This window comes from Duganella sp. BJB1802 (assembly GCF_013369445.1).
In the GTDB taxonomy this organism is placed as follows: domain Bacteria; phylum Pseudomonadota; class Gammaproteobacteria; order Burkholderiales; family Burkholderiaceae_D; genus Rugamonas; species Rugamonas vulcania_A.
In genome coordinates, this window is record NZ_JABWEF010000002.1 from 57,672 (window position 1) to 114,688 (window position 57,017).

The 57,017-nt window shown below is 64.9% G+C and carries 52 protein-coding genes and 2 pseudogenes (2 of these 54 cut by a window edge); 19 read left to right on the forward strand and 35 right to left on the reverse strand.

Features of this window, described 5'->3' with window-relative positions; genetic code table 11:
• From HUX88_RS03355 to HUX88_RS03390, 8 genes are all read right to left on the reverse strand, one after another.
• Positions 1-84: the start of an EthD domain-containing protein gene (locus HUX88_RS03355; protein WP_176360854.1), read on the reverse strand. 255 nt of this gene lie to the left of the window's left edge; the window shows 84 of its 339 coding nt (coding positions 1-84); it begins with the start codon at positions 82-84; its stop codon lies beyond the left edge, outside the window.
• 34 nt (positions 85-118) lie between these two features.
• A complete protein-coding gene (locus HUX88_RS03360) occupies positions 119-2,530 on the reverse strand; it encodes an RND family transporter (RefSeq protein ID WP_373886745.1) in 2,412 nt (803 codons plus the stop codon).
• A complete protein-coding gene (locus HUX88_RS03365; protein ID WP_176360856.1) occupies positions 2,521-3,693 on the reverse strand; it encodes a YCF48-related protein in 1,173 nt (390 codons plus the stop codon). Before HUX88_RS03365 ends, HUX88_RS03360 begins: the two co-directional genes overlap by 10 nt.
• A complete protein-coding gene (locus HUX88_RS03370) occupies positions 3,690-5,051 on the reverse strand; it encodes a DUF1329 domain-containing protein (protein ID WP_176360857.1) in 1,362 nt (453 codons plus the stop codon). The genes HUX88_RS03365 and HUX88_RS03370 overlap by 4 nt, the downstream gene beginning before the upstream one ends.
• Before the next feature lie 18 nt (positions 5,052-5,069).
• Positions 5,070-6,728 (reverse strand): DUF1302 domain-containing protein, encoded by a 1,659-nt coding sequence (locus tag HUX88_RS03375; protein WP_176360858.1) that lies wholly within the window; start codon positions 6,726-6,728, stop codon positions 5,070-5,072.
• Between the two features lie 102 nt (positions 6,729-6,830).
• Positions 6,831-7,460 carry an NAD(P)H:quinone oxidoreductase gene (wrbA, locus tag HUX88_RS03380; RefSeq protein WP_176360859.1) on the reverse strand — a complete coding sequence of 210 codons (630 nt, stop codon included), beginning with the start codon at positions 7,458-7,460 and terminating at the stop codon, positions 6,831-6,833.
• 28 nt (positions 7,461-7,488) lie between these two features.
• Positions 7,489-8,451, reverse strand: coding sequence for a 3-keto-5-aminohexanoate cleavage protein (locus tag HUX88_RS03385; protein WP_176360860.1), 963 nt, complete (start codon positions 8,449-8,451; stop codon positions 7,489-7,491).
• Positions 8,452-8,531: 80 nt separating this feature from the next.
• The gene (locus tag HUX88_RS03390) at positions 8,532-9,569 is read right to left on the reverse strand and encodes a homogentisate 1,2-dioxygenase (RefSeq protein WP_176360861.1); all 1,038 of its coding nucleotides are present in this window, start codon (positions 9,567-9,569) and stop codon (positions 8,532-8,534) included.
• Positions 9,570-9,859: 290 nt separating this feature from the next.
• On the opposite strand from HUX88_RS03390, the gene HUX88_RS03395 reads away from it, so the two are divergent.
• Positions 9,860-10,405, forward strand: a complete 546-nt coding sequence (locus tag HUX88_RS03395; protein WP_229219185.1) for a MarR family winged helix-turn-helix transcriptional regulator — start codon at positions 9,860-9,862, stop codon at positions 10,403-10,405.
• A 187-nt stretch (positions 10,406-10,592) separates the two neighbouring features.
• On the opposite strand, the gene HUX88_RS03400 is transcribed toward HUX88_RS03395, so the two are convergent.
• The 6 genes and pseudogenes from HUX88_RS03400 to guaB form a co-directional block, all read right to left on the reverse strand.
• Positions 10,593-11,219, reverse strand: coding sequence for a pirin family protein (locus HUX88_RS03400; RefSeq protein ID WP_373886746.1), 627 nt, complete (start codon positions 11,217-11,219; stop codon positions 10,593-10,595).
• 8 nt (positions 11,220-11,227) lie between these two features.
• Positions 11,228-12,301, reverse strand: coding sequence for an alkene reductase (locus HUX88_RS03405; protein WP_176360862.1), 1,074 nt, complete (start codon positions 12,299-12,301; stop codon positions 11,228-11,230).
• 40 nt (positions 12,302-12,341) lie between these two features.
• Positions 12,342-13,238, reverse strand: a complete 897-nt coding sequence (locus tag HUX88_RS03410; RefSeq protein WP_176360863.1) for an SDR family NAD(P)-dependent oxidoreductase — start codon at positions 13,236-13,238, stop codon at positions 12,342-12,344.
• A gap of 143 nt (positions 13,239-13,381) precedes the next feature.
• Positions 13,382-14,197, reverse strand: a pseudogene (locus HUX88_RS03415) (tyrosine-type recombinase/integrase); the annotation flags it as partial.
• 405 nt (positions 14,198-14,602) lie between these two features.
• The gene (gene guaA, locus HUX88_RS03420; RefSeq protein WP_161084578.1) at positions 14,603-16,213 is read right to left on the reverse strand and encodes a glutamine-hydrolyzing GMP synthase; all 1,611 of its coding nucleotides are present in this window, start codon (positions 16,211-16,213) and stop codon (positions 14,603-14,605) included.
• Between the two features lie 69 nt (positions 16,214-16,282).
• Entirely contained in the window at positions 16,283-17,755 is a 1,473-nt protein-coding gene (guaB, locus tag HUX88_RS03425; protein WP_117011286.1) for an IMP dehydrogenase, read from the reverse strand.
• A 399-nt stretch (positions 17,756-18,154) separates the two neighbouring features.
• On the opposite strand from guaB, the gene HUX88_RS03430 reads away from it, so the two are divergent.
• The 7 genes from HUX88_RS03430 (at position 18,155) to HUX88_RS03460 (ending at position 27,562) form a co-directional block, all read left to right on the forward strand.
• On the forward strand, positions 18,155-19,297 hold the full coding sequence (locus tag HUX88_RS03430) for a choice-of-anchor J family PEP-CTERM protein (protein ID WP_176360865.1): 1,143 nt from the start codon (positions 18,155-18,157) through the stop codon (positions 19,295-19,297).
• Positions 19,294-20,709 (forward strand): PA domain-containing protein, encoded by a 1,416-nt coding sequence (locus tag HUX88_RS03435; RefSeq protein WP_176360866.1) that lies wholly within the window; start codon positions 19,294-19,296, stop codon positions 20,707-20,709. Before HUX88_RS03430 ends, HUX88_RS03435 begins: the two co-directional genes overlap by 4 nt.
• A gap of 122 nt (positions 20,710-20,831) precedes the next feature.
• On the forward strand, positions 20,832-21,335 hold the full coding sequence (locus HUX88_RS03440) for a DUF4124 domain-containing protein (RefSeq protein ID WP_176360867.1): 504 nt from the start codon (positions 20,832-20,834) through the stop codon (positions 21,333-21,335).
• 64 nt (positions 21,336-21,399) lie between these two features.
• Positions 21,400-22,428: a LacI family DNA-binding transcriptional regulator gene (locus tag HUX88_RS03445; RefSeq protein WP_117011290.1), complete on the forward strand. Its 1,029-nt coding sequence runs from the start codon at positions 21,400-21,402 to the stop codon at positions 22,426-22,428.
• A gap of 102 nt (positions 22,429-22,530) precedes the next feature.
• On the forward strand, positions 22,531-23,883 hold the full coding sequence (locus HUX88_RS03450; RefSeq protein ID WP_176360868.1) for an MFS transporter: 1,353 nt from the start codon (positions 22,531-22,533) through the stop codon (positions 23,881-23,883).
• Positions 23,883-26,249, forward strand: coding sequence for a GH36-type glycosyl hydrolase domain-containing protein (locus tag HUX88_RS03455; protein WP_176360869.1), 2,367 nt, complete (start codon positions 23,883-23,885; stop codon positions 26,247-26,249). The genes HUX88_RS03450 and HUX88_RS03455 overlap by 1 nt, the downstream gene beginning before the upstream one ends.
• Before the next feature lie 86 nt (positions 26,250-26,335).
• Positions 26,336-27,562 (forward strand): triacylglycerol lipase, encoded by a 1,227-nt coding sequence (locus tag HUX88_RS03460; protein ID WP_176360870.1) that lies wholly within the window; start codon positions 26,336-26,338, stop codon positions 27,560-27,562.
• A 3-nt stretch (positions 27,563-27,565) separates the two neighbouring features.
• Here the strand turns inward: HUX88_RS03460 and HUX88_RS03465 are convergent, their stop codons facing one another.
• The gene (locus HUX88_RS03465; protein WP_161099717.1) at positions 27,566-27,850 is read right to left on the reverse strand and encodes an RnfH family protein; all 285 of its coding nucleotides are present in this window, start codon (positions 27,848-27,850) and stop codon (positions 27,566-27,568) included.
• The gene (locus HUX88_RS03470) at positions 27,840-28,274 is read right to left on the reverse strand and encodes a type II toxin-antitoxin system RatA family toxin (protein ID WP_117011294.1); all 435 of its coding nucleotides are present in this window, start codon (positions 28,272-28,274) and stop codon (positions 27,840-27,842) included. The genes HUX88_RS03465 and HUX88_RS03470 overlap by 11 nt, the downstream gene beginning before the upstream one ends.
• Before the next feature lie 75 nt (positions 28,275-28,349).
• Here HUX88_RS03470 and smpB point away from each other — a divergent pair, with 75 nt between their 5' ends.
• From smpB to HUX88_RS03485, 3 genes are all read left to right on the forward strand, one after another.
• Positions 28,350-28,799: an SsrA-binding protein SmpB gene (gene smpB, locus HUX88_RS03475; RefSeq protein WP_117011295.1), complete on the forward strand. Its 450-nt coding sequence runs from the start codon at positions 28,350-28,352 to the stop codon at positions 28,797-28,799.
• 204 nt (positions 28,800-29,003) lie between these two features.
• Positions 29,004-29,678 carry a hypothetical protein gene (locus tag HUX88_RS03480; RefSeq protein WP_117011296.1) on the forward strand — a complete coding sequence of 225 codons (675 nt, stop codon included), beginning with the start codon at positions 29,004-29,006 and terminating at the stop codon, positions 29,676-29,678.
• Positions 29,678-30,238, forward strand: coding sequence for a FlgO family outer membrane protein (locus HUX88_RS03485; RefSeq protein WP_117011297.1), 561 nt, complete (start codon positions 29,678-29,680; stop codon positions 30,236-30,238). Before HUX88_RS03480 ends, HUX88_RS03485 begins: the two co-directional genes overlap by 1 nt.
• A 1-nt stretch (position 30,239) precedes the next feature.
• On the opposite strand, the gene HUX88_RS03490 is transcribed toward HUX88_RS03485, so the two are convergent.
• Positions 30,240-31,082: an NAD-dependent protein deacetylase gene (locus tag HUX88_RS03490; protein ID WP_373886747.1), complete on the reverse strand. Its 843-nt coding sequence runs from the start codon at positions 31,080-31,082 to the stop codon at positions 30,240-30,242.
• 112 nt (positions 31,083-31,194) lie between these two features.
• On the opposite strand from HUX88_RS03490, the gene HUX88_RS03495 reads away from it, so the two are divergent.
• From HUX88_RS03495 to HUX88_RS03520, 7 genes and pseudogenes are all read left to right on the forward strand, one after another.
• Entirely contained in the window at positions 31,195-31,779 is a 585-nt protein-coding gene (locus HUX88_RS03495; RefSeq protein ID WP_117011299.1) for an RNA polymerase sigma factor, read from the forward strand.
• Positions 31,776-32,561 (forward strand): zf-HC2 domain-containing protein, encoded by a 786-nt coding sequence (locus tag HUX88_RS03500; protein ID WP_176360872.1) that lies wholly within the window; start codon positions 31,776-31,778, stop codon positions 32,559-32,561. The genes HUX88_RS03495 and HUX88_RS03500 overlap by 4 nt, the downstream gene beginning before the upstream one ends.
• A gap of 434 nt (positions 32,562-32,995) precedes the next feature.
• Positions 32,996-33,178: pseudogene (locus HUX88_RS32910) on the forward strand (S8 family serine peptidase); the annotation flags it as partial.
• Between the two features lie 103 nt (positions 33,179-33,281).
• Positions 33,282-33,896 carry a S8 family serine peptidase gene (locus tag HUX88_RS03505; RefSeq protein WP_373886748.1) on the forward strand — a complete coding sequence of 205 codons (615 nt, stop codon included), beginning with the start codon at positions 33,282-33,284 and terminating at the stop codon, positions 33,894-33,896.
• A complete protein-coding gene (locus HUX88_RS03510) occupies positions 33,893-34,597 on the forward strand; it encodes a TorF family putative porin (RefSeq protein WP_176360873.1) in 705 nt (234 codons plus the stop codon). The genes HUX88_RS03505 and HUX88_RS03510 overlap by 4 nt, the downstream gene beginning before the upstream one ends.
• Positions 34,598-34,668: 71 nt before the next feature.
• Complete coding sequence (locus tag HUX88_RS03515; protein ID WP_229219186.1) at positions 34,669-35,730, forward strand: TIGR03118 family protein; 1,062 nt, start codon at positions 34,669-34,671, stop codon at positions 35,728-35,730.
• Between the two features lie 141 nt (positions 35,731-35,871).
• On the forward strand, positions 35,872-36,480 hold the full coding sequence (locus HUX88_RS03520) for an FxDxF family PEP-CTERM protein (protein WP_229219187.1): 609 nt from the start codon (positions 35,872-35,874) through the stop codon (positions 36,478-36,480).
• Positions 36,481-36,528: 48 nt separating this feature from the next.
• On the opposite strand, the gene HUX88_RS03525 is transcribed toward HUX88_RS03520, so the two are convergent.
• From HUX88_RS03525 to ppsA, 4 genes are all read right to left on the reverse strand, one after another.
• A complete protein-coding gene (locus tag HUX88_RS03525; RefSeq protein WP_176360875.1) occupies positions 36,529-36,945 on the reverse strand; it encodes a DUF4259 domain-containing protein in 417 nt (138 codons plus the stop codon).
• Positions 36,946-36,957: 12 nt separating this feature from the next.
• Positions 36,958-37,908: an SPFH domain-containing protein gene (locus tag HUX88_RS03530; RefSeq protein WP_176360876.1), complete on the reverse strand. Its 951-nt coding sequence runs from the start codon at positions 37,906-37,908 to the stop codon at positions 36,958-36,960.
• Positions 37,909-37,930: 22 nt separating this feature from the next.
• The gene (locus HUX88_RS03535; RefSeq protein ID WP_117011306.1) at positions 37,931-38,353 is read right to left on the reverse strand and encodes an NfeD family protein; all 423 of its coding nucleotides are present in this window, start codon (positions 38,351-38,353) and stop codon (positions 37,931-37,933) included.
• A gap of 156 nt (positions 38,354-38,509) precedes the next feature.
• Positions 38,510-40,939 (reverse strand): phosphoenolpyruvate synthase, encoded by a 2,430-nt coding sequence (ppsA, locus tag HUX88_RS03540; protein ID WP_117011307.1) that lies wholly within the window; start codon positions 40,937-40,939, stop codon positions 38,510-38,512.
• A 154-nt stretch (positions 40,940-41,093) separates the two neighbouring features.
• On the opposite strand from ppsA, the gene HUX88_RS03545 reads away from it, so the two are divergent.
• Positions 41,094-41,942: a pyruvate, water dikinase regulatory protein gene (locus HUX88_RS03545; RefSeq protein ID WP_117011308.1), complete on the forward strand. Its 849-nt coding sequence runs from the start codon at positions 41,094-41,096 to the stop codon at positions 41,940-41,942.
• 391 nt (positions 41,943-42,333) lie between these two features.
• Here HUX88_RS03545 and HUX88_RS03550 read toward each other — a convergent pair whose 3' ends face one another.
• From HUX88_RS03550 to ispC, 14 genes are all read right to left on the reverse strand, one after another.
• Entirely contained in the window at positions 42,334-44,787 is a 2,454-nt protein-coding gene (locus HUX88_RS03550) for a catalase (RefSeq protein WP_176360877.1), read from the reverse strand.
• A 112-nt stretch (positions 44,788-44,899) separates the two neighbouring features.
• Positions 44,900-45,373: an RES family NAD+ phosphorylase gene (locus tag HUX88_RS03555; RefSeq protein ID WP_176360878.1), complete on the reverse strand. Its 474-nt coding sequence runs from the start codon at positions 45,371-45,373 to the stop codon at positions 44,900-44,902.
• A complete protein-coding gene (locus HUX88_RS03560; RefSeq protein ID WP_229219188.1) occupies positions 45,370-45,816 on the reverse strand; it encodes an antitoxin Xre-like helix-turn-helix domain-containing protein in 447 nt (148 codons plus the stop codon). The genes HUX88_RS03555 and HUX88_RS03560 overlap by 4 nt, the downstream gene beginning before the upstream one ends.
• A 53-nt stretch (positions 45,817-45,869) precedes the next feature.
• Positions 45,870-47,075, reverse strand: a complete 1,206-nt coding sequence (locus tag HUX88_RS03565) for an EAL domain-containing protein (protein ID WP_117011312.1) — start codon at positions 47,073-47,075, stop codon at positions 45,870-45,872.
• A 20-nt stretch (positions 47,076-47,095) separates the two neighbouring features.
• Complete coding sequence (locus HUX88_RS03570) at positions 47,096-47,881, reverse strand: RNA methyltransferase (protein ID WP_176360879.1); 786 nt, start codon at positions 47,879-47,881, stop codon at positions 47,096-47,098.
• Positions 47,878-48,519 (reverse strand): ribonuclease HII, encoded by a 642-nt coding sequence (gene rnhB, locus HUX88_RS03575; protein ID WP_176360880.1) that lies wholly within the window; start codon positions 48,517-48,519, stop codon positions 47,878-47,880. The genes HUX88_RS03570 and rnhB overlap by 4 nt, the downstream gene beginning before the upstream one ends.
• Positions 48,520-48,529: 10 nt before the next feature.
• Entirely contained in the window at positions 48,530-49,708 is a 1,179-nt protein-coding gene (lpxB, locus tag HUX88_RS03580) for a lipid-A-disaccharide synthase (protein WP_176360881.1), read from the reverse strand.
• The gene (gene lpxA / locus HUX88_RS03585) at positions 49,692-50,480 is read right to left on the reverse strand and encodes an acyl-ACP--UDP-N-acetylglucosamine O-acyltransferase (RefSeq protein WP_161091785.1); all 789 of its coding nucleotides are present in this window, start codon (positions 50,478-50,480) and stop codon (positions 49,692-49,694) included. Before lpxA ends, lpxB begins: the two co-directional genes overlap by 17 nt.
• A 2-nt stretch (positions 50,481-50,482) precedes the next feature.
• The gene (gene fabZ, locus HUX88_RS03590; protein ID WP_117011317.1) at positions 50,483-50,995 is read right to left on the reverse strand and encodes a 3-hydroxyacyl-ACP dehydratase FabZ; all 513 of its coding nucleotides are present in this window, start codon (positions 50,993-50,995) and stop codon (positions 50,483-50,485) included.
• A gap of 4 nt (positions 50,996-50,999) precedes the next feature.
• Positions 51,000-52,055, reverse strand: coding sequence for a UDP-3-O-(3-hydroxymyristoyl)glucosamine N-acyltransferase (lpxD, locus tag HUX88_RS03595; RefSeq protein ID WP_117011318.1), 1,056 nt, complete (start codon positions 52,053-52,055; stop codon positions 51,000-51,002).
• A gap of 24 nt (positions 52,056-52,079) precedes the next feature.
• Complete coding sequence (locus HUX88_RS03600) at positions 52,080-52,604, reverse strand: OmpH family outer membrane protein (protein WP_117011319.1); 525 nt, start codon at positions 52,602-52,604, stop codon at positions 52,080-52,082.
• Positions 52,605-52,652: 48 nt separating this feature from the next.
• A complete protein-coding gene (gene bamA, locus HUX88_RS03605; protein ID WP_176360882.1) occupies positions 52,653-54,989 on the reverse strand; it encodes an outer membrane protein assembly factor BamA in 2,337 nt (778 codons plus the stop codon).
• A 53-nt stretch (positions 54,990-55,042) separates the two neighbouring features.
• Positions 55,043-56,422, reverse strand: a complete 1,380-nt coding sequence (gene rseP / locus HUX88_RS03610; RefSeq protein ID WP_176360883.1) for an RIP metalloprotease RseP — start codon at positions 56,420-56,422, stop codon at positions 55,043-55,045.
• A protein-coding gene (ispC, locus tag HUX88_RS03615; protein WP_176360884.1) for a 1-deoxy-D-xylulose-5-phosphate reductoisomerase crosses the window boundary here: on the reverse strand, positions 56,419-57,017 show its 3' portion. Its footprint extends 595 nt past the window's final position; the window shows 599 of its 1,194 coding nt (coding positions 596-1,194); its start codon lies off the right edge, out of view; the stop codon is at positions 56,419-56,421. Before ispC ends, rseP begins: the two co-directional genes overlap by 4 nt.

The following is a 57,017-nucleotide window of genomic DNA, read 5'->3' on the forward strand; positions in this document are numbered from 1 at the left end:
GGCGTGCTGCGTGCTGAGATGCTCGCGGAATTGCTGCGGGGTGAGGCTGGGATTTCGCTTGACGGCGATGATTAACTTGATCATGGTGACACCTTTCTTTCGTTGTTCAGGAGGTGAATCAGGCACATTCCCGTGCAGTGACGGAGGTGCTGGCTTGCGTGGCCGTAACCGCGATCCGGCCCGGCTTCAGCAGGTAGTACGCCAGCGCCGGCAGCAAAATCAGCGCGCCAAGCATGTTCCAGATGAACATGAAGCCCAGCAGCAGCCCCATGTCCGCCTGGAAGCGGATGGGGGACAGAACCCAGGTAAAGACCGCCGCCGCTAGCGTCAGCCCGGTGAGCACGACGACGCGCCCGGTAAAGCGCAGCGCCAGCGCGTAGGCGTCGGCAAGGCTGGCGCCGGCACGCATCGCGCCCAGCGTTACGCTCAGCACATACAACGAATAGTCGACACCTATCCCCACGCCCAGCGCCACCACCGGCAAGGTCGCGACCTTGAGGCCGATGCCGAGCACCGCCATCAACGCCTCCAGCAAGACCGTGGTCAGCATCAATGGCAGCATGGCGGCCAGCGTCGCGCGCCATGAGCGGAAGGTCAGCATCGCCAGCGCCATCACGCTCAGATACACCAGCAGCGTCATCACCCAGTTCGATTTTTTGACGACGATGTTGGTGGCCGCTTCAATACCCGCGTTACCGCCCGCGAGCAGGAAGCGGGTTTCCGCACCCTCGCCAAACTGCGCGGCGAAGGCCTGCGTTTCCCGCACCACCCGGTCCAGCGTTTGCGCCCGGTGGTCGCTGAGATAGACATAGACCGCCAACAGGTCGCAGGCCTGATTGAACAGTTCGCGCGGCGCTCTCGACGTGATCGAGTTGAGCGTCTCCTGATTGGGCATGTCATACCAGCGTGGATTACCCTCACTGATGCCGACTGCCGCGCGCTTGGCAAGGCTCGCAAAGGAACTGGTCGATTCCACACCCGGCAGTTGCTGGAGTTTCCATTCCAGCGCATCGACCGCGACCAGCGTTTCATGGCGGGTGCACATGAACTTGGGCGTTTTGACCATCACCACGAACATGTCGCTGCTTGAGGGGAAGTTGGCAGTCATGAACGCGCTGTCAACGTTGTAGCGGGAATCGGGCCTGAGCTCGGGCGCACCAGGGTCTAGATCGCCGACGGTCAGGCGCATGCTGCCGGCCGTTCCAACGATGGCCAGCACCAACGCCACAGCCACGGCCAGACGCGCCTGGCGCGGCTGGGTGAACCGCACCAGCCAACGCCACATCGCCTGGGTCATGCGGCCATCCTCCCGGCTGCGGACGTTCACACCGGTGTAAGACAGCAGGATGGGCAGCAACACCAGATTGGTCAGGATCAGAGCGGCCATGCCGATGCCGGCGGTCAGCGCCAGGTCGCGGATGATCTGGATGTCGATGATGGTGAGCACCGCGAATCCCAGGGCGTCCGCCAGCAGCGCGGTAAGTCCGGCGATGAACAGGCGCCTGAAGGTATAGCGCGCCGCCACCACCTTGTGGGTACCGCTCGCCACGTCGCCGGCGATGCCGTTCATTTTCTGGGCGCCATGGCTGGCGCCGATCGCGAAGACCAGGAACGGCACTAGCACGGTGTAGGGGTCAAGCACATAGCCCAGTTTCTGCAATGCTCCCAGCGTCCACAGCACCGCGATGAGCGAACACGTCATCACCACCACCGTGCTGCGCACGCAGCGGCTGTAGGCGTACAGGGCAGCCGTACACATCACCAGGGCCAGCGCGAAGTAGCCGGCCATGGCCGCCACGCCGTCGATCAGGTCGCCCGCGACTTTGGCAAAGCCGGTGATATGAATACTGATGGGCCCCTTGGCATATTTGGCGCGCAATTGCTCCAGACGATGGGACAGGTCCTGGTAGTCCAGCGGCTTGCCGTCCGCACTGGCGGCCGTCAGGGGCACCAGGATCAGGCTCGAATGCAGGTCCGGTGCCACCAGCCGGCCGATCTCGCCGGAGCGCTCGACATTCATGCGCAGCTCGGCCATACTTTGTTGGCCGCCGTCGAAGTTGTCCGGGATGACGGGGCCGCCGTCGAGGCCGTCCTCGGTCACACCCAGCCAGCGGGTATTCGCCGTCCATAGCGATTTCATGAATGGCCGCTCGACGCCGGGCACCAGGAACACCTCGTCGTTGAGCTTGCGCAGCGTCTCCTGATATGGCGCGTCGTAGATCGTGCCGCCCTGATTGTGCACGGCGATGCGCAGGGTGTTACCCACGCCGGCCAAGTCGTCGCGGTGTTCAAGGTAGTTGCGCACGAACTCATGTCCGGTCGGGATCATGCGTTCGAAGCTGCCGTTGAGTTGCAGGCGCAGCGCGCTGCCGCCCAGGAACAGCGTCATCAGCACGCACAGCGCCACTACCCAAATGCGGTTGTTAAACAGCGTGCGCTCCACCCAAGATCCCGAGCGCGTGTCGAAATCGGCCAGTTTGGCAATCACCGGCCACGCGCCAGCCTGCTTGTTCGATACCGTCATTTCCATACTCCTTTTCCGCTCGCCGTCATCGCTACCGGATCGACGGCGGCCAAGCCGCGCAATCCGGCGACCACCAGTTTGCCGCCGCACGCCGAGACTGCGCCCAGCACCGGTCCGACCGGCGAGCTGCCCAGCACCTTCGCATCCCGGCCGGACTCCGCCAGTTCAACCACCTGGCCATCAGCGTCGAACAACAAGGTGCCGCCGTCCACGCGCGGCAGCATGCTGAGCACGCTCGCCTGCACGCCGACGTTCATCCCCTCAATGCTGTTGGTCGCCGTCGCAATGCGAAACGCATGGCCGCGCAGGCCGTAGATCGCCAGTTCTGGACGATTGCCGCGGGAGGTGCTGGTCACGCCGAAATAGCTGCCGGCATAAGGGGTGGACAGGACCTGGAACTGTCGCCCGCCATCGCCGGAGCGCAATACCATGCCTTGCTCCCCGACCAGGTAGATCTGGTCCTCGCGCGCCCAAAGGCCATACAGATGCAAGCCCTTGGGATTCGGGATGCGCCCGCCGACCCACTGCCAGTGCGCGCCGCCATCTTCCGTCATCAGCGCCAAGCCGTAGGCGCCAACCACCATGCCGCGCTGCGGCGTCCAGAAGTGAAGCGCGAACAGCGGCTTGTCGGCACCATCCGTCATCAGGCGTTCGGCATCGCTGAGTGCGCGCTGGGCGTCGGGGGTGTTTTCCCCGCGCATCCTTTCCTGCGCAGAGGCCAATGCCAGCTTGGCGATCGCCAGCCCATCCAGCTGTTTCTGCCAGGTCGCACCCGCATCGCGAGTGACCAGCACGATGCCTCCATGGCCGATGGCCCAGCCCTGGCGTTCATCGATGAAGTACAGCGCGGTCAGCGTCACACTGGCAGGCACCCGCGCCTGACGCCACGTGCCGCCACAGTCATCGGAGTGCAGGATGATGCCGCGTTCGCCAGCGGCGACAACGCGGGTCCCCGCCAAGCCGACCGCCAGCATGGCGCTTTGCGCTGGCCGAAGCGCCGGTGCGGCGGCCTGGTCGAGCCGCGGGTCCGGGCCGGCGCCCTGCCCGCCTGAGGCGGCGCCGGCGCTGCCCGCGCCTAGCGCGCACAGCACCATCAGCGCGGCGCCGGCACGGCGCGCCAGCGCCGTGCACCGCCGGCCTGGATCGAGGGTCTGCGTTGCCGGTTTCATCGCACGCCTTCCCCGGCCAGGGCTTCCGGCGTGAAGTAGGTCGCCGGCAGATTATCGCCCATGCGGTAGTACGGGCCTTTGGCGAAATCGGCGGGGGAACCCACCACCCAAGTGCCGGCCTGCAGGTTGTACAGTATCCACGGCTGGTTCGCCAACACGAACGGCCCCTCCAGCATCACCTGCGGCATGCTCATGCCGACCCGCCAAATCTTGCCGTCGGCGTCCCAGCCATCGCTCAGCACAATCGCCCAGGTGTCTTCGTCCAGGTAGTAGCGCCGCTTGGGCACGACGTGGCGCTTGCCCGCCGCCAGCGTTGCTTCAACCACCCACACGCGGTGTTTCTCCCAGCGGAACGCATCCGGGTTGATATGGTGCTTGTCGTACTGCTTCTCTTCCGGCAGGTTCTGCCAGCGGTTGGTGCTATAGGGGATGTACATCTCCTGCTTGCCCACCAGCTTCCAGTCGTACCGATCCAGTCCGCCAAAGAACATGAAGGCTTCGTCGAAATACTGCTGGCCGGAATTGATGTCATCCGGCGTGTCGTAGCCGATGGTGGGCGCCTTACGCACCCGGCGCTGGCCAGGCAGGTACTGCCAGGCCGTACGCCCCCGGTCCAGCGTATCGTAGATCAGCAGTGCTTCGCCGGCCTTGAATGGTGGATCGGTTTGCCAAACGCGCATCATCATGTAGGGCTCGCTGAAGTTAGGCGTCCAGGCCTTCTTCGGATCGTAGTAAGGCATCAGGATCTTGGTCAGGCCTTTGGATGGAATGACGTGCTTGCCTTCGGCAGTCCCGGTGTAGTTCAGGTAGTTCGTGGTGGTCGACGGGCCGACATAGGTCAGCAGGTGGTTCCACATCACCTCGGCGCCGGTCTTGGGTATGGGGAACGGGATGCCGCCATAGGCGCCTTCGATCGCGTTGCCGCCATTCTTGGTCCTGGCGCTGGTGGCGTTGCGGAAGGTGTTGTCGTTGACCCATTGCGGCAGCGTGGCGACGCGGTGGCTCGGATATACCTCCAGCCGGAAGCTGTCGGGATACTTGCGCAGCAAGGCCTTGACGCCCTCCGACAGCCTGGCCGCGTTGGCGTCGATGTCCTTGGCAGTGATGGTCTGCACCGGTTTCTCGCCAGGGAAGGGATCGGGCCGCCGCTCGCCCGACTTGTAGCCGGGCGGCACTTTCACGGCCACGTCGTTCCAGGCCGGAATGCTGCCGTCGGCATTGCCGGCGCGCTCGGCGCCCACTGGCGTCAGCGTGGTTTTCAGCTTCTGGGCTTCCTCGGCGCTCACGCCCGCGTGGGACAGGTTGCTGCAAGCCATGGCCAGTGCCACGGCGAGCCATTGAATCGGCTTCTTGTTCATAGTCTCGTACTCCTCCAGTTAGAATGACATCTGGACGTTGGCAGCCAGATTGCTGCGGTCCTTGTAGTATTGTTTGAACGACAGGTTGGGGCCGTCCAGCGCCGCGCCCATCGAGCCAAAGTAGGTGGTCAGGGTCAGGCCAAAGGTCAGCTTCTTCTGATAGTTGCCGGTGATGCCGACACTGAAGTCGCCGCCCTTGTCGACGCCGCCGTTGAACAGGCTGACGACCGAGGACCGGCCTTTGGGGTTGTAGCCCAGCCCGACCGGCACCGACACGTCCAGCCCATCCCTGACCTGGTAATAGGTCGGCGTGAACAACATCCTGAATCCCAACGCATCGCGCGCCGCGTTCACCTCCAGCACTTGAGGATTGCTGGTGATCGAGAGCAGCCGGTTCCATGCGACTTCGGCAAGGAACGAACCCCCTTCCCACAGCGGCGTCGGCGACAGCAGCTGGATCATGGAGGCGTTCAAGTGCGCCGAGCGGCCGATCGGATAGGCCGGATTGGCGCGGTTGTCGGCGCCTGGGCCGAATACGAAGGCATCGGGATTGACGAGGGCGGCGTTCTCGCGCAGCGACGCTTCCAAGCCGACGTTGGCTGATCCCACCGTGGTGCTCAGGCTGGCGCCGTAGGCGCGGGTCCCCTCGTGGTAGGCCAGCGCGAAGTCGCCAACCTGCTGGCCCGGCATGCCCTGGTTGCCGAAGAAGGACTGGCCGGCAAACGGACGGATGTAGAGGTTCGGATCCTTCTGGTGATAGCGGATCGCGTACAGGCCGATGTCAGCATCCATGTCAGACGGGCGCAAGCGCAGCTGCAAACCATACTGACCGCGGTCGCTCGGCTTGATGTCGGGTGCGCTGGCGAAATAGGCGCCGGTGGGCCAGAGCAGGCGTTCCCGTCCCGCCCCGAAGACATCCACAAAGGAGCTGTAGGCGCCAACTGCCGGGATACGGTTGGCTTCCCACTCGAACTGATAGTAGGCACCGACCGTGACGCCGGGCAGCACCTGCAATTGCGCGGAAGCCTGATTGACCGGTCGCATAACTTCCTTGAACTGTGACCCCGGCACGGTCAGCAGCTTGATCAAGTCGATCGGTGCCATGCCGCCTGCGATGCCGTTGGCGCCGAAGAACAGTGTTTCACCCCAGAGCTGCGCGTGCTTCCCTAGCCGGAAGGTGCCGCGCATGTCGCCGATGTCGGTGCTGCCGAACACAAACGCATCGAGCAGCTCGGCCTTGCGGCCCATCAGATCACGCGTGGCGCCGGTGAATTCGTTGGCCGGCACCGACGCGCTATTGACGGTAAATGCGGAGTCGTTTTTATTGGCTCGGTTATAGACCGTGTCGTACCATCCTGCGGCACTGATACGGGCGCCGAGCCGCTCCTGGTAAACGATGTCCGCCTCGGTGAAGATATCGATACGGTTGGACACCAGGCCCTTGGTGCGGAAGTTGCGGTCGCCGTCGTTCAGGTTGGCGTCGGCCGGCCCGATGAGGCTCGGATTGGCGTCACGCAGACGCGTGGCGGCGCTGTACTTCAAGGTGGTGTCCCAACGCAGCTTCAGGTCGGGGTTGCCGGTCTCGATGTCCGCCGCGGAGGCGTAGCTCCAGGCCAGCACGATCGCGCAGAGGATGGCGATACGGGGGGTATTGGGTTGAGTTGGACTGCGATGCATGAATGTCTCCATTTTGTAGTTATAAGGAACAGGAACATGCTTCTACGAGCATTGACGTCCCTGGTTCCCGGTTAAGTTCACACGTACAACTGGCTGCGGTAATCAGGACAGCGCGTCCCCCAGCGCCTGGCGGCCCAGCGCAAGCTCACGCGTGACCTGCGCCACATGCGCGCCCTGGGCTGCCGCGATTTCCAGCTCTGCGGGGCTGGGCTGGCGGCGGCCGTCGGGGCCGGCTAGCGTGCCGGCGCCCAGCGGTGAGCCCCCTCTGGCCCCGTCAAGGTTCCTGAGCGCGGCGACCGTGTAAGGAACGCCAACCACAGTCATCCCGCAATGGAACAACGTGGTGTGGAACGACGATAGCGTGGTCTCATTGCCGGCGCCGGTGCCAGTCGAGACAAACGCGCTGCCCACCTTGCCGACCAGCGCGTTCTGCGCCCACAGCCCGCCCGCCTGGTCGAGGAAGTTGCGCATTTGCGCGGCCATATTGCCGAAGCGCGTAGGCGTTCCGAAAATAATGGCGTCGTACTCCTTCAACTCACTGACGGTCGCGATCGGCGCTTGCTGATCGAGCTTGGCGCCGACGTTGCGGGCAACCTCCTCCGACATCAGCTCGGGCACGCGTTTCACCACAACGGTGGCGCCGGGCACACCGGCGGCGCCGCCCGCGACCGCCTGCGCCATCGTCTCGACATGGCCGTAGGTGGAGTAATACAGAACGAGAATCTTGAACATGGAACCGCTCCTGATAGATGAGGGCCGCTTATCCGCGGGCGGGCTTGCCGATCAGCGTGCGATACTCATCGGCGGTGGCTGGCGTGCGGCCCAGCAAGCCGGCGATATCCTTGGCCATCGTGAACATCTCCAGGTTGTCCTTCAGGCGCTCATCGCTGTTCGGATATTTCCACGGCGTGTCTTCGGTGCCGACGCGGATGTGCAAACCCAGCATGGTGGCGAGCGTGGTCATGTACAGCGTCGAGCGGCCGGCGGCGCACACGCTGATGACGGAGGTCGGATCGATCTGGCGAATCTGATCGACCATCAGGAACAAATGACGCGTCATATCCTGGGTATTGTTGACCGATGTGCCGGACAGCAGGCTACGGCCGACGCTGAACGGCAGGCCGAACAGGATCAACCAGTTGTACGGGCCCTTGAGGATGCCGGTGTCGATCAGCTTGCGCTTGGCCAGTTCGATCTCGCCCGAGCTGTGCACCGCCAGTTCCGGCTTGACGCCGCATGCCTCCAGCGCCTGGATCGCCGGCACCATGAACGCGTCCGGGTGGCCGGGGGCGCAAGGCGCCACTTCGGCCAGACCTTCACGCGCCGGGCTGACACAAATGTCGAAGGTTTCGCCGTTGAGCACGTTGAGGTTGGCGACGAAGGAGTTGCCGAAACGCTTGCGCAGCGGTTCCAGAACAGAAGAGTAAGCTTCGATCGGCGGCAGATCGCGGTCCAGGCGGCGGCCCTTGTCGTCGGTGACCCACGTGAAGTCGATGTGCACGCCGCAAGCGCCAGCTTCGATCACCGACGAGGCGGCGTCGATGTAGTTCTGGATCGACGTCGGCGGTGCGTGCTCGGTGCCGTCGAAGCGGCCTGAGACTGCGACGTTGATGGCGATCTTCTTCGACACATCCCACTTGGGCTGCACTTCTGCCGGCGCGTGGAACTGGTAGGTTTCCATCTCGCGTTTGGCTGCTTCCCACAGGGGTAATTTGTCCGTCATGTTGACTCCTTCAGATTTTTGAGAAAAAACGCCCCCTCCGGCACGTTGGTGCCGTACGCGTCAGGGGCGGATGGGTGGGGTTAAGCGACGATGCTCGGATGGCGGCCGTAGCTGCCGGTCTCCATCAGTTCCGATGCCTCGATCGCTTCAGGGGTAAAGCGTAAGGTGGCGCGGGTTTCGAGCAGCCAGGCCTGGTAGCCCTCCGGCACGGACTCGATCGGCCCGTGGTGGATCACACCTTTGGGCACCAGCGTAAGCGTGCCCGGTTCGGTACAGGCGCCGTACGCGCCGGGGCCGCGCACGTAAAGTATCACTTCGTCGAAGTCCGCATTCACGTGCGCCGGCGCGCGCCCGCCCGAGCGCGAGCTCAGGTTGAACAGCAACGCCTCGCCGTCGCGGGACGACAGAAACATCGATGGCGGGCCACCGTGCGGCTCATAGGTAAGCGACTGGATTTTCTGCAGGTTCAGCTTCCATACCGGCACACTGGAGGACAATTGCAGGCCCAGCGCCAGGGGGTCGTGCGGCACCAGGTAGGTAGTCACCTCACCGTCGGCGGTCTTCAACAGCAGCTTAGTCGGGCCACCCGGCGCGATCTCGGCATCGATCTTCGCGGGCTGCACGTCGCGGCCGAAGTTGATCATCCCCAAAGGCCCCGGCGGAGTCAGGCTCAGTGCGCTGGGACATTCAAGGATCACGCTGCGCATGGCCCCCTTGGTCGGCGCGTAGCGATAGGCGACCGAGCGTGGAATGCAGACAAAATCGCCTTCATCGGCGACCAGGCTGCCGACATCGGTATCGAAACGGACTTGCCCGGACTGGATGAAATGCAGTTCGTCGGCCTCGACGTTGCGCACGGTGAACGGCATCGGCGCGCTGCGCGCGGAGGTCAGCAGGCGTACGCCGATCTTCGACGTTGCGACCACCGTCGGCAACGCTGCGGCGTCGGCCTGGTCGCGCGGCACCAGGGACTCAAGCACCGAGCGCCGAGGCACGTGCCCGCCCTCCACCGCCAAGAAGTCCGGCGCATAGCTACGCCGGGTAACCACCGAAACCGGACCATTAAATCCTTCGCGCGTCCAAAGCTGCGGCACGCCTGCCGTTGTATCAACACTCATTTCAAGGTCTCCTCATCGGACGCATTGCGCCCGTAGCTAAAAATCTTTGACCCGTTCAGACGTCGCTGGCGATTTGCAGTGTCTACAAACTGCGGTGGATATCGACCATCCCCGGGCTCTACGATGTAAAATAGCACTGAATTGAATCATGCGATGTCGTATCGTACGAGTTCGCATGATTAGTGTCAAGCCAATTTCACGCCATCATCCCGCCCTGGCATAGTCGCCTGGTCGGACGAAGGAATAGAATGAGCACAAGATCAAACCCAATAAGCAGAAAGGAAGGCTCGATGCCGAAGGCACAGCAAGAGGAAGCAGTCGAAATGAATACAGATCCAGCAGCGAGCAGCAAGCGGAGGCCCGCAAGCAAAGGGACGCCTGCGTTCGACGAGCGCAGGCGTTCGCTCGCCTGGATGACGCGCACGGTACACCGTCTCTACAATGTCGTCGCCCAGCGCATCCTGGACCGGGAAGGTGTGACGATCGCGCACTGGTACTATCTGCGCGTGCTGGCCGAGCGCGGAACGCTGAACCAACTCGAATTGAGCAAGCGGGTCGGCATCGCGTCGACCACGGCGGTGACGGCACTGGATAATCTGGAGAAACGCGGACTGATACGCCGGTCGCGCGATACCAGCGACCGGCGCAAATATTTTATCAGCCTTACCGACGAAGGGCGACGCCTGATCGATGCGCTTATGCCCGACATCGGGGAAATGCTGACGGCGTCCGTGCATGATATCTCCGAGGCCGATATGCGTACGTTCTGGAATGTACTGCATCAAATCGCCGACAACCTGTCTGCCGCGGCCGGCAGCGAAGCTGTACTCGACTGATAAGCCACGACGGCGCCACGCTGGCAACCGCAGGCGCGGCCTGGCCGCCAACACAGGCGGGTCAGTCGCGCCGGTGCTACGTCACCCGCGACAGCGGGACGCCGGCAAAAAACATCAGCTTGGCGCTGTCGCGGGAAGCGCGCAGCGTGACCTCATAGGGGGCGTCGCGGGCCGGGAATACCGGCACTCACAGGTCATCGCGGTCGAAGTGTTGCCCATCCACCGCCACGGTGCCGAATATGGGCATGACCAAAGCGGCGTAGCCCGCCGCAACGGGCACCACCAGCTCCGCTTCCGCCTCCAGCCCAATATCGAGCATGATCACCTCGGCGGGCGGCTTCAGCGGGGAACTGACCGCCCCAAACGTTCCGACCGGTACGCGCACCCTCGCACCTGGCAGATGCACCACTGGCACATCCTGCGGCTCGATCCCCAACGCGTACGGCTCGCGCCCACGATCTGCAGCCGCAAGGCCGACGAAGATTTGCAGCGAGTGGACCGTCTTGCCGACCTCGGCCGGCACCTCCTCGTGGATCACTCCTCTGCCCGCAGCCATCCAGTGCAAGCCGCCAGGCTTGATCAGATTGTGGTTGCCAACCGAATCCTGGTTTTCAATACCCGTCTCAGAGTCAAGAAACAGATATGACACAGCTGAAAAGCCGGTATGCGGATGCGCTGGAAAGGTCGGTGCGCTCATCCATGCGTGATCGATACCGATGAACGGATTGATCAGTTCCGACACCCCGCGCAAGCCAAACGCGCGGAAGTGGCTGCCGTGGTTGGCGCGTTGTACAGTCGCGATGACAGGCATCATAACGGGCCTCACGCGCCGACGGCTAAGCCCAGCGTCGGATAATCGGTATAGCCGCGCGCATCCCCGCCGAAATAGCCATTGCGGTTGGCTTCGTTCAACGGCGCATTGGTCTTCAGGCGCTCAAGCAGATCCGGATTCGCCAACGCCATCTGGCCGTACGCCTCTACCTCGGCCAGGCCCGACGCCAGGTCGACGCCAATCTGCTCCCGGGGTCGCCCCGCCCGATTCAGCACCAGCGCGCTGTGCCAGCGCTGACGGATGTCGGCCAGCAGCACCTCGTCACCTTGGTGCATGATGTGCAAGTAAGCTAGTCCCAATTTGTCGAGTTCGGCAACCAGGTAACGGTACAATGCCGGCCCTTCCGCACCCTCATCTATGCCCCACATCGTGATGCCAGGCGAGAGGCGGATCGCGGTCCGGTCGGCGCCGATTTCCTCGGCAATCGCAGTGGCCACTTCGATCGCGAAGCGGGCGCGGTTCTCGATCGAGCCGCCATACTCGTCGGTGCGGGTATTGGCGCTCGGGGCAAAAAACTGCTGGATCAGATACGCGTTGGCGCCGTGAATTTCCACGCCGTCGGCACCGGCTTCGATGGCACGGCGCGCAGCAAAACGGAACTCCGCCACCGTCTGGCGCACTTGCTCGGTGCTCAGGGCGCGTGGCACCGGAATATCCAGCATACCCCTGACCGTGAACATTCCCGTACCCGGCGCGATAGCCGATGGCGCAACGCCCTGGCGATGATGCGGCGTATTATCCGGGTGCGACATGCGGCCCGCATGCATCAGCTGAATGAAGATATGGCCACCCTTGGCATGGACAGCGTCGGTGGTCTTCTTCCACCCCGCGACATGGGCGTCAGTATAGATGCCCGGCGTGGTCAGATAGCCCTGTCCGTCTTCGGACGGCTGGGTTCCTTCGGTGACGATCAAACCGGCACTGGCCCGCTGACCGTAATACTCGGCGGCAAGCTCCCCCGGCGTACCGTCGACCTGGGCACGGCTGCGGGTCATTGGCGCCATGGCCAAACGATTCTGCAAGGTATAGCGTCCGATGCGGACGGGTTCGAACAGTTTATTCACAATACAATCCTTCAAATAGAGATAGAAAATCGGGTGGCTACTATGCTGCCACGCCCTGGATGCCGCTCCGCGCCAGCAGTGCCACGGACGCGGTCATGAATTTGCGTATATGCATGTCATTCAATCCGGCAGACGGCAAGATGGCCTGGCCCTTGCTGTTAAACATCGCACCGCTGTGGCCCTCGATATCCGGCGTGAACAGCAATGGCGCTATGCGCTCGGCATATTGATCGGCCGTGGGCGTCAGCAGTCCGATCAACGCCTCCGCAATGCGCGATTTCAACGTGTCCTTGCCAAAGAAGTTATCGCGAATATTAGTTTTGATCAGACCGGGGTTAAGTCCGAAGAAGGTCGCTTGCGGATACCGTTTGGCCGCGTCCAGCACCAGCATCTCGTTGCCGGCGACGGTATTCATATGCACCGGCATGGCCTTGTAGGAATGCTCGGCATTGAGGTCTTCCGGCGTGCCGATCTGCCCACCGCCCGGATACCCCATCAGGAACACGCGCGCCTTCAAGGACGACATTGGGCGCCGCACGCCTAGGCGGGGCGCGATGGCGCGCAAAATGACCAGCCGGTTCAGATAGCTGACCGCCAGGTCGCGCTCGATACCCTCGGCCGTTTCCTCGCGCTGGGGGCCGGCGAAAATGCCGGTGGTAAAAATCACCATGTCCAAGGTTTCTGCAGGCAGCAGCGCGGCGACGCGCTGCGCTTCGGACATCAGGCTCAGGTCTGCTTGGATGAACTTAATGCCCTCCACTCCGGTGTCCCGGAAAGTCTGCCCGACCACGATGACGCCCGCGCCGCGTGATACCAGATAGCGGCTCAACGCCCGTCCGATGCCGCCGGTCCCGCCGACGATCGCAACCTGCTTTCCAGATAAGTTCAAGCGCGAAGCTGGATCATGATGCCATTTCAGTTGCTTGTCTCGTTTCATCGTAACTTCCTCAAATATCGCAAGTCCCCATCTTCCACCATTTCTCTTTTGGGATAAAGGTGGGGCTTTGGATAACTCTGCTCCAAAAATGAGACAGTCATACGCCCCGCTGGAATGCGCCAACCGACCCAAAACTACATCTAGACGTTGTGGGGATTTCGTCGCTTCATGCGCGGTCCCGGTATTGTCCACACCGCATGCTCGAAATCGATCTCCGACCAGGTGGCATCGGTCAGCTCGGACTTGCGCACCAGCGTCAGAAGCAACATCTTGCAGGCCAGCCGTATCGTCGGTGAGCATTGGGTCCGCTCAAGATATTTATAGAACAGCTGGATTTCCGCCGGCGTCAACGTACGGTCGCGCGGCGCAAAGGTTGCGATCGAAGCTGGCGGCACACTGTCGGCGGGATTGGGATGTTTTTCTCCGCGTGTCTCTGCATAGCGAAACACCATCATGACAATCTCGCGCGCATGCACCGCCACCGCAGGCGCCTTGCGTTCGACGATGCGATCGCATAAAGCCCGCAACATGTGGTCGGTAATTTCGGAAAGCAAGAGTGAGCCGAACGCGTCTTTCAGATCGCGTTCGTACGTCCATCGCCGCATCGCCCGGGTCGAATCAGCCATCTTGTACTTGTCGAGCCAGCGTTCTGCCCACACAGAGAACGATTCTTGAGCCTTACGCCGCCGGATTGCCTGGTCCTTCATCCGCGCCGGCGAGACACCCTCACGGACAGCCTTGCGCGCCTCTGCAAGCGCTTCGCGGGCCTCGGCCAGGGTCATGCCGCCGACACCGTACCGCCCCAGCGTCAGCGTCTCTTGGCGGCCGTTGACGCGGTAGTTATAGCGGAACGAAATACCGCCGGACGGCGACACCGTCACGTAGAGTCCATCCCGGTCAGCAACCTTATAGGGCCGCTCCCCCCCTTTCAGATTCTTGAGCTTCGTATCTGTCAGCACTTCGCCTCCAAACGTATACCATCACATCCTCGATTTGTATTTAATAATCAAACACTTACACCGTATTCGATCAGAGAATTAGACCGCGTTGGGGCTCCCGAATTCACAAAAAATACCATTAGGCTGCGATCCACTTTTAGCTGGCAAAAAACCTTTAAAAATCAAATCCTTAAGCCAGCGTATACCATCACCAATACCATCACGACCTCAGCAGCGCTGATGGTAAACGGTGCCGACAATCATCTCCTCAAAAAGGCGTTACCATCATGCGTACCATCAAAATGCGCTGCTTGTCTTTGCACGAGGCTGCCAGACAATGCGCGCTCAAAAAGAAAAAGCCCCTGAAAATCAGGGGCTTAATCTCATCCGTTTGCCAGGCGGCGCCAGCGGCTGCCGGCTACGGCGTCATTCCCACTCGATCGTCGCAGGCGGCTTGCCGCTGATGTCGTACACCACGCGGTTGATGCCGCGCACTTCGTTGATGATGCGGTTGGACACCTTGCCCAGCAGCGCGTGCGGCAGGTGCGCCCAATGCGCGGTCATGAAGTCCTGCGTCTGCACGGCGCGCAGCGCCACCACGTATTCGTAGGTGCGGCCGTCGCCCATCACGCCCACCGATTTCACCGGCAGGAACACGGCGAACGCCTGCGACGTCGCCTCGTACCAGTTGGTCGGCACGCTGTCCTGGTCGAAGCCTGGCACCACCACCGGCTCGTACGGCGTGTTGCGCAGCTCTTCGATGAAGATGGCGTCGGCGCGGCGCAGCAGGTCGGCGTAGTCCTTCTTCACTTCGCCGAGGATGCGCACACCCAGGCCCGGGCCGGGGAACGGATGACGGTAGACCATGTCGTGCGGCAGGCCCAGCGCCACGCCCAGCTTGCGCACTTCGTCCTTGAACAGTTCGCGCAGCGGCTCCAGCAGTTGCAGCTTCATGTGCTCCGGCAGGCCGCCCACGTTGTGGTGGCTCTTGATGGTCTGGCCCTTCTTGCCCTTGCCGGCCGACTCGATCACGTCCGGGTAGATGGTGCCCTGCGCCAGCCACTTGGCGTTGACCAGCTTGCCCGATTCGGCGTTGAACACCTCGACGAATTCGCGGCCGATGATCTTGCGCTTCTGCTCGGGATCGGCCACGCCGGCCAGGTGGCCCATGAACTGGTCCTCGGCGTCGATGCGGATCACCTTGACGCCCAGGTTCTTGGCGAACATGTCCATCACCATCTTGCCCTCGTCCAGGCGCAGCAGGCCGTGGTCGACGAACACGCAGGTCAGCTGGTCGCCGATGGCGCGGTGGATCAGCGCGGCGGCCACCGACGAATCGACGCCGCCGGACAGGCCCAGGATCACTTCGTCGGTGCCGACCTGGGCGCGGATTTTCTCGACCGCTTCCGAGATGTAGTCCGGCATGTTCCAGTCCGATTTGCAGCCGCAGATCTCGTGCACGAAGCGGCCCAGCATGGCCTTGCCCTGCACGGTGTGGGTCACTTCCGGGTGCCACTGCACGCCGTAGAAGCGCTTCTCCTCGTGGGCCATGGCGGCGATCGGGCAGCTCGGGGTGTTGCCCATCAGGACGAAGCCCGGTGGCATCTCCAGCACCTTGTCGCCGTGGCTCATCCACACTTTCAGCATGCCGTGGCCTTCGTCGGTGACGAAGTCGTTGATGCCGTCGAGCAGCTTGGTGTGGCTGCGGGCGCGCACCTCGGCGTAACCGAATTCACGCACCAGGCCGTTCTCGACCTTGCCGCCCAGCTGGGCCGCCATGGTTTGCATGCCGTAGCAGATCCCCAGCACCGGCACGCCCAGTTCGAACACGGCGTCCGGCGCGCGCGGGGCGTCGCCTTCCAGCGTCGAGCTGTGGCTGCCCGACAGGATCACGCCGGCGGCGCCGTAGTTGCGCACGAATTCGTCGCTGACGTCGTACGGGTACACTTCCGAGAACACGCCGGCGTCGCGCACGCGGCGCGCGATCAGCTGGGTGACTTGGGAGCCGAAATCGAGGATGAGGATTTTTGAGTGCATGAGTAATGTACTGGAGAGGTAAAGAATAGAAAAACGCCGGCTTTGCTAAGCCGGCGTTGCAAGGACGGTTTAGTCGCCGGAACGGTAGTTCGGCGCTTCCTTGGTGATCTGCACGTCGTGCACGTGCGATTCGCGCATGCCGGCCGAGGTGATCTCGACGAACTCGGCTTTGCTGCGCAGTTCGTCGATGGTGGCGCAACCGCAGTAACCCATCGATTGACGCACGCCGCCCACCAGCTGGAAGATGATCGCCAGCACGCTGCCCTTGTAGGCGACGCGGCCTTCGATCCCTTCGGGCACGAACTTGTCGGCCTTCATGGTGGCGTCCTGGAAGTAGCGGTCGGCCGAGCCGTCGGACATGGCGCCCAGCGAGCCCATGCCGCGATACGACTTGTACGAACGGCCCTGGTACAGGATCACCTCGCCCGGCGCCTCTTCGGTGCCGGCGAACATGGAGCCCATCATCACGGTCGACGCGCCGGCCGCGAGGGCCTTGGAGATGTCGCCCGAGAAGCGGATGCCGCCGTCGGCGATGCATGGCACGCCGGTGCCTTCGAGCGCCTCGGCCACGTTGGAGATCGCGGTGATCTGCGGCACGCCGACGCCGGCGACGATGCGGGTGGTGCAGATCGAGCCGGGGCCGATGCCGACCTTGACCGCGTCCGCGCCGTGCGCGACCAGCGCCTTGGCGGCGGCGGCGGTGGCGATGTTGCCGCCGATGACGTCCACTTGCGGGAATTTGGTCTTGATCCATTTCACGCGGTCCAGGATGCCTTGCGAGTGGCCGTGGGCGGTGTCGACCACCAGCACGTCGACGCCGGCGGCGACCAGCAGTTCGATCCGCTCTTCATCCTTGGCGCCGACACCGACGGCCGCGCCGACCAGCAGCTTGCCCTGCGAGTCTTTCGACGCCAGCGGGTGCTCGGTGGATTTCTGGATGTCCTTGACGGTGATCAGGCCGCGCAGTTCGAAGGCGTCGTTGACGACCAGCACGCGCTCGAGGCGGTGCTTGTTCATCAGGCGCTTGGCCTCGTCGCGGTCGGCGCCTTCCGCGCCCTCTTTGACGAACACCAGTTTTTCGCGCGGGGTCATCTTGGCGCGGGCCTCGGCGTCGAGTTCCTGTTCGAAGCGCAGGTCGCGGTTGGTGATGATGCCCACCACTTCCTTGCCTTCGACGACAGGGAAGCCGGAAATGCCATATTGCTCGGTCAGCTTGATGACGTCGCGGATCTTCATGGTCGGCGGAATCGTGATCGGATCACGCAGCACGCCGGCCTCGAAGCGCTTGACGCGCGCCACTTCGCGAGCCTGATCCTTGGGATTCAGGTTCTTGTGGATGATGCCTATGCCGCCCTCTTGTGCCATGGCGATCGCCAGGCGGGCTTCGGTGACCGTGTCCATCGCTGCGGACAGCAACGGGATGTTCAGGCTGATGTTACGGGTCAGGCGAGTTTTGAGGGACGTATCGGCAGGCAGAACATTCGAGTACGCTGGGACGAGAAGCACATCATCAAACGTGAGTGCTTTTTGGAGTAGACGCATAGCATTTCCTATAGGCGCAAAAGCAGATTATACAGAATCAGCCATGGTTTGTCCGAAACTTCTACAAACGGCCCGGACCGCCCCGCCACGACACCACTTTCATCTTTGAAAAATTCCTTTCCCTTAGGCATGCATTCCTGACCATGTTGCAAAAAAGCCTCGACCGTGGACTCTAATTGTCCGGCGCGCAAACTACTGTCGAGCTCGTAAACATCGGGCGTCGCGGCGTTTCCAGGCCGCTATTCGTGGATATTTTATAAATAATATATATAGATAGCCAAGATAAATTGCTGTACTTTATTAAACGTAGTCATTTGGGCCAGATGCGCGCAAACGTCGCATCTGACATGTTCAACACGCTCGCCTGCATCGCAGGCACTTCAATACCATTGGGGCACCATGAACTTGAATAAATACCTGATCGGACTCGTGGCTTCCGTCGCCACCTGCTCCGCCTTCGCCAGTCCCTTGTTATCCGAGGGATTCAACGACATCAGCACCCTCGGCGCCAGCGGATGGGTCATGACCAACAACAGCGGCGCAGTCGGCTCGACCAACTGGTTCCAGGGGCAGGACTTCGCCTTCCCCGCCGCTGCCGGCGCCAGCAACTCCTACATCGCGGCCAACTTCAACAACGCGGTCTTCGGTGGCGCCGTCAGCAACTGGCTGATCACGCCGGAAGTGGCGATGACCAACGGCGAGCAATTGAACTTCTCGCTGCGCTTGCTGGGGGAAGGCGCGGTCGATACCGTTCAAGTCTATTACAGCACTGCGGGCGCCAGCAGCAATGTCGGCAGCACCGCCACCTCCACCGGCGACTTCCGGCTGCTGGGCACCTACAGCGCGTCCGCCGACACCGGCTGGACCAACAACACGCTGGCCCTGTCCGGCCTGTCCGGCGCCACCACCGGCCGCTACGCCTTCCGCTATCTGGTCGACGATACGTCCGTCAACGGCGACTACATCGGCATCGACTCGGTCAACATCAGCGCCGTGCCGGAACCGACCACCGCACTGATGCTGCTGCTGGGCCTGGGCGTGGTGGCGTTCAGCCGCAAGAAGCAGCTGCGCCTGCTGGCCTTGGCCGGCCTGTCCGCCAGCACCCTGGTGGCGCAAGCGGCCGAGCCGCAGACCGGCGCCAATGGCCTGATGAGCTTCCCGAACGCGCGCGTCGCCGTGCAGCCTGAACTGGCCGCGACCGCCGCGCCAGCCGGCAGCGGCATGGTCGCCTATAAAGACGCCGCCACCGGCCAGCTGGTCGGCCCGTCGGCCGAACAGGCAGCCGAGCTGGCCGCCGCGGCCGTGCCCGCCGCCGCCAGCGTGCAGTCCACCGGCCGCCAGGCCGCGAGCGCCCGCGTCGCCCCGCTGACCACCGCGCGTGGCGGCGTCGGCCGCAAGCTCGACGACTCCACCGCCAGCTACGCCGTCGTCCACAAGGACGCCAACGGCCAGCTGGTCGAATCCTGCGTTCCCGGCGAAGACGTCGCCAGCCATTTGGCGCACGGCCCCAGCCTGCCTGCCGCACAAGGAGAACAACAATGAAGCGCTTCACCCTGAACGCAGCGGCCGCAGCGGCCGCCTGCCTGTTCGCCTCGTCCGCCTGGGCCGCCGCCACCATCGTGATCGTCAACGGCGACCCGGCCAACGTCGGCTTCAATGACCCGACCGTGGTCGCTCCCGTCGGCGGCAACGCCGGCACCACGCTGGGCGTGCAGCGCCTGAACGCGTTCCAGGCCGCCGCCAACAAATGGGGCGCCACGCTGACCAGCACCACCCCGATCCGCGTGCTGGCCACGTGGGAAGCGCTGACCTGCACCGCCACCTCGGCCGTGCTGGGCAGCGCCGGCGCCACCGAGATCTTCCACGACTTCGACGGCGCGCCGCAGGCCGGCGCCTGGTTCGGCAAGGCCCAGACCGCCAAGCTGACCGGCTCCGATCCGGATTCGTCGGTGGCCGACATCCGCGCCCGCTTCAACATCAACCTGGGCAAGTCCAACTGCCTGGCCGGCTCGCCGTTCTACCTGGGCCTGGACGCCAACCACGGCACCGCCGTCGACCTGGTGACGGTGCTGACCCATGAATTCGGCCACGGCCTGGGCTTCCAGACCTACACCAACGGCTCGACCGGCGCGCAGCTGGGCGGCGTGCCCAGCGTGTGGGACTTCTACCTGAAGGACAGCACCACCAACAAGCTGTGGAAGGACATGACGGACGCCGAGCGCGCCGCCTCGTCGCTCAAATCGGGCAAGCTGGTCTGGACCGGCCCGATCGCCAACAGCTACGTCAGCACCGTGCTGCAGCAAGGCGCCCCGGCGCTGACGCTGATCAGCCCGGCAAACATCGCCGGCAGCCTGCAGGTCGGCACGGCCAGCTTCGGCCCGGCGCTGAGCAGCCCGGGCCGCACCGGCGAGATCATGCCGGTGGTCGACACAGCCCCCAACCTCGGCCTGGCCTGCGGCCCGCTGTCGGCGCTCAACGCCGCCGCGGTCAACGGCAAGATCGCGCTGGTGGACCGTGGCGTGTGCGCCTTCACGATCAAGGCCAAGGCGGTGCAGGACGCCGGCGCGATCGGCATGATCGTGGCCGACAACGCCCCCGGCTCGCCACCGCCGGGCCTGGGCGGCAGCGATCCGAGCGTCACCATTCCAGCGGTCCGCATTTCGCAGGAAGACGGCATCGCCCTGAAAACGGCCCTGGCCAAGCGCACCCGCCTGCACTCCAACGTGTTCGCCAACCTCGGCGTAAACCTGGCGCTGCGCGCCGGGGCCGATGCGGCGGGCCGCCTGCAGATGTTCGCGCCCAATCCGTACCAGGGCGGTTCGTCGGTGTCGCACTACGACGTCAGCGCCTTCCCCAACCTGCTGATGGAGCCGGCGATCAACAACGACCTGACCCACGAAGTCACGCCGCCGTTCGACCTGTCCTTCCCGCTGCTGCGTGATGTAGGCTGGTAAGCACCACGGCGGCATCCGCCACCAAGAGCCCGTCGCCCTTTGGCCGACGGGCTTTTTTCTTTGCGGTTGACAGTGGCGGCGAATCATGGCGAAATCGGGGCTGGCCTTACTGGAGCCTCACCATGACTTACCGTATCCTGCGCGGCCTGGCCGGCGCCCTGCTGCTGGCAGCCTCCTCGCTGGCGATGGCCCAGTACATCTGGATCGACGACAAGGGCGTCAAGCAGTTGTCGGACCGTCCGCCACCGCCGTCGGTGCCGGAAAAGCGCATCCTGAAGGCGCCCGGCAAGGCGCCGTTCAATCCCAACGCCGAGCCCGAAGCGCTGGCCGCCGAGCCGGCGACAGAGGCGGCCATCAAGCGTCCGCCCACGCTGGCCGAGCGCAACGCCGACTACAACAAGCGCAAGGACGAAGCGGCGGCGGCCGCCCAAAAGGCCGCCGACGAGGCCCGGCAAAAGGCCGACATCGCCGCCAACTGCGACGCCGCCCGCAAGAACCTGCAGGCGCTGGCCGACGGCGTACGCATGACCAACTACGACAGCAAGGGCGAACGCGGCATCATGGGCGACGCCGAACGCGCCGAAATGGCGAAAAAGAATCAAAAAGTGTTGGCCGGATGCAAATAGCCACTGTCGGTGGGCGGCCTTGCTGCCGTATGATATCGCTATCAACATTTCTTCCCGGCCCAACATGATCAAACCAGCAGCGAACAAGAGCCGCGCCAGCGGCCGCATCACCTTGGCGATGGTGGCGGCGCACGCCGGCGTGGCGACCATGACCGCCTCGCGCGCCATCACCCAGCCGGACATGGTGTCGCAGGCGCTGCGCGACCGGGTGGACCAGGCCGTCGTCGAACTGGGCTACGTGCCCAACCGCGCCGCGCGCGCGCTGGCCTCGTCGCAGTCCAAGGTGATCGCGGTGCTGGTGCCGTCGCTGTCGAACGCGGTGTTCACCGAGGTGCTGGCCGGCATCCAGGACGCGCTGGACGCCGACGATTACCAGATCCTGATCGGCAATACCCGCTATTCCGACAAGGAAGAGGAAAAGCTGATCGGCACCTACCTGCAGTCCAATCCCGACGGCATGCTGCTGTCGGGCCTGAGCCACAGCCCGCGCGTGCAGCAGATCCTGACCAATTCGCGCGTGCCGGTGGTGTCGATGATGGACATGTCCACCGATCCGTCGCAGCTGACGGTGGGCTTCTCGCAGGTGCAGGCCGGCTACGCGATGACGCGCTACCTGATCGACAAGGGCCACCGCCGCATCGGCTTCCTGGCCGCGCAGCTGGACGAGCGCACGCTGCGGCGCGCCGAAGGCTACCGCCAGGCCATGCAGGAAGCCGGCCTGCTCGACAACAAGCTGGAAGTGATGGTGGGCGAACCGTCCACCATCGCGCTGGGCGCCGAGCTGCTGGGCCGCATGCTGGCGCAGGCGCCCGATTGCGACGCCATCTTCTGCTGCAACGACGACCTGGCGCACGGCGCGGTCTACCAGTGCCAGCGGCGCGGCATCAACGTGCCGGCGCAGCTGGCCATCTGCGGCTTCAACGACCTGCCCGCGTCGGCGTGGATGAATCCGTCGCTGACCACCGTCGCCACGCCGCGCTACCGCATCGGCTATGAGGCGGCCAAGCTGCTGCGCGCCGTGATCAAGGGCGAAGACCCGGCCAACAAGCAGATCGACCTGGGCTTCACGCTGATGGCGCGCGAGAGCGCGTAGTGTGCGGCGCCGCTGCGCCGCAACATCAAATCTTGTTTACAAATTTCGCCAAACGCTTACACTGCGATCACCTTTGTTAGCGCTACCATAGTGGACGAACATGTGAAGACTTCCCTGACCTGGCGTGAAAAAATCAGCTACGGCATCGCCGATATGGGCTTCAATTTTTATTGGACCAATATCGCCACCTTCCTGCTGATCTTCTACACCGACGTCTTCGGCATCTCGGCCGCGGCGGCGGCGTCCATGGTCTTCGCCATCAAGATCGTCAACGCCTTCACCGATCCGCTGATCGGCGCCCTCGCCGACCGCACCAACACCCGCTTCGGCAAGTTCCGCCCCTACCTGATCTGGGTTCCGCTGCCGCTGGCCGGCGCCGCCTTCCTGACCTACACCACGCCCGACCTGTCCGAGGGCGGCAAGATCGCCTGGGCCTACGGTACTTATCTGCTGATGATGGTCTGCTACACCTGCATCAACATCCCGTACAACGCCCTGTCCGGCGTGCTCTCGGCCGATCCGCAGGAGCGCTCCACCGTCAACGGCCTGCGCTTCATCTTCGCCTTCGCCGGCGGCACGCTGGTCACGGCGGCCACGCCGGCGCTGGTGCGCTGGCTGGGGCACGGCGACGACAAACTGGGCTGGCAGTTGACGATGCTGGCGTGGGGCACGCTGGCGTCCGCGCTGTTCGTGACGACCTTCGTCAACACGCGCGAACGCGTGGCGCCCGTTCCCTCGCAGCGGTCCAACGTCTGGCAGGACATTCGCGACCTGTCGCGCAACCGGCCGTGGGTGGCGCTGTTCTTCCTGGCGCTGATCATCATGATCACCATCACGCTGCGCACCACCAGCGCGGCCTACTACTTCAAGTACGTGGTCGGCCGGCCGGAGCTGATGCAGGGCTTCGTGCCGGCCTATATGATGTCGGCCGCCGCCGGCGCCGCGCTGACGCCGGTCCTGACGCGCTTCATCGACAAGCGCAAGCTGATGATGATTTTGATGAGCACCACCGCCCTGCTGTCGCTGGCCTTCTTCTTCGTCGGCAAGGAGCAGGTCGCGCTGATGTTCGCGCTGCAGATCGCCACCGGCCTGGTGCTCGGTCCGAAATCGCCGCTGGCCTTCTCGATGTACGCCGACACCGCCGACTACAACGAATGGCGCACCGGCCGCCGCGCCACCGCGATGACCTTCGCCGCCGCCACCTTTTCGCAAAAGCTGGGCACCGCCGTCGCGGTGGCCGTCATCGGCTGGCTGTTCACGCGCCTGGGCTACGTGGCCAATGTGGCGCAGTCGGCCGGCTCGCAGGCCGGCATCGTCTGGCTGATGTCATTGATACCGGCGGCGTTCGCACTGTGCGCGGTCACCGTGATGTACTTCTATAACCTCGACAACGCCATGCTGGCCAGGATCCAGGCGGACCTGGCGGCGCGCAAAACACATTTGGAGACCGATTGATGCTGCGTCCTACCCACGACGGCGACCGCTACGAACTGACCAGCCCCACGGCCATGCCGCGCGCGGCGGGCTTCCTGTGGAACCGCAAGATGATGATACAGGCGACCTGCCGCGGCTACGCCACCGCGCAGTTCATGCAGCCGGAGCCGGCCAAGTACGCCTATGCGCCCAACCTGGAGGCCAAGACCTTCATGCAGCCGGAGCAGAACTACTACGCGCATCATCCGGGCCGCTTCTTCTACATCAAGGACGAGGACAGCGGCGAGCTGTTCTCGGCGCCGTACGAGCCGGTGCGCGCGCCGGTGGACGCCTTCACTTTCTCGGTCGGCAAAAGCGATATCGGCTGGACCGTCGAGCACCTGGGCGTGCGCGTCGAGCTGACACTGAGCCTGCCGGTGGAGGACGTGGTGGAACTGTGGTCGCTGCGCGTGACCGACCTGTCCGGCCGGCCGCGCCGCTTGAGCGTGTACCCCTACTTCCCGATCGGCTACATGTCGTGGATGAACCAGTCCGGCGAATACCGCGCGGACCTGGGCGGCGTGGTGGCCAGCTGCGTCACGCCATATCAAAAGGTGGGCGACTACTTCAAGCAGAAGGACTTCAAGGACAAGACCTACTTCCTGTGCGAGGAGGCGCCGCAGGCGTGGGAGGTGCAGCAGGCGGCGTTCGAAGGCGAAGGCGGCCTGCATCGCCCATCGGCGATCCAGGCGGACCAGCTGTCCAACGGCGACGCGCGCTACGAGACGCCGGCCGCCGTGGTGCAGTACCGGCTGGCGCTGGACGCGGGCGCGTCGCACGACTACCGCTTCATCTTCGGCCCCGCCTTCGACGACGCCGAGATCCGCGCGGTGCGCGCCAAATATCTGAGCGCCGCCGCCTTCGACGCGGCGCGCGCCGACTACGCGGCCTACATCGCCGGCGGGCGCGGCTGCCTGCGGATCGAAACGCCGGACCCGGACCTCGACAACTTCGTCAACCACTGGCTGCCGCGCCAGGTGTTCTATCACGGCGACGTCAACCGCCTCAGCACCGATCCGCAGACCCGCAACTACCTGCAGGACAATATGGGCATGAGCTACATCCGCCCCGGCGTGATGCGCGGCGCCTTCCTGCACGCCCTGTCGCAGCAGGAGGCCAGCGGCGCCATGCCGGACGGGATACTGCTGGCCGAAGGCGCGGAACTCAAATACATCAACCAGGTGCCGCACACCGACCACTGCGTGTGGCTGCCGGTGGCGCTCAAGGTCTATCTCGACGAGACCGGCGACTACGGCATCCTCGACGCCGAGGTGACCGGGCATGAGGGCGGCGCCACGCTCAGCGTCGCCCAGCGCATGCACCGCGCCATGGACTGGCTGCTGCAGGCGCGCGACCAGCGCGGCCTGAGCTACATCGCGCAGGGCGACTGGTGCGATCCGATGAACATGGTCGGCTACAAGGGGCGCGGCGTGTCCGGCTGGCTGACGGTGGCCACCGCGTACGCGCTGAACCTGTGGGCGGAGATCTGCGAGCAGCGCGCGGACGCGCCGCTGCTGGCAAGCGCCAGCCGTTACCGCGCCGGCGCCGTGGCGGTCAACCAGGCCGCCAACGAGCACCTGTGGGACGGCGGCTGGTACGCACGCGGCATCACCGACGACAACGTCAAGTTCGGCATCGGCAAGGATGTGGAGGGCCGCATCTGGCTCAACCCGCAGGCGTGGGCCATCCTGGGAGGCACCGCTGACGCCGGCCAGCGCGCGTCCATGCTGAAGCAGGTGGATCAGCAGCTGACGACGCCCTACGGCGTGGCCATGTTCGCGCCGCCTTACAGCGCCATGCGCGACGACGTGGGCCGCGTCACGCAGAAGCATCCAGGCTCTGCGGAGAACGGCGCGGTCTACAACCACGCCGCCGTGTTCTACATCCACAGCCTGTACACCATCGGCGAGGGCGACCGCGCCTATCAACTGCTGCGGCAGATGATCCCCGGCCCCGACGAAGCCGACTACCTGCAGCGCGGCCAGCTGCCGGTGTTCATCCCCAACTACTATCGCGGCGCCTGGCGCGAGTATCCACGCACGGCCGGCCGCTCCAGCCAGTTGTTCAACACCGGCACCGTGTCGTGGGCCTACCGCTGCTTCATCGAGGGCTTGTGCGGCCTGCGGGGCGACGCCGACGGCCTGCGCATCGCGCCGCAACTGCCGAAGGCGTGGGATGCCATCAAGGTCACGCGCGAGTTCCGCGGCGCGACGTTCAAGGTCTCGATAAAACGGGCGGACGTCGCGGAAACCCAGGTCTGGCGGGATGGCGAACGTCTGGCCGATGCGCGCGTGACCGGCATCGTGGCGGGCGAAGTCCAGGCGCTGGAGGTGCTGATTCCGCGTTGACCGCCCGATGCGGTGCGCTTGCGCAAAGCGGCGCGGCGATCGGCCGCCGCATCGTACACTGATGTCAAAACCATCAGGAGATCGCCATGCAATTCGTCAAGCATGCGGAACTACAACGGGCTCTGGCCGACGCCGCGCCGGAGATCGTCATACCGCCACTATCGCTGTTGCCCGCGACGCCGTTGCCGGCCGCAGAAATCGCCGATGAGAACCTCAACATCGTGCGCCACAAGGACAGCGGCTGCATCCAGTTCGTGTTCCCGACCCAGACCGCGCCGATGCTGCTGGCACCCATGCATCCCGCCGCCGGCCGCATGGACTGGTTCAAGCAGGCCGCCCTGCGCGTGAGCGAGCGCATGACGCAGCGGATGGCCGAGACCATCGAAGCCCACAACAAGCCGGAAGCCTTGCTCAGCCTGCGCCACGGCTGGCGTCAGCCGGCGACGGCGGCCGAACTGGCGGCCTCGCGCGGGCGCAAGGTGCTGCTGCTGGTGCACGGCGTGTTCAGCTCCATCGAAGGCGCGTTCGACGACCTGGCGGCGGACGGCACCATGCAGCAGCTGCTGGCGCGCTACGACAACCAGGTGTTCGGCTACGATCACTGGACCATCGCCAAGACGCCGCAGCAGAACGCGCTGGACTTGCTGTCGCACCTGCCGGCCGATGCCGGGTGGGAGGTCGACATCGTCTGCCACAGCCGCGGCGGACTGTTGGTGCGCTCGCTGCTGTCGACGGTGCCGCACGCGGAGGACGCGGTGCTGGCCGCCGTCGCCGGACAACGCGCGGGGCGTATCGCCAGCGTGGGCAAGGTGTTCTTTGTGGCGGCGGCCAACCAGGGATCGCCGCTGGCGTCGCCGGAAGAGATCCAGCACTTCCTCAACGTGGCCGCCATGCTGGCCTCGTTCAGCGGCGGCATGGCGCTGGACCTGGTGATCGGACTGGCGCGGATGGCGGTGTCGCTGGGCTTCGAGCTGCCCAGCGTGGAGGCGCTGGCGAGCGGCTCGGCGCTGATCGAGCAGCTGGACCGGAACGACACGCTGCTCACCAGCGCCAGCACCTACTATGCGCGCGCGGATTTCGACTTCGGCCATTCGATGCTGGAGCAAGCGGGCACGCTGATCAACCGCATCCTGCTGCAAACCGACAACGACGTGGTGGTCCCCTACGACGGCGTGCTGCTGCCCGAGGCGCAGGTGGCCGAGGCGAGCATGCTGAGCTTCGGCACGCCGCAGCAAAAGCAGTCCGAGGTCTGGCACACGGAGTTCTTCAAGCAGCCGACGCTGCGCCAATTCCTGATCGAACGCGGCGCCTGAGCCTCAGGCGGCGGCCTTGCGGCGCCGGCGGGCGTTCTTGGGATCGGCGATCAGCGGACGGTAGATCTCAACGCGGTCATGTTCGCGCAGCACCGTGTCCAGCGTCTTCTTCTTGGCGTAGACGCCGACCTGCATGACCGCCAGGTCGATTTCCGGCGCCTCCTGCAGCACGCCGCTGATGGCGATGGCCTGCTCGATGGTCGTGCCCACGGGCACCCGCAGCGCGCGCAGGAACTGCACCGCGTCGCTGGCGTAGCACACTTCGATGTTGAAGGTTTCAGCCGCCATACACTGTTTCCGCCCGTTTGCAGAAGGAATCGACCATGCTGTTGGCGATCATGCCGAACACCGGCCCCACCAGTTGCGCCAGCAAGGCGCTGGAGAACTCGTAGTGCAGGTCCAGCTCGATCTTGCAGGCGTCCTCGCGCAGCGCCTTGAAGGTCCACACGCCGTCGAGGCACTTGAAAGGACCGTCCACCAGCCTCATCTTGATCTCAGTCGACGGCGTGTTCTCGTTGGAGGTGGTGAAGCTTTGCTTGACCCCGTGGTAGTTGATGCCAACGCTGGCCGTCACCGTATTGCCGCTGCGTTCACGTATTTCGACACCACCGCACCACGGCAGGAACTTGGGATAGTCCTCGATCGCGGCGACCAGGTCGAACATCTGCTGGGCGCTGTATCCAAGGAAAACTGATTTGTGTACTACTGCCATAGGCTAACCATTTGCTATGATGTTGAATTATTCGCGTTTCTGTGCGCGAAGCAGTAGTTTAACCGATACCATCCCATGACCATAGCCGATAACAAAAAAGCCTTTTTTGACTACTTCATCGAAGACCGCTACGAAGCCGGCATCGTCCTCGAAGGGTGGGAAGTCAAGGCCATCCGCGACGCCCGCGTGCAGATCAAGGAAGCCTACGTCACCATCAAGGGCGACGAGCTGTTCCTGTTCGGCGCGCACATCAGCGCGCTGCCCACCGCGTCCACCCACATCAGCCCGGAGGCGGTGCGCACCCGCAAGCTGCTGCTGCACCGCCAGCAGATGGACAAGCTGATCAGCAAGGTCGAACGCTCCGGCTACACCCTGGTGCCGCTGAACCTGCACTACAAGGGCGGCCGCGTCAAATGTGAAATCGGCCTGGCCAAGGGCAAGAAGATGCATGACAAGCGCGCCACCGAGAAGGACCGCGACGGCAAGCGCGAGGTGGCGGCCGCCATGAAGACCAACCGCCGCTGACCCGCCGCACTGTTGCGCGCCCTGTACAAAACCCGGTCCCGCACCGGGTTTTTTATTGCCCGACGAGTTTCTAATTAGAAACACCCATGCTAAACTGGGAGAAGAATGATTTTACATTCGTGGCTGGCGCTTGCCGATTGCGCGCAGGGCCGCGAACCAGACGAGACTTTTGACGACGAGGCAATGATGGCGCTGAAAACTGCAATGGCTCTGGCAGCCGGTATCGTGCTCGCAGGCTGTGCGTCGCACTACACGCCGACCCCGCTGGCGGCGAACTTCCCCACCACCAAGCAGGCCAAGCTGCAGGCGGCCTACCACTGGGGTGTCATTTCCAACAACATCGAAAAAAGCATCGTCGCCGAGCTCAAGAAGAGCCCGCCCCGTCCGGTGTTCCTGAACGAGCCGCGCGACCCGAGCCCGTTCCAGCGCGCGCTGACCACCCAGCTGACCACCTCGCTGGTCAACGACGGCTACGTGGTGACGCGTTCGCCCGCCGGCTCGCTCAAGGTCGACATGGACGTGCAGGCCGTGACCTTCACCGCCAACCGTCCGCAATACCGCTACCACGGCGAGCGCGCCGCGCTGGCCACCGGGGTCTGGGTGCTGAGCGAGATCGAGGCGCCGCTGCTGGGCGGCGTGGCGGCCGGCGCCGCAGCCTGGGATTCCTACGACTGGTTCAACGCCCAGTTCGCGCCCGGCGCGACGCCGCGCACCGAAATCATCGTCACCGTCTCGGTGTCCGACCAGTTCCGCTACGTGGCGCGCAACACCTCGGCCTATTACGTGGCCGACAGCGACCGCATCCTGTACGGCATCGTCGATCCCGAGCCGGACGAGCCCAAACTGACCCGACTGTTCAAAGTCCGCGGAGACATGTAATGCCGAACCACCTGCTGACCCTGGCCCGTGCCTCCGTGCTGGCGCTGCCGCTGCTGCTGGGCGCCTGCTCCTCCACGCCCACCAAGGACGAGGGCAATTATTCGACCATCTCCTCCAACCAGTTCATCGACGCCAACTACAAGGCCGCCGACGCGCTGATGCACCAGCTCAACGGCAAGCTGATGGCCGACAAGCCGCTGATCATGGCCACCATCGTCAACATCGACGCGCTGGAGCAGACCACCACGCTGGGCCGGCTGGTGTCGGAGCAGCTGTCCACGCGCCTGGCGCAGGGCGGCCTGAGCATGCTGGAGATGAAACTGCGCAACAGCGTCTACCTGAAGCGCAACCAGGGCGAGCTGATGCTCACCCGCGAGATCGGCGAGGTGGCCACCGCCCACAACGCGCAGGCCATCGTGGTCGGCTCGTATGCGGAAACGTCGGACATGGTGTTCATCAACATCAAGGTGATCCAGCCGAACACCAACTTCGTGCTGGCCGGCCAGGATTATGTGCTGGCCAAGGAAGCCATCGTCCGCTCGATGCTGCAGCGGAATTGACCTACAACAGGCGCGGCAGCACTTCGCTGGCCGTGGCCTCCACCTTCAGGCCGATCAGCTCGTCCGCCCGGGTCTTGCCCAGGTTGACGGCGGCGATCGGCTTGCCGGTCGCGGCGGCCAGCTTGCAGAAGCGGTAGCCGGAAAACACCATCAGCGACGAGCCCACCACCAGCAAGGCGTCGGCCTGTTCCATCAGGTCCAGCGCGGCGGCCGTGCGCGCGGGCGGGATGTTATCGCCGAAGAAGATCACGTCCGGCTGCAGCGTGCCGCCGCAGGCGTCGCAGCTGGGCATGCGAAAATCCTGCAAGGCGTCGAGTTCGATTTCGGCGTCGCCGTCGGGACGTGCCTCGGGCACGATCTCGCCGCCCGCCCCTGCGCCGGCCTCGGCCAGCGCGGGATTGGCCGCCGTCAGCCAGGCCTGGATGTCGGCGCGGCGGTGCAGCGCGCGGCAGTCCAGGCAGACCACGCCGTGGATATTGCCGTGCAGTTCGATCAATTTGCTGGTGCCGGCGCGCTGGTGCAGGCCGTCGACGTTCTGGGTGATCAGGGCATCGATGCGGCCGGCCGCCTCCAGCTGGGCCAGCGCCTGGTGGCCGGCGTTGGGCGCGGCCCGGGCCAGCGTCGGCCAGCCGGCCATGCTGCGCGCCCAGTAGCGGCGGCGCACCGCTTCGGACTTGCGGAAGTCCGGGCCCTGGATGGGTGTGCGGCCGCGGCGCACGCCGTCCTTGTCGCGGTAGTCGGGAATGCCGGAGGCGGTGCTCAGGCCGGCGCCGGTCAGCACCAGCACGCGCCGGTGGCGCTGCAGGAAGCCGGCCAGGTGGTCAACTTGTTGGTTCAGGTTCATGTGCGCCATGTTAGCCGAGAATCGCGGTGGTAGCATGGGAGCATAAAATTTCCCAATTTGTAGAACCGTTTTCGCCGGGCAAGGCATTAACGGGGGAAATGGAGGATGTCGGATGCAGCAAGAACGGGGCCGGAACGGCGGCCCGAACCCGGAAGCGGAAGAGGTGCGGCTGGTGGCCAGGATAGCGGCCGGGGACAAGCTCGCCTTCGAGGCGCTGTACCGGATTTATTTTCCGCGCCTGTCGCGCTTTATCGGCCGCATGGCGCGCAATGCGGCGCTGATCGAGGAAGTGGTCAATGACACCATGTTGGTGGTCTGGCAAAAGGCCGCTACTTTCGACGGCACTTGCAAGGTGTCGACCTGGGTCTTCGCGATCGCCTACCGCAAGACCTTGAAGGGCTTGAAGGCCAGCGACGAGCCGGTGGAATCGGATGCGTCGCTGTACGAGGACGACAGCGGCAACCAGCCGGAGCAGACGATGAAGCGCCAGCAATTGCAGCAGAGCGTGGCCGAGGCGCTGGACCAGCTGCCGGCCGCGCAACGCGCGGTGATGGTGCTAACCTACTATCACGACATGGCCTACAGCGATATCGCCGAGGTGGTGGAGTGCCCGCTGAACACGGTGAAGACCCGCATGTTCCATGCGCGGCACAGATTGAAGGACTTGTTGTGGAACGAAAGAGAGAGCAGCCAATGAACGGGCGCATCTTCAGAATGGATATCCCGGCCCATCAGGCGGTGCAGGAACTGCTGCCCTGGTACGCCAGCGAACAACTGGCGCCGGACGAGACGCAGCGCGTGCGGGAGCATCTGCAAACCTGCGCGCAATGCCGCCAGGACCTGGAATGGGAACGCGATATGCGGGCCGAAGCCACCGCGTCGGACGCCTTGCCGGACGGCGTGGACATGGAAAACGCGCTGGCCCGGCTGATGCCAACGCTGGGCGCGCAGGAACACGCCGCGCCGGTAATGGCGACGACGACACCGGCCACGCCGGAAGCCGCGACGGCGGCAGCGGCGACAGCAGCACCAGCCGCCGCGCCAACAACGGCAGCGCAATCTGTGCCGGCAGCGGCGCCTGTCGCGGCCAGAACGCCGCAACGCGTGTCGTGGTGGCGCGCGGCGGCGGCCAACCAGCCTTCGTGGCTGCGCTGGACCGTGGCGGCGCAATGGGTGCTGATCGTCGGCCTGGGCGCCCTGCTGCTGCGCCCGGACTCCGACCCGGCGCCCTACCGCGTGCTCGGCTCGGCAGTCAGCAGCGGCGCCAACCTGGTGGTGATCTTCCGGCCCAACACCAGCGAGCGCGAGCTGCGCCATATCCTGCAGGCGCAAGGCGCGCGCGTGGTCGACGGCCCCACCGTGACCGACGCCTACCTGCTGCACGTGCCGCCCGCCAGCCGCGAGCGCGCGCTGGCGGCCCTGCACGCCGAGCCCGCCGTCCAGCTGGCCGAGGCACTGGATGGAGGTACGCCGCCTTGAACACCTTCTGGCCACGCGTCGGCGCGGTACTGGCCTGCCTGGCCTGGCTGGCGGGGGCGCCGCTGGCCGCCGAAGCGCAGGCGGCCCCGCCGGCAGGCGATGAAACGCTGCGCCCGGTGCCGGCCGCCAGCCACGATCCCGGCGAGCACACGCTGCTGGTGATGCTGCGCCTGCCCGCCACGCACTTCCGCCCGGACGCCAGCTACGGCGGGCGCTACATCGACGACAGCGGCCGCGCCTCGCGCCGCCGCCGCGCCGAGGAGCTGGCGCGCCAGCACGGCCTGACGCTGGTGGACGACTGGCCGATGCCGGTGCTGGGCCTCGATTGCTATGTGATGCGCTATCCGGACCAGGAGTCGCCCGAGCGCATCCTCGCCAAGCTGGCGCGCGACCCGCAGGTGGAATGGGCGCAGCCGGTGGCCAGCTTCGACGGCATGGCCGCCACCCCGCCGGCGCCGGCCGCCGAGGGCGACGCGCTGTATCCGGTGCAGCCCGCCGGCCGCTACTGGCACGTGGCCGAGCTGCACCGCGAAACCACCGGCCGCGACATCAAGGTGGCCGTGATCGACAGCGGCATCGACGCCAGCCATCCCGATTTATCGGGACAGCTGGCGGTCAACGCCAACTTCGTCGACGGCGGCGCCACGCCGGCCGAGAACCACGGCACCGCCGTGGCCCGGTATCATCGCGGCGCGCGCCGGCAACGGCGGCATCGTCGGCGTGGCGCCGCAGGCCAAGCTGATGGGCCTGCGCGCCTGCTGGCAGCAGCCCGACCAGGCCACGCGCTGCAACAGCTTCACGCTCGGCAAGGCGATCAACTACGCCATCCTCAACGGCGCCCAGGTCATCAACCTCAGCCTGGCCGGACCGCCGGACCGCCTGCTGGACCGGCTGCTGGACGTGGCGCTGGAACGCGGCATCGGCGTGGTCGGCGCGATCGACGCCAAGGCGGCCGGGCCGGCCTTCCCGGCCAACCATCGCGGCGTGCTGGCGGTGGCCTCGCAGCCGGCCGGCGGCAAGGCCGCGCCCGCCGCCGGCGCCGAAGCCGATCCCGCGCTGCTCGCGCCCGGCAACGACATCCCGACCACGGCGCCCGGCGGGCGCTGGTCCTTCGTCAGCGGCAGCTCGTACGCGGCCGCGCACGTGAGCGGCATGCTGGCGCTGATGGCGCAGCTGCAGCCCAAGGCCACGCCGGCGCAGTTGCGGCGGCTGCTGCAACCGGGCGATGCGCTGAACACTGTTAATATTGACGCATGCGCAACCATATCCCGCCTGCTCCACCATTGCAGCTGTTCCTGCACCGCCAATCTCACGCAACGCGGCGTGGGGCCGTGACGCTGCGCACCGCCGCCCTCGCCTGTTTAGCCCTGCTGCCCCTCCTGACGTGGCGGTCCGCCGTCGCACAAGCCGACTTCAGCGGCAGCGTCGCGCTGCAATCGGATTACCGCTACCGCGGCCAGTCGCTGGGCGACGGCCGGCCGTCGCCGCAGCTCACCCTCAACCTCGATAGCGCCAGCGGCTGGTACGGCGGCGTGTTCGCCGCCGGCACCTCGATCGGCGACCTGCGCGGCGCCAAGCTGCAGGCCTACGGCGGCTATGCGCTGCGGCTGCGCTCGGGCTGGAGCGTGGAGGCCGGCTGCAGCCGCGCCACCTACACCCAGTTGCATTCGGCCGACTACAACGAGTGCTACGCCGGCGCCTCAGGCGAGCGGCTGACCACGCGGCTGTATTACGCGCCGCGCTATTTCGGCGGCGCGGCGCGCGCGCTGTACGGCGAGGTCAACGTGTTCTATCCGCTCCATCCCAGCGTCAACCTGATCGCCCACGCCGGCCTGCTGCGCACGCTGCGCGGCCACGATTGGCCGGCCACGCCGGCCAGCACGCGCTACGACCTCAAGCTGGGCGCCAGCCTCCCGTTCGGCAACTGGAGCGTGCAGCTGGCGCGCGAGTACACGCGCGACGACGGCGTCGGCTACGCCTACGTTCCGCAGCGGCCCAGCCAGGCCTGGGTGCTGAGCACCACCTACGCCTTCTAAAAAAAGAGGGAACCGCGCGGCGCCGGCCGGGAATCCACGGGATATCCACCCTGATCCCGAAAGGAACCGCCATGCATACCCATACCCGCACACTCACCGCCGTGGCCGCGCTGGCCCTGTCCGCCTGCGGAGGCGGCGGCTACGACGCGCCGATGGCGCCGCCCCCGGTCGTCATGCCGCCGGCCGCCACCCTGTTCAATGTCAGCAAGCTGGTCGGCGACACCGCCGGCAGCGCCGCCCAGACCGACGCCAAGCTGGTCAACGCCTGGGGCATCGCCTTCAATCCCGCCGGCTTCGTCTGGGTCGCCAACAACGGCAGCGCGACGTCGACGCTGTATGACGGCAACGGCGTGCCGCAAGCGCTGGTGGTCGCCACGCCGCCGGCGCCGACCGGCATCGTCTACAACGGCAGCGCCGACTTCCGCGCCAGCCCCTTCCTGTTCGCCACCGAGAGCGGCAAGATCGCCGCCTGGTCGCCCACCGCCGACCGCACCAACGCGCCGGCCGTGGTGGACGGCGCCGCCGCGCAGGCGGTCTACAAGGGCCTGGCCATCGCCACCTGGAACAACGCCCGCTACCTGTACGCGGCGGACTTCCACAACAACCGCGTCGACGTCTTCGACGCCAACTTCAACAAGGTGGCGCTGGCCGGCGCCTTCCGCGACCCGGCGCTGCCGGCCAACTACGCGCCGTTCGGCATCCAGGCCATCGGCGACCGCATCTACATCGCCTACGCCCAGCGCGAGAGCGGCGGCGACGACGAGGTGGCCGGCGCCGGCCTGGGCGCGGTCGACGTGTTCGACACCGGCGGCAACCTGCTCAAGCAGCTGGCGATGGGCGGCGCGCTGAACGCGCCCTGGGGCATGGCGCTGGCGCCGTCCAACTTCGGCAGCTACAGCGGCAAGCTGCTGGTCGGGAACTTCGGCGACGGCAGGATCAACGCCTACGACCCCGCCAGCGGCGCCATGGCCGGTACGCTGTCCAAGGCCGACGGCGGCGCCATCGTCATCGACGGCTTGTGGGGCATCGCCTTCGGGCCGGGCGTCAACAGCCAGCCCACCAACACGCTGTTCTTCGCCGCCGGGCCGGGCGATGAAACGCACGGGCTATACGGCCGCATCGATATGCGCTAACGCCACAGCCATGCGGCTTTCAAACCGTCCATGACAAATAACGCTGGCCAAAAAGAGATTCATGAATTACAATTCATTTGTCTTTCGGGAAATATAAGTTTCTAATAATCAACATCACGGGGAATCACAAGAATGCATATCATGAATCTGATCAAATCCGCCGCGCTCGTCGCCCTGCTGTCCAGCGGCAGCGCCTTCGCCGCGCCGGTCGAACTGCTGGTCAACGGCAGCTTCGAAGCCAACCATCAGGCGGCCGGCACCTGGGCCAACTACACCAACCTGACCGGCTGGACCGGCGGTGAGCACGGCATCGAGCTGCGCAACCACGTCGACGGCGTCGCCGCCCAGGGCGTGAACTTCGTCGAGCTGGACACCAACAAAAACAGCAGCATGTTCCAGTCCGTGCAGACCGTACTCGGCCAGCACTACACGCTGACCTTCCAGTTCGAGAACCGTCCGGGTGTGGCGATCTCGTCGCAGGGCCTGTCGGTGGACTGGGGGGGCGCCGAGATCGCCCACGTCAACAACTCGCTGAACGGCGCCTGGGAAACCCGCAGCTACTCGCTGATCGGCGACGGCAGCGCGATGAAGCTGAAGTTCATCGCCACCGGCACTTCGGACAGCTACGGCAGCTCGCTGGACAACGTCTCGCTGACCACCGCCGTGCCTGAGCCGGAAACCTATGCCATGCTGCTGGCGGGCCTGGGCCTGGTCGGCGTGGTGGCGCGCCGCCGCAAGGCCGCCAAGTAATCCGGACGCACGTCCATAAAAAAACGCCCTTCGGGGCGTTTTTTCATTTCAGGCGCTGATTCGTGCGCGCAGCGCTTCGACCGAGGCGCGCCAGTCGGCGTAGTGTTCGCTGTCGGCCCATAGTTCGCGCAGCTCCGATCGATCCGACAGGATGCGCTCGATGGCGCGGCCGGCCTTGTCGGCCAGATCGGCGCGCACGCGGGCCTTGGCCTTGCGCGCGTCGACCCACTCGTCGACGGCCGCGCTGTCCTCGCCGCGCTCGCCGCCCTTGCCCTGCAACCGCGCCAGCACTTCCACCGCCACCAGCGCCTCGGCCGCGAACGGCGCCTCGAGCACTTCGCCCGGATGTTCCAGCGCCACGTCCAGCGTGTTTTCCACCGCCTCCAGGCTGCTGGTCTGCGCCAGGTCTTCCGCCCAATCCTGCGCGTAATCGTTGCCGAACGCGTCCACCGCCCATGTACCCATCGCCGCTCCTCCTTATGCCTTGGCCGGCTTGACCAGCGGCGCGTCCTTCTGCGACTTGACCACCTGCATGGCGGTGGCGATCAAGCCGCTCATCTCGCCCAGGTTGGCCGGGACGATGATGGAGTTGTTGGTCTTGGCCAGCTGCGCGAAGGCGCCCACGTACTGCTCGGCCACCTTCAGGTTGACGGCGTCCTCGCCGCCCGGCTCGCGGATCGCCGCGCCCACCTGGCGCAGCGCGGCGGCGTTGGCCTCGGCCAGCGCGACGATGGCGGCTGCCTGGCCCTGCGCGCGGTTGATGGCGGCCTGCTTGTCGCCTTCCGAGCGGGCGATCTGCGCCTCGCGCTCGCCGCTGGCGATGTTGATCTGCTCCTGCTTGCGGCCCTCGGAGGCGGCGATCAGCGCGCGCTTTTCGCGCTCGGCGGTGATCTGCGCCTGCATCGCGTGCAGGATCTCCTTCGGCGGCGTCAAGTCCTTGATCTCGTAGCGCAGCACCTTCACGCCCCAGTTGGCCGCCGATTCGTCGATGGCGTTGACGATGGCGGTGTTGATATGGTCGCGCTCCTCGAAGGTCTTGTCGAGCTCCATGCGGCCGATCACCGAGCGCAGCGTGGTCTGCGCCAGTTGCGTGATGGCGGAGATGTAGTTGGACGAGCCGTACGAGGCGCGCATGGCGTCGGTGATCTGGAAGTACAGGATGCCGTCCACCTGCAGCTGCGTGTTGTCCTTGGTGATGCAGACCTGCGGCGGCACGTCGAGCGGGATCTCCTTGAGCACGTGCTTGTAGGCGACGCGGTCGACGAAGGGAATCACGATGTTCAGGCCGGGACCCAGCGTGGCGTGGTATTTGCCGAGCCGCTCGACCACCCACGCGTGCTGCTGCGGCACGACGTTGATGGTCTTGAAGACAAACACCAGGGCCAGGATGAAAATGATGAAGGTGACGTTGCCGAAACTGATATCCATAGAACTCTCCAGTGGGTGAATCTCAAGCCGCCACGATCAGGCGGCTGCCGCGTACTTCACGTATCTTGTACTGTCCCGGCGCCGGCGTCGCGCCCGGCGCCAGCTCGACATCCCACAGCGCGCCGCGGTACATCACGCGCGCCGCGCCGTCGTGCCAGGCCGGCACGTGGACCATCTGGCCGATGTCCATGTTGACGTTGGGGTCGTGCTCGGCGCGGGTGCGGTTGACCAGCTTGCCGAAGCGGCTGCGCCGCAGCAGCATGGTGGCGCCGACGCCGACCAGCGCCGCGAACAAGGTCTGCAGGGCGGCGCCAAAGCCCAGTGCCGCCGCCAGCGCGCCGGACACCAGGCCGATGGCGATCATCAGCAAATAAAACGTGCCGCTGAACAGTTCCAATATCACGGTAACGCCGGCGGCCATCAACCAAAAACTCCAGTCAGCCATGATGCACTCCTCTCAGGTTTGAAAATGCAAAAACCCCCGCGTCCCGGTGCGGGCTGCGAGGGTTTTTGCTGCAAGGCGCGTGGTATTGATAGTGTTATTTACAACTCAATTCGATAACTCCAGTCTAAACCAATTTACGCCCGCGTCAACACTTTATTACTTCTGCAGGGCTGCCAGCTTCTGCCAGGTGTCGATCACCGAGTCCGGGTTCAGCGACATCGATTCAATGCCCTGCTCCATCAGCCAGACCGCGAAGTCCGGATGGTCGGAAGGACCCTGGCCGCAGATGCCGATGTACTTGCCGCGCGCGCGGCAAGCCTTGATCGCCAGCGACAGCAGGGCTTTGACGGCCGGATCGCGCTCGTCGAAGTCGGCCGCCAGCAGCGCCATGCCGGAATCGCGGTCCAGGCCCAGGGTCAGCTGGGTCAGGTCGTTGGAACCGATGGAGAAGCCGTCGAAGTGGTCGAGGAACTGGTCGGCCAGCAGCGCGTTCGATGGCACTTCGCACATCATGATCAGGCGCAGGTCGTTCTCGCCGCGCACCAGGCCGTTCTTGGCCAGCAGGTCGACGACCTTCTCGGCCTGGCCCAGCGTACGCACGAACGGCACCATGATCTCGACGTTGGTCAGGCCCATGTCGTTACGCACGCGCTTCATGGCCTGGCATTCCATTTCGAACGCGCCGGCGAAATCGGCCGCCAGGTAGCGCGCCGCGCCACGGAAGCCCAGCATCGGGTTTTCCTCGTCCGGCTCGTAGCGCGAACCGCCGATCAGCTTCTTGTACTCGTTGGACTTGAAGTCCGACAGGCGCACGATGACCGGCTTGGGCCAGAAGGCGGCGGCGATGGTCGCCACGCCTTCGGCCAGCTTGTCGACGTAGAAGGCTTTCGGCGAGGCGTGGCCGCGCGCGACCGACTCCACGGCCTTTTTCAGGTCGGCGTCGATGTTCGGATATTCGAGGATCGCCTTCGGGTGCACGCCGATGTTGTTGTTGATGATGAACTCAAGACGCGCCAGGCCGACGCCGGCGTTCGGCACCGACTGGAAGTCGAAGGCCAGCTGCGGATTGCCGACGTTGAGCATGATCTTGGTGGCCAGCTTGGGCAGCTCGCCGCGCGACACTTCGGACACTTCGGTTTCCAGCAGGCCGTCGTAGATCTTGCCCTCGTCGCCTTCGGCGCAGGACACGGTGACGAAGGTGCCGTCCTTCAGCACCTCGGTGGCGTCGCCGCAGCCGACGACAGCCGGCACACCCAGTTCACGGGCGATGATCGCCGCGTGGCAGGTGCGGCCGCCGCGGTTGGTGACGATGGCCGAGGCGCGCTTCATCACCGGTTCCCAGTTAGGATCGGTCATGTCGGCGACCAGCACGTCGCCCGGCTGCACGCGTTCCATGTCGGCCGGGTCGTGGATCACGCGCACCGGACCGGCGCCGATCTTCTGGCCGATGGCGCGGCCGGAGGCCAGCACCGTGCCGGTGGACTTGAGCTTGAAGCGCTGCTGCACGTCGGTCGCCTTCTGCTGCGACTTCACCGTTTCAGGACGCGCCTGCAGGATGTACAGCTTGCCGTCGCGGCCATCCTTGCCCCACTCGATGTCCATCGGACGGCCGTAGTGGTTCTCGATGATGACGGCGTACTTGGCCAGTTCCACCACTTCGGCGTCGTTCAGCGAATAGCGGTTGCGCATTTCGACCGGCACATCCACGGTCTTGACTGAGCGGCCAGCCTTGGCTTCGTTGGTGAACTCCATCTTCAGCAGCTTGGAGCCGATGTTGCGGCGGATGACGGGCGATTTGCCTTTTTCCAGCATCGGCTTGTGGACGTAGAATTCGTCCGGATTGACCGCGCCCTGCACCACCGTCTCGCCCAGGCCATAGCTGGAGGTGACGAACACCACGTCCTTGAAGCCGGACTCGGTGTCGATGGTGAACATCACGCCGGCCGCGCCCAGGTCGGAGCGGACCATGCGCTGCACGCCGGCCGACAACGCCACTTCGGCGTGGGTGAAGCCCTTGTGCACGCGGTAGGAGATGGCGCGGTCGTTGTACAGCGACGCGAACACATGTTTCATCGCGTCGAGCACGTTCTCGATGCCGACCACGTTGAGGAAGGTTTCCTGCTGGCCGGCGAAGGAAGCGTCCGGCAAGTCTTCGGCGGTGGCCGAGGAGCGCACGGCGAACGACATCTCGGTGCTGGAATCGGCGACCAGCTGCTTGTAGAAGGTCTCGATCTCTTCCTGCAGGCGTGGCTGGAACGGGGTTTCGACGATCCATTGACGGATCTCGGCGCCCGCTTGCGCCAGCGCGCGCACGTCGTCGATGTTCAGGTCGGCGAGGCGGTCGGCAATGCGGTCGGCCAGCGGCTTGCCGCCGTCGACGCTGTGCGACAGGAAGTCGCGGAAAGCCTGGGCCGTGGTGGCGAAGCCGCCCGGAACCCGCACGCCGGCGCCTGCCAGCTGGCTGATCATTTCGCCTAATGAGGCGTTTTTACCGCCGACGGATTCGACATCCGTCATGCGTAAATGTTCGAACGATGCGACGTATACCGCTCCGTTACTCTGCTCCTTCAATGCTGCGTTGGACATAATGACACCTTTTTGATGATAGAAATCTTCCAGCGAGGCGCAGACTTTGTTTCTTGTTATTCTGGTCGTCGTGCAGCACAATCTTACCTATGGCGCCCATTCTACAGCCTGCGGCCCAAATTGACGATTCACAATAACGACAGGCCAACATTACATGACACTAGAACAACGTCCTCCCCTGCCCATGGTGGCCCGCACGGTCTTCTTTGTTTCCGACGGCACCGGCATCACGGCAGAAACCTTTGGTCACTCGGTATTGACCCAATTCGAGTTGCGTTTCCGCCAAATCCGCCTGCCTTTCATCGATACTCTTGATAAAGCGCACGACGCGGTACGCAAGATCAACGAGGCGTTTGAAACCGACGGTCAACGTCCGATCATCTTCTCGACTTTGGTCAAGACCGAGCTGTCGGATGTGATCCGCCAGTGCAAGGGCATGTACATGGACATGTTCCAGACTTTTGTTGCGCCGTTGGAACAAGAGTTGGGCGCCAAGTCGACCCACACCATCGGCCGCTCGCACAACATCGTCGACAGCGAGGAGTACAAGAACCGCATCGAGGCGATCAATTTCTCGCTGGCGCACGACGATGGCCAGTCGCACAAGAACCTGTCCTCGGCGGACGTGATCCTGGTGGGCGTGTCGCGCTCGGGCAAGACGCCGACCAGCTTATACCTGGCGATGCAGTACGGGATCAAGGCGGCCAACTATCCGCTGATCCCGGACGACTTCGAACGCGGCAAGCTGCCGTCGTCGCTGTACGAGTTCAAGTCCAAGATCTTCGGCCTGACCATCACGCCGGAGCGCCTGTCCGAGATCCGCAACGAGCGACGCGCCGGCAGCAAATACGCGGCGCTGGAAAACTGCCGTTACGAGGTCAACGAGGCCGAAATGATGATGAAGCGCGAGGGCATCCGCTGGTTATCTTCGACCACCAAATCGATCGAGGAAATCTCCACCACTATTCTGCAAGAGATTAAGCCCAACCGGCGAGAATATTAAACCTGGGTATTAACTCAACCCAAACCCCTTCCACCGGCGCATTAAATCGCAATGAATTGCCAGCCGCCGGTGGAAGGAGTTTTTTATTCACTGCGCACATCTTCCCCCTTGATTATTCCGGCTTGGCGTTAAAACCCGGATTCCCCTCGCCCGTCTGTGGCACCGCAAAGCCTTAGGCCGGTCTTTGCCCCGCATTTATGCCAATTATTGGCGCAAACGGGCTAAAAAATTGCACGGCGATTACAATATCCCGCACCTGCCCATACTCCGCCCAGCTCCTTCTAGCAAAGCTTCGATTTTCTCTTCTATTTTCTTCGATTTTTTCAAGCTTTAAATTATTCCCGGATTTTCGCCCCCTATATTCCTTCCAAGTTAATTGGCGGAAATAACGTCAAACCAGCGGCGGATCGGTTTCGCGGGCGTAGACACGATGGTGCGCCAGCGCCGCCTCGAACCGCACCAGCGCCGCCGCTCCCTCGCCGCGTTCGGCGATGATGACGCCAGGGTCCGGCTCCCCGTCCGGCAGCACCTGCGGAATGCCCGCCGCGTGCAGCAGCTGCTCGCCGTTGCCGACGGCCAGCAGCGGCTTATCATGCCGATATTGCAACCTGACGAACTCCAGCGCCGCCACATCGCGGTTGAGCGGCGTGCCGCCCGGCGTGTCGCTGCCCGGCACTTCGGCCGCCGCCAGGCCGGCGTAGGCGTCGTCGCGATCCGGCACGATAGCGCCGTCCCACAACACCGACGGCCCGGTCTCGAAGCTGATCTCCACATCCAGGTCCGTGCCGGGCAGCCTGCCGATGCGCTCCCCGACCAGGCGCGGCACGGCGCCGCCGTCCAGCAACGCTGCGTACAGGTCCCGCACCTGGGCCGCATCCACGCCGGGCGCCACCAGCAGCGCCACCTTCAGCGTCCTGATGCCGGTGGCGCCGGGACGGCTGAACAGCGACAACGCCGGCGACGGCGGATAGTCGTGCATCGGCAAATCGGTGGACAACGGCAGCGGCGGCGGCACCTCCATCCCCAGCCCGTCGGCCACGCGGGAGGCTAACCGCAAGTCAACATTAACCAGCCCCGCCAGCATGCGGCGCCGGATCGCCGGCGTCTGCACCCGCGTCAGTTCGAAGCGGAAGCCGGCGATGATGTGGTTCTGCTCCACCGGCGTCTGGCTCTTCCAGAACAGGCGTGCCTGCGAATAGTGATCGGCGAACAGCTCCGGCTTGCCGCGCACCTTGCTGGCCTGCTGCGGCTCGGGGAAGCTGACGAAACCCTTGGCGCCGGCCTGGAACGGACAGCCGCCCGCCAGCGAATTGGGCTCGTAACTCACGCGGCCACGGTTGACCGACTGCCGGTGCATGCCGTCGCGCTGGTTGTTGTGGATCTGCGCCAGCGGCGTGTTGATCGGGATCTCGTGGAAGTTGGCGCCGCCCAGGCGCGAGATCTGGGTGTCGATGTAGGAGTGGATGCGGCCCTGCAGCAGCGGATCGTCGCTGAAGTCGACGCCCGGCACCACATGCGCGGCGCAGAAGGCCACCTGCTCGGTCTCGGCGAAGAAGTTGTCGGGATTGCGGTCCAAGACCATGCGGCCGATGGGCTGCACCGGCACCATCTCCTCCGGCACGATCTTGGTCGGGTCGAGGATATCGAAGGGGAATTGCGCCGCCTGCTCGGCGCTGAACAGCTGCACGCCCAGTTCCCACTCGGGGAACTGGCCGGCCTCGATGGCTTCCCACAGGTCGCGGCGGTGGTAGTCCGGGTCGGCGCCGGCCAGCCGCGCCGCCTCGTCCCACACCAGCGAGTGCGTGCCGGCCATCGGCGTCCAGTGGAATTTGCAGAACACCGAGGCGCCCTGCGCGTTCACCAGCCGGAACGTGTGCACGCCGAAGCCCTGCATCATGCGGTAGCTGCGCGGGATGGCGCGGTCCGACAGGTGCCACATCAGCATGTGGGTGATCTCGGGGCTGAGCGAGACGAAGTCCCAGAAGGTGTCGTGCGCGCTGGCCGCCTGCGGCATGCCGTTGTGCGGCTCCGGCTTGACCGCGTGGATCAGGTCAGGGAACTTCATCGCGTCCTGGATGAAGAACACGGGAATGTTGTTGCCGACCAGGTCCCAGTTGCCTTCGTCGGTGTAGAACTTGACCGCGAAACCGCGCACGTCGCGCACCGTGTCGGCCGAGCCGCGTTCGCCGGCCACCGTCGAGAAGCGCACGAACACCGGCGTGCGCTTGCCCGCCGCCGCCAGCAGCGAGGCGCGCGTGATGGGGCTATGGTCGCCGTAGCTTTCGAAGTAGCCGTGGGCCGCCGAACCGCGCGCATGCACCACGCGCTCGGGGATGCGCTCATGGTCGAAGTGCGTGATCTTCTCGCGCAGGATGAAGTCCTCCATCGCGGTCGGTCCGCGCAGGCCGATTTTCAGGCTGTCCTGGTTGTCGGCCACCTTCACGCCCTGGTTGGTGGTCAGTTCGCGGCCGCTGTCGTCCACCCGCACGCGGTCCAGCGAGCCGTCCAGCGGGTTGTTGCCGATGTTGGGATGGCCGTCGCCGTCCTTGGGCGAGGCCACCGTCTCGGTGCTGGTGCTGGCGGTGGCGAAGTTGCTCGACGGGGCGCGCGTTTCGCCCGCGTGCGGCGTGAAGGCGGCGTCGCCGTATTCCAGCGGCTTGGTTTCGTTAAAGGGCATCGCGGCGGCCAGCTGCTCGTCGCTGGTGACCTTTTCCAGCAGCTGGCTGGCGATCGGGTTCGGAGGGCCGAGCCGCGAGGGATGCGGCGGCTCGGCGGGGCCGGCCACCGTGCTGAGAATGGAACCGGCGCCGTCTACCGCGCCGCCGTTGTCTTTGGGATTAGCCATGTCGCACCTCGTCTGAGTATCGCGCCGGCCCGGATGGACGGCTGCGATTCAGTGTGCGATTCTTGTGTGGGCAGGTGTTTGACGGCGCTCAAGCGGGCTCGGCATGCCGCAATCAGGCGAAAAACCGAGGGTCGTAGATCCAGCGTCTGATCGTTGTCGCGGTAATGGACGCCACATCCGGATGGCGCGGATTAATCAGCACGTTGTATTCGTCAGGCACGCACACCGACGGCACCAGCAACAACGCCGAACTGCCCGATGCAGCCCAGGCATCGCCTGTCGCCCGGCTCGTCATGCCGGATGGAACCGCATCCCATCCGCCCGGCAAGGGGTCGAGCACCAGGCGCGAAGCCCAAACGGTGTCGGGAACGTCGATCCGCACCAGGAAGTGGTTGAACGGCAGGCCGCCGCTGCGTACATGCAGGACCGTTTCAATGGTCGCCAAGGCGATGTTGGCAGCGCTGTAAATGAGCGGCGTGCCGATGCTGTTCCAACGCCCTCCTGAAATCTTGGCACCTGCGCCAGTAAGATCATTGGCCGTATAGGCAGGCGCCTCGACGGCGATACGCCACAAGGGCGTGGTCATGCATAGGCTCCGCTCTGCATCATGGAAAGCAATTCAGCCACCAGCTTTTGCCCTTCGAACGTGTCCATGTAGCTCGCCGGCGTCGCGCCCCCGAGTGCCGGCAGCGGCTTGGACAGCCAGTCAGCCAGCCAATGTGCCGCGTCAAAACCAGTCGGATCGCCGGACTCCTCCACCATCGTCTGCACCTTGCCGATCAAGGCGGCCAGGCCCAGGACGCGCTCGGACTCGTCTTTCGACAATGCCATCCCGTCCTTCTCCTTGCGGCTGATGGTGGCGCGGGACAGGCCGAGGCTGCCGAGCAGCAGCTCTTTGCTCATCCCCATGGTTGATGAAAGTTCACCGACCGTCGAGGCCGGAATACCCTTGCGTATCGCGGCTATGCGCGTTTGCGGATCAACTTGATAAAGGTAGACAACTTTGGCTGGCGCGCGTTTCGCAGACATACCCTTCTCCTTTGAGACTTAAGTATAGCTCAAATGAGGCAAGCCGCCGCGCGTCAGAAGAAGTGCTGCCAGTCGGCCAGCCAAGCCGGGAACTCCTCGACCGGCATCGGCTTGGCGATGTAGTAGCCCTGGGCGTAGGTGCAGCCCAGCCCCTGCAGGAAATCCCAATCCTGCTTGGTTTCGACCCCGACCGCCACCGAGCGCCGGTCCAGGTTGCGCGCCAGCCCGAGACAGGAGCGCAGCACCGTGCCGATCGCCTGCCGCTTGGACGCGCCGTCGACAAAGCTGCGGTCTATCTTCAACTCGGAGAACGGGATGCGCGCCAGCAGCTGCAGGTTGCTGCGTCCCGTGCCGTAGTCGTCGATGGCCAGGCCGAAGCCCTTCATGCGCAGTCGCAGCAGCCGTTCGAGGAAATGCGGGTCGGTGGTCAGCACCGCCGACTCTGTCATCTCGAAGGTGATGTAGTCGGCCATGATGCGATGGCGGTCCAGGCAGGCCGCGATCTGCTCCATGAACTGCGGATGCGCCAGCGTGCTCTGGTCCACATTGATGGAGAACGAAATGGGGATGCCCTGGTCGTGCAGGGTGCGGCAGGCCGCCACCGATTTTTCGATCATGCTCCAGTCGAGGAAATCGATGCGGCGGTTATCCTCCAGCGCCTGCATGAACGACGCCGGCCCAAGCACGCCATACAGCGGATGGCGCCAGCGCGCGAACATCTCCAGGCCCTTGACCTGCCCCGTCTCCAGCTCGATCTTGGGCTGGAAGTAGGGATCGAACTCGCGCATCTGCAAGCCCTGCCCCACTTCGGCGAAGGAGATGTGCGGCACCTGCTCGCGCGCGGCGGCGGCGCGCGCCTCCGAGGGCTGCAGGTAGTCGGCGATGAGCGATTCCAGCCGGCTGCCGATCACCGGCTTGCCGATCGCGCCCAGCATGTTGATGCCGTAGGCCGCCGCCATCGTCTCCACGGAAAACAGCACCGCGTTCGACTGCGCGCCCACCACCACCACGCCCACGCGCGACTTGGCCTCGGACAGGCGGCGTATCAGTTCCAGCGCATCCATGCCCGGCAGCGCCAGGTCGATGATGGCGATGTCCACCGCCGGCGTGATGCCGGCGCTGAAATGGCGCAGCGCCGTATGGCCGTCGGGCGCCTGCGTGATCCGGCCCACGCCCAGGTGCACCAGGATATCGGCCAGCGCGTGGCGTTGTACCTGATCCCCTTCGGCTACCAGAAAGTGCAACTGCGCGATATCCATCGGCGGCTCCAATAAGGCTATTACCCTTGATTCTGCCTGACTTGCTCGAAAAAGCATACTGCCGCGCATGCGGCCACGTTCAGCGACTCCACCTGGCCCAGGTGGGGAATCACCACCTGATGGGTCGCCATCGACAGCAGGTCGTCCGCCACGCCCTGCCCTTCGTGGCCAAACAGCCACGCCACCGGCTGGCGCAGGTCGACGTCGTACAGGCGCTGGGTGGCGTAGCCGCTGGTGGCCAGCGAGGTCACCTTGGAGGCCGCGACCAGCTGCGCCAGGTCGACGTTCTCGAAAATGTCGAGCACAAAGTGCGCGCCCATGGCCGCGCGCAGCACCTTGGGCGACCAGCAGAACGCCGATCCGGCGCTGCAGTACACCTGGGTGATGCCCGCCGCCGCCGCGCTGCGCAGGATGGAGCCGACGTTGCCGGGATCCTGCACGTTATCGAGCAGCACCGCCGACACGGCCAGCGGCTCGGTCACGGTGCGCTCCGGCGTCTCGATCATAAACATCACGCCGACGCCGTGTTCGACCTGGCTGACGGCGTTGTACAGCGCATCCGGCAATCCCAGCACGTGCGCGTGCTGGGCCTCCAGCTGGCCGACGATCTCCATCACTTCCGGGTTGTGCAGCGCGGTTTCGCTGACGATGCACTGCTCCGGCAGGCCGCGCAGCTGCAAATAGGCCTGGCACAGATGCACGCCGTCGAGCAGCGTGCGGCCGGACTTGCGGCGCGCCTGCGAACTGCCGGCCAGCTTGACCAGTTCCTTGTATTGCGCGTTGTCGCGCGAGATGATGGTCTTCATGCGGTTCCCCCGGCGCGCAGCGCGAATTCTTCCAATACCTTGCGCACCGGCGCGAACGAGCGGCGGTGCACCGGCGAGGCGCCGTGCTCGCGCAGGCGCTCCAGGTGCAGCGCGGTGCCGTAGCCCTTGTGCTGGTCGAAGCAGTACTGCGGATACTGCGCGTGCAGCGTCACCAGCGCGGCGTCGCGCGCGGTCTTGGCCAGGATCGAGGCGGCCGAGATGGCGTCGACCTTGTCGTCGCCGCCGATCACGGCGATGCTTTGGATCTTCATCACCGGGCAGCGGTTGCCGTCGATCAGGGCCAGCGTCGGCACGGTGCTCAGCGCCTCCACCGCGCGCCGCATCGCCAGCATCGACGCCTGCAGGATATTGAGCTTGTCGATTTCCTCTTCCGACGCCTCGGCGATCGCCCACGCCAGCGCGTTGGCCTTGATCAGCGGGGCGAGCATGTCCCGCTTGGCCTCGGTCAGCTTCTTGGAGTCGCGCAGGCCTTCGATCGGACGCGAGACGTCCAGGATCACGGCCGCCGCGTACACCGGGCCGGCCAGCGGGCCGCGGCCCGCCTCGTCGACGCCGCAAATGATTTCATCGGGCGAGTCGGGCAGGAAGTCGAACAGGCCGGGGGTTGGGTTTTTCACGTTGAGACTCTTAAGCTTTGATTACTTTTAGCACGGCGGCCGCGCTCTCCACCGCGCTGTTGCGCAGCAGGCTGTGATGCATGTCGGTGAAGCGTTCGACCAGCCGCAGGCGGTGCGGCGCGTCGCTCAGCTGCTTCCACATGGCCTCCGCCAGCGCCGCCGGATTGGCCGCGTTCTGCAGCAGCTCGGGCACCAGGAACTCGCGCGCCAGGATGTTCGGCAAGCCGATCCACGGCTGGTAGTTGAAGTGGCGCAGAATCTGCCATTCCAGCTCCGCCATCCGATAGGCTATCACCATCGGCTTCTTGAACAGCGCCACCTCCAGCGACGCCGTGCCCGACGCCACCAGCACCGCGTCCGCCGCCGCGATCGCGGTGTGCGACTGGCCGTCGAGCAGCTGCACCTCGACGTCCTGCAGGCCGGCCTGCGCCACCAGTTCGAGGAAGTACTTGCGCTGCCGTTCGCCCGCCATCGGCGCCACGAAACGCAGCGTGCGGTCGCGCTGCTTGAGCAGGCGCGCCGCGCCGATGAAGGCCACCGTGTTGTACTTGATCTCGGACATGCGGCTGCCCGGCATGATGGCCACCACGTTGGCGTCCTCCGGCATGTCCAGCGCGCGCCGCGCGCCCGCCACGTCCGGCGCCATCGGGATCAGCTCCGCCAGCGGATGGCCGACGTAACTCACCGGCACTCCGGCCTGGCGGTAGATCTCCTCTTCGAAGGGAAACACCACCAGCATGTGCGACACCGCCCGGATGATCTTCTTGATGCGTCCACCGCGCCAGGCCCAGATCTGCGGCCCGATGTAGTGGATAGTCGGAATCCCGGCCGCCTTGAGCTGCTCTTCCAGCCCGAGGTTAAAGCCCGGATAGTCGGCGCCGATGAAGGCCGCCGGCCGCTCGGCCAGCAGCTGGTCGCGCAGCTGGTTCTGGATGCCCTTGATCTCGCGGTAGCGCGGGATCACGGCCAGCAGGCCGCGCACGGTCAGCTTGTCCATCGGCCAGTGCGACTCGAAGCCCTGCGCGATCATGTGCTCGCCGCCGATGCCGTGGAAGCGCGCATCCGGCAGGTGCGGGCGCAGGCCGGACAACAGCCGCGCCGCCAGCAGGTCGCCCGACGGCTCGCCCGCCACCAGCGCCACCGACAACGGCGAAGGCGCGGCGGCCGTCAGGTCAGCGGACGATGCCACGGCTGGCGATGCTGAGGAATTCGCGCATGGAGCGGATCTGCTCCGCCGCCGCCGGCATCGCATCCTCTTCGGCCTGCAATGCGACCTTGGCCTCCTCCAGCGTCAGGCCGGAGCGGTAGATCAGCTTATACGCGGTGCGGATGCCGTTGATCTGCTCGCGCGTGAAGCCGCGCCGCTTCAGGCCCTCGATGTTGACGCCGTGCGCCTGCGCCGGATTGCCGTTCAACAGAACGAACGGCGGCACATCCTGCGTCAGCGAGGTGCTCATGCCGACGAAGGCGTGCGCGCCGATTTTGCAGAACTGGTGCACATTGGCGAAGCCGCTCATGATCACCCAGTCACCGATTTCGACATGGCCGGCGATCTGCGCGTTGTTCGAGAAGATGGTGTTGCTGCCGATCTGGCAGTCGTGCGCCAGGTGGACGTAGGCCGAGATCCAGTTGTCGTTGCCCAGCGAGGTCACGCCCTTGTCCTGCACCGTGCCGGTGTTGAAGGTGCAGAACTCGCGGATGGTGTTGCGGTCGCCGATGGTCAGGCGGGTCGGCTCGCCGTTCCACTTCTTGTCCTGCGGCGCGGCGCCGATCGACGAGAACTGGAAGAACTTGTTGTCGCTGCCGATGGTCGTGTTGCCCTCGATGACCACGTGCGGACCGACCACGGTGCGCGCGCCGATCACCACGTTCGGGCCGATCACCGAATACGGCCCCACCTCGACGGATTCGTCGAGCTGCGCCTTCGGGTCGACGATGGCGGTGGCGTGAATCTTGGCCATGATTACTTCCCGGCTGGCTGGCTGGCGTCGGCCGCGCTGCGGATGGTGCACATCAGTTCCGCCTCGACCGCGGTCTGGCCGTCGACCGTGCCGACCGCCTTGTACTTCCAGATGCCGCGCGCAACGCGCAGGATCTCGACGTTCATCACCAGCTGGTCGCCCGGCTCCACCGGACGCTTGAAGCGCGCGTTGTCGATGCCGACGAAGTACACCACCGAGTTCTCGTCCGGCTTGATGTCCATGGTCAGGAAGGACAGGATGGCGGCGGTCTGCGCCATCGCCTCGATCATCAGCACGCCCGGCATCACCGGCTTGTGCGGGAAGTGGCCGTTGAAGAATTCCTCGTTGACGGTGACGTTCTTGATCGCCGTGATGGTCTTGCCCGACTCCCAGTCCAGCACGCGGTCCACCAGCAGCATGGGATAGCGGTGCGGCAGGTACTGCTTGATGGCGTGGATATCCAGGCACTTCTTGGTGCAGGTGGATTCGGAGGTGACAGGGGTGGTTGTGGTCATGATTTTAGTTCTCGTCTTGATTCGTCAATGTTTTAATTGTTTTTTCCAGCGCGCGGATTTTATCGCGCATCGTCGACAGATTGCGGACGATGGCGGCCGATTTTTCCCATTCGCTGTTTTTGGCCAGCGGATAAAAGCCCGTGTACTGCCCCGGTTCCAGGATCGAGCGCGACACCATGCTGCCCGAGCCCACATGCACCTTGTCGGCGATGGTCAGATGGCCCAGCACCATGGCGGCGCCGCCGAAGGTGCAGTACTTGCCGATCTTCGCGCTGCCGGCCACGCCGACGCAGCCGGCCATCGCCGTGTGCGCGCCGATATGGCAGTTGTGGCCGATCTGGATCTGGTTGTCCAGCTTCACGCCGTCCTCCAGGATCGTGTCGGCCAAGGCGCCACGGTCGATGGTGGTGTTGGCGCCGATGTCCACATCGTCGCCGATCACCACCCGCCCGGTTTGCGGAATCTTGATGTAGACGCCGCCCTCGTTGGCGAATCCGAAGCCGTCGGTGCCGATCACGGCGCCCGAATGGATGATGCCGCGCTTGCCGATCACGCAGCGCGCCTGGAAGGTCACGTTGGCGAACAAATGCGTGTCCTCGCCGATGACCGCGTCGCGGCCGATGTAGCAGCCGGCGTCGATCACCGCGCCCGCGCCGATCGTGGCGCCGCTCTCGATCACCACGCGCGCGCCCACGTGGGCGCTGGCGTCGATGCGGGCGTCGTCCGCCACCACCGCGCTGGCGTGCACGCCGGGCGCCGGCACGATGGCCGTCAACGATTCGAAATACTGCGCCGCGCGGGCGAAATACACGTACGGATTATTGGTGACGATGCGCGCGCCGCCATAGCCGGCGGCGATAAAAGCGTCATCGGCGGCCGACACGATCAGTGCCGCCGCCTGGCTTTGCAGCGCTTGCGCGCGCAGTTTGCTATTGCTGAGAAAGCTGATGTGCGAAACGCCGGCGTCCGTCAGTGGCGCGATCCCGGTCACTTCCAGGTTCGCGTCCCCCACCAACTGCCCGCCGAGGCGTTCGACCAATTCCCCTAGTCGAGTGCCCATCGGGTGATCCAATCTTGATGTGTTTTACTTGTCTTTGTCCAGCGCGGCCAGCACTTTGTCGGTGATGTCGATGCGCGGGCTGGCCCAGACCGCATCCTGCAGCACGATGTCGAAGCCTTCCACCGCCGCCATCTGCTTGATGATCTTGGTGGCTTTTTCCGAGATCGCCTGGCGTTCCTCGTTGGTGCGCTGGTTCAGGTCCTCGCGGAACTCGCGCTGGCGGCGCTGGTATTCCTTATCCAGCTCGAACACGTCGCGCTGGCGCTTGACGCGGTCGGTCTCGGCCAGCGTCGGCGCATCCTTCTCCAGCTTTTCCGACGCCGCCTTCAGGCGCGCGGCCATATCCTGCATGGCTTTCTCGCGGCTCTTGAACTCCTCCTGCAGCTTTTCGCCGGCCAGCTTGGCCAGCTTGGACTCGTTGTAGATGCGCTCAGGACTGAGCCAGGCGATGCGCGAGGCCGAGGTCTGGGCCTGCACCGGCGCCAATGCACACCAGCCCAGTGCAAGCACGGCGAGGGATTTGGTCAGGGTAGCGGACACAGTCTTCAACTTATTTCTCCGAGGTAAATATCAATACTCAATGGCATCAGGCCCGCCTTAGAAGCCGGTACCCATCTGGAACTGGAAGCGTTCCAGGCGGTCGCCCGGCTTGGCGTTCAAAGGCTTAGCATAACTCAACTTGAGTGGGCCGACCGGCGAAATCCAGCTGATGCCCAGGCCGGACGAGTAGCGCAGCTCGGAAGCGCGCATCTTCTGGCCTTCCTGGTAGACCTGGCCGGTGTCGAGGAAACCGAACCAGCGCAGGCTGCGGTCCTGGCCCGAGCCGGGGAACGGCAGCTGCAGTTCGGCGGTGCCGAGCAGGCGCGAGGCGCCGCCCAGCGCGTCGCCGTACACCTGGTCGACCGCGCCCAGCGAGGAGCTCAGGTAGCCGCGCACCGAACCGATGCCGCCGCCGTAGAAGTTCTTGAAGACCGGGTAGCTGCTGTCGCGCAGACCGTGGCCGTAGTCGATCTCGCCCTTCAGCGCCAGCGTGACCTTGGAGAACAGCGGCTTGTACCACTGCTGCTCGTACACCGCGCGGTAGTACTTCTGGCGGCCGATCAGGTCCAGCTCCAGGTTGGCGCGCTGGTAGCGGCCCACGGTCGGCGTCAGCGCCGAATCGCGGCTGTCGCGCGCCCACGCCGCCGTCAGCGGCACGGCGTTGGTGGTGGCGGTGCCGATGCCGTTGGTGTTGCCGGTGATGGTGGTGACGTAGTCCTTGAAGCGCACCGGCGAGGTGGCGTCGGTGGTGATGCGCGAACGCTCCAGGCCCACGCCGAAGAACACCGTGTCCACTTCCGAGAACGGCACGCCGTAGCTGATGCGGCCACCCTGTTGGCGGATGGTGTAGCTGCCGATGTTGAGCGCCGGCGGCTGCTGCGTGCGCAGGTACACTTCGTACGAGCGCGATACGCCGTCGTCGGTGTAGTAAGGGTCGGTCTGCGAGAACGACAGCGTGCGGCTGTACTTCGAGGTGTTGAACTCGATGCCGACGGTGGTGCCCGAACCGGCGAAGTTGGCCTGCTGGATCGCCGCCTGGAAGGTGAACTTCTCGGACTGCGAGAACGCACCGCCGATCTGGAAGTTGCCGGTCGGGCGTTCGACCACGGTCAGGTTGACGTCCACCTGGTCGGAGGTGCCCTGCGCTTCCGGCGTGTCGATGGTCACGTCCTTGAAGTAGCCCAGGCGGTCGACGCGGTCGCGCGAATACTTGATCTTGTTGGCGTCGTACCACGACGACTCAAACTGGCGGAACTCGCGGCGGATCACTTCGTCGCGGGTGGTGGTGTTGCCGGCGATGTTCATGTGGCGCACGTAGGCGCGCTTGCCCGGATCGATGAAGAAGGTGAACGCCACTTCGCGCTTCGCCTGGTCGATCTCCGGATTGGCGTTGACGTTGGCGAAGGCGTAGCCGAAGGTGCCCAGGCGGTCCGAGATCAGCTTGTTGGTGGCGGTCAGGCGCTCGCCCGAATAGGTTTCGCCCGGACGCAGCAGCACCAGCGAACGCAGTTCCTCTTCGCGGCCGAAGGTCTCGCCCTCGAACTTGATGCCGGAGACCTTGTACTTCTCGCCCTCGGTGATGTTGATCGTGATGTAGATGTCCTTCTTGTCCGGCGTGATCGACACCTGGGTCGAGTCGATCTGCATCTCGATGTAGCCGCGGTTCAGGTAGTAGGACTTGAGCGACTCGATGTCGCCGGTCAGCTTGGTCTTGGAATACTGGTCGGCCTTGGTGTACCAGCTGAACCAGCCGCCGGTGTTGAGCGCCAGTTGATCCTTCAGTTCCTTATCCGAGAAGACCTTGTTGCCGACGATGTTGATCTGCTTGATCTTGGCGATCTCGCCCTCGTCCACCGCGAAGGTGACGTTGACGCGGTTACGCTCGATCGGCGTGACGGTGGTGACGATCTTCACGCCGTACAGGCCGTGCGACAGGTACTGGCGCTTGAGTTCCTGCTCGGCGCGGTCGACCGAAGCCTTCTCGAAGGTCTTGGTCTCGCCGACGCCGATGTCCTTCAGCGCCTTGACCAGCGTGTCTTTTTCAAATTCCTTGGTGCCGGTGAACTCCACCTTGGCGATGGCCGGGCGTTCCTCGACCAGCACCACCAGCACATTGCCGTCCGCTTCGAGCTTGACGTCCTTGAAGAAGCCGGTGGCGTACAGCGCCTTGATGGCGGTGATCGATTTGTCGTCGTTGAAGGTCTCGCCCACACGTACCGGCAGGTAGCTGAAGACCGTACCGGCTTCCGTACGCTGGATCCCTTCGACGCGGATATCTTTGATGACGAAGGGCTCGATGGCCATGGCACTGCCGGCGCACAGCGCCAGGACAGCGGCGCCGATCAGGCTGCGGCGAAAGGAAGATGAAGTAATACGGTCAGAATATAATTTCATTGGGGTTATTCAATGGCTAAATCAACGAACTACTCATATACAAAGCGAACCTGCTACAGCAGCCGCGCGACGTCGTTAAACACCGCCAGCAGCATCAGCGTCAGCAACAAGCCTATGCCAAGGCGCTGAGCAATCTCTCCAAAACGCTCCGGCACAGAACGCCCAGTTAAAACTTCCAGCGAATAATACAGCAAATGCCCCCCATCTAGAACCGGAATCGGTAGCAAATTCATCACCCCCAAACTGATGCTGATGAAGGCGATGAAGCTCAGATAGCTGGCCGCGCCCATGCGCGCGGTCTGCCCGGCGTAATCGGCGATGGTGATCGGGCCGGTGACGTTCTTCAGCGAGACCTCGCCGGTGATCATTTTGCCGATCATCTTGACCGACATGACGCTGGTGTCCCAGACCCGCGCCACCGCCTTGCCGACGGCCGCAAGCGGGGACGATGGCACGGTGATCATATCCGGCTGCAGCGCGATGTAAGCGCCGATCTTACCTACTGTTACAGTTCCCTTACCGGTCTTTGCCTGCTCGGCCCGGGGCACCATGGCCAGCACCAGCTGCTGGCCGGCGCGGCGCACCGCCACCCGCACCGTCTTGCCGGCGGCGTTGCCGATCGTCTCGATGAAGGCGATGCCGTCGGCCACCGGCACGCCGTCCACCGACAGCAGCAGGTCGCCCTTCTGCAGGCCGCCGTGCGCGGCGGGACTGGCGGCGATCACTTCCGCCACCACCGGCGCCGGACGGGCCACGCCCAGACCCAGCTTGCCCGGCACGTCGCCGTCCAGGTCCTGCGCCGCCAGCACGGCGGCCGGCAGCACGAAGCTGAAGCGGCCCTGCCCCGCGCGTTCGACCGCGATGCGGGCCTCGGTCTTGTCGATGGCGGCCTGCATCAGGTTCCAGCGCAGCTCCGACCAGACGGCCACCGGCTGCTCGTTGACGGCGGTGACCACGTCGCCGCTGCGCAAGCCTGCGCTCCAGGCGGCCGATGGCGCGGCGGCGGTCGCCGTCTCGGTGGCGCGCACGTTGATCTTGCTGGTCGGCTCTTCCACGCCGTGCAGGTACAGGCCCGCATACAGCAGGATCGCCAGCAGGAAGTTGGCCAGCGGGCCGGCGGCCACGATGGCGATGCGCTTCCAGACGTTCTGGCGCGTGAACTCGCGCTTCAGGTCTTCGGCCGGCAGGTCGCCCAGGTCGCCCTCGCGGGCGTCGAGCATTTTCACGTAGCCGCCCAGCGGCAGCGCCGATACCGCCCATTCGGTCTGGTCGCGGCCGAATCGGCGCGACCACACCACCTTGCCCATGCCAACCGAGAAGCGCAGCACCTTCACCCCGCACCAGCGCGCCACCAGATAGTGCCCCAGTTCGTGGAAGATGATCAGGGAGCCCAGGCAAACGGCGAAGGCCAGCGCGGTTTGGAGGAAGTTCATTTTGCCAGTCCGGCGATATAGGTTTCAGCGGCGGCGCGGGCGGCGGCATCCTGCGCCATCACGGCGGCGATGCTGTCGGCGGCGCCGTGCGGCAGCGCCTCCATCACGTGCGCGATCACGCGGTCGATCTGGCGGAAGCCGATCTTCAGGTCGAGGAAGGCTTGCACCGCGATCTCGTTGGCCGCGTTCAGCAGCGCCGGCGCGGTGCCGCCGGCCTTGAGCGCGTCGAAGGCCAGCGCCAGACAGGGGAAGCGATTGAAGTCGGGACGCTCGAACCGCAGCGTGGCGATCTGCGTCAGGTCGAGCTGCGCCACGCCCGAGGCGATGCGCTCCGGGTAGGCCAGCGCGTGGGCGATCGGCGTACGCATGTCGGGGTTGCCCAGCTGCGCCAGCACGGAACCGTCCATGTACGACACCATCGAATGGATCACCGATTGCGGATGGATGACGACCTCGATGCGCTCGGCCGGCGCGCCGAACAGCCAGTGCGCCTCGATCACTTCCAGGCCCTTGTTCATCATCGTGGCCGAATCGACCGAGATCTTGCGGCCCATCGACCAGTTGGGGTGCTTGCAGGCCTGCTCCGGCGTCACCG

What these genes read in the sequence shown, in the direction of transcription:
- HUX88_RS03360 (WP_373886745.1), bottom strand. Translation starts at nt 2,530, where the DNA reads ATGGAAATGACGGTATCGAACAAGCAGGCTGGCGCGTGGCCGGTGATT.
- HUX88_RS03365 (WP_176360856.1), bottom strand. Translation starts at nt 3,693, where the DNA reads ATGAAACCGGCAACGCAGACCCTCGATCCAGGCCGGCGGTGCACGGCG.
- HUX88_RS03370 (WP_176360857.1), bottom strand. Translation starts at nt 5,051, where the DNA reads ATGAACAAGAAGCCGATTCAATGGCTCGCCGTGGCACTGGCCATGGCT.
- HUX88_RS03375 (WP_176360858.1), bottom strand. Translation starts at nt 6,728, where the DNA reads ATGCATCGCAGTCCAACTCAACCCAATACCCCCCGTATCGCCATCCTC.
- wrbA (WP_176360859.1), bottom strand. Translation starts at nt 7,460, where the DNA reads ATGTTCAAGATTCTCGTTCTGTATTACTCCACCTACGGCCATGTCGAG.
- HUX88_RS03385 (WP_176360860.1), bottom strand. Translation starts at nt 8,451, where the DNA reads ATGACGGACAAATTACCCCTGTGGGAAGCAGCCAAACGCGAGATGGAA.
- HUX88_RS03390 (WP_176360861.1), bottom strand. Translation starts at nt 9,569, where the DNA reads ATGAGTGTTGATACAACGGCAGGCGTGCCGCAGCTTTGGACGCGCGAA.
- HUX88_RS03395 (WP_229219185.1), top strand. Translation starts at nt 9,860, where the DNA reads ATGCCGAAGGCACAGCAAGAGGAAGCAGTCGAAATGAATACAGATCCA.
- HUX88_RS03400 (WP_373886746.1), bottom strand. Translation starts at nt 11,219, where the DNA reads ATGATGCCTGTCATCGCGACTGTACAACGCGCCAACCACGGCAGCCAC.
- HUX88_RS03410 (WP_176360863.1), bottom strand. Translation starts at nt 13,238, where the DNA reads ATGAAACGAGACAAGCAACTGAAATGGCATCATGATCCAGCTTCGCGC.
- guaA (WP_161084578.1), bottom strand. Translation starts at nt 16,213, where the DNA reads ATGCACTCAAAAATCCTCATCCTCGATTTCGGCTCCCAAGTCACCCAG.
- guaB (WP_117011286.1), bottom strand. Translation starts at nt 17,755, where the DNA reads ATGCGTCTACTCCAAAAAGCACTCACGTTTGATGATGTGCTTCTCGTC.
- HUX88_RS03430 (WP_176360865.1), top strand. Translation starts at nt 18,155, where the DNA reads ATGAACTTGAATAAATACCTGATCGGACTCGTGGCTTCCGTCGCCACC.
- HUX88_RS03435 (WP_176360866.1), top strand. Translation starts at nt 19,294, where the DNA reads ATGAAGCGCTTCACCCTGAACGCAGCGGCCGCAGCGGCCGCCTGCCTG.
- HUX88_RS03440 (WP_176360867.1), top strand. Translation starts at nt 20,832, where the DNA reads ATGACTTACCGTATCCTGCGCGGCCTGGCCGGCGCCCTGCTGCTGGCA.
- HUX88_RS03445 (WP_117011290.1), top strand. Translation starts at nt 21,400, where the DNA reads ATGATCAAACCAGCAGCGAACAAGAGCCGCGCCAGCGGCCGCATCACC.
- HUX88_RS03455 (WP_176360869.1), top strand. Translation starts at nt 23,883, where the DNA reads ATGCTGCGTCCTACCCACGACGGCGACCGCTACGAACTGACCAGCCCC.
- HUX88_RS03460 (WP_176360870.1), top strand. Translation starts at nt 26,336, where the DNA reads ATGCAATTCGTCAAGCATGCGGAACTACAACGGGCTCTGGCCGACGCC.
- HUX88_RS03465 (WP_161099717.1), bottom strand. Translation starts at nt 27,850, where the DNA reads ATGGCGGCTGAAACCTTCAACATCGAAGTGTGCTACGCCAGCGACGCG.
- HUX88_RS03470 (WP_117011294.1), bottom strand. Translation starts at nt 28,274, where the DNA reads ATGGCAGTAGTACACAAATCAGTTTTCCTTGGATACAGCGCCCAGCAG.
- smpB (WP_117011295.1), top strand. Translation starts at nt 28,350, where the DNA reads ATGACCATAGCCGATAACAAAAAAGCCTTTTTTGACTACTTCATCGAA.
- HUX88_RS03480 (WP_117011296.1), top strand. Translation starts at nt 29,004, where the DNA reads ATGGCTCTGGCAGCCGGTATCGTGCTCGCAGGCTGTGCGTCGCACTAC.
- HUX88_RS03485 (WP_117011297.1), top strand. Translation starts at nt 29,678, where the DNA reads ATGCCGAACCACCTGCTGACCCTGGCCCGTGCCTCCGTGCTGGCGCTG.
- HUX88_RS03490 (WP_373886747.1), bottom strand. Translation starts at nt 31,082, where the DNA reads ATGAACCTGAACCAACAAGTTGACCACCTGGCCGGCTTCCTGCAGCGC.
- HUX88_RS03495 (WP_117011299.1), top strand. Translation starts at nt 31,195, where the DNA reads ATGCAGCAAGAACGGGGCCGGAACGGCGGCCCGAACCCGGAAGCGGAA.
- HUX88_RS03500 (WP_176360872.1), top strand. Translation starts at nt 31,776, where the DNA reads ATGAACGGGCGCATCTTCAGAATGGATATCCCGGCCCATCAGGCGGTG.
- HUX88_RS03515 (WP_229219186.1), top strand. Translation starts at nt 34,669, where the DNA reads ATGCATACCCATACCCGCACACTCACCGCCGTGGCCGCGCTGGCCCTG.
- HUX88_RS03520 (WP_229219187.1), top strand. Translation starts at nt 35,872, where the DNA reads ATGAATCTGATCAAATCCGCCGCGCTCGTCGCCCTGCTGTCCAGCGGC.
- HUX88_RS03525 (WP_176360875.1), bottom strand. Translation starts at nt 36,945, where the DNA reads ATGGGTACATGGGCGGTGGACGCGTTCGGCAACGATTACGCGCAGGAT.
- HUX88_RS03530 (WP_176360876.1), bottom strand. Translation starts at nt 37,908, where the DNA reads ATGGATATCAGTTTCGGCAACGTCACCTTCATCATTTTCATCCTGGCC.
- HUX88_RS03535 (WP_117011306.1), bottom strand. Translation starts at nt 38,353, where the DNA reads ATGGCTGACTGGAGTTTTTGGTTGATGGCCGCCGGCGTTACCGTGATA.
- ppsA (WP_117011307.1), bottom strand. Translation starts at nt 40,939, where the DNA reads ATGTCCAACGCAGCATTGAAGGAGCAGAGTAACGGAGCGGTATACGTC.
- HUX88_RS03545 (WP_117011308.1), top strand. Translation starts at nt 41,094, where the DNA reads ATGACACTAGAACAACGTCCTCCCCTGCCCATGGTGGCCCGCACGGTC.
- HUX88_RS03550 (WP_176360877.1), bottom strand. Translation starts at nt 44,787, where the DNA reads ATGGCTAATCCCAAAGACAACGGCGGCGCGGTAGACGGCGCCGGTTCC.
- HUX88_RS03555 (WP_176360878.1), bottom strand. Translation starts at nt 45,373, where the DNA reads ATGACCACGCCCTTGTGGCGTATCGCCGTCGAGGCGCCTGCCTATACG.
- HUX88_RS03560 (WP_229219188.1), bottom strand. Translation starts at nt 45,816, where the DNA reads ATGTCTGCGAAACGCGCGCCAGCCAAAGTTGTCTACCTTTATCAAGTT.
- HUX88_RS03565 (WP_117011312.1), bottom strand. Translation starts at nt 47,075, where the DNA reads ATGGATATCGCGCAGTTGCACTTTCTGGTAGCCGAAGGGGATCAGGTA.
- HUX88_RS03570 (WP_176360879.1), bottom strand. Translation starts at nt 47,881, where the DNA reads ATGAAGACCATCATCTCGCGCGACAACGCGCAATACAAGGAACTGGTC.
- lpxA (WP_161091785.1), bottom strand. Translation starts at nt 50,480, where the DNA reads ATGGCCAAGATTCACGCCACCGCCATCGTCGACCCGAAGGCGCAGCTC.
- fabZ (WP_117011317.1), bottom strand. Translation starts at nt 50,995, where the DNA reads ATGACCACAACCACCCCTGTCACCTCCGAATCCACCTGCACCAAGAAG.
- lpxD (WP_117011318.1), bottom strand. Translation starts at nt 52,055, where the DNA reads ATGGGCACTCGACTAGGGGAATTGGTCGAACGCCTCGGCGGGCAGTTG.
- bamA (WP_176360882.1), bottom strand. Translation starts at nt 54,989, where the DNA reads ATGAAATTATATTCTGACCGTATTACTTCATCTTCCTTTCGCCGCAGC.
- rseP (WP_176360883.1), bottom strand. Translation starts at nt 56,422, where the DNA reads ATGAACTTCCTCCAAACCGCGCTGGCCTTCGCCGTTTGCCTGGGCTCC.